Origin of the sequence: Shimia sp. CNT1-13L.2 (genome assembly GCF_024331145.1) — a bacterium.
Classification (GTDB): domain Bacteria; phylum Pseudomonadota; class Alphaproteobacteria; order Rhodobacterales; family Rhodobacteraceae; genus Shimia.
Genome location: NZ_JANDJO010000001.1, coordinates 111,442 through 166,601, shown reverse-complemented (window position 1 = coordinate 166,601; position 55,160 = coordinate 111,442). Strand labels below are relative to the sequence as shown.

The 55,160-nt window shown below is 62.3% G+C and carries 54 protein-coding genes (2 of these 54 only partly in view); 17 read left to right on the top strand and 37 right to left on the bottom strand.

Features of this window, described 5'->3' with window-relative positions; all coding sequences use genetic code 11:
• The 7 genes from NNA36_RS00790 to NNA36_RS00760 all read right to left on the bottom strand — a co-directional run.
• Nucleotides 1–331 carry the 5' portion of a DUF937 domain-containing protein gene (locus NNA36_RS00790; protein WP_255103341.1) on the bottom strand. It extends 257 nt beyond the left edge of the window, so the window shows 331 of its 588 coding nt (coding positions 1–331); the start codon lies at nt 329–331; its stop codon lies off the left edge, out of view.
• 85 nt (nt 332–416) lie between these two features.
• Nucleotides 417–845 carry an EF-hand domain-containing protein gene (locus NNA36_RS00785; RefSeq protein ID WP_255103340.1) on the bottom strand — a complete coding sequence of 143 codons (429 nt, stop codon included), beginning with the start codon at nt 843–845 and terminating at the stop codon, nt 417–419.
• 48 nt (nt 846–893) lie between these two features.
• Nucleotides 894–1,232 carry a carboxymuconolactone decarboxylase family protein gene (locus NNA36_RS00780; RefSeq protein ID WP_255103339.1) on the bottom strand — a complete coding sequence of 113 codons (339 nt, stop codon included), beginning with the start codon at nt 1,230–1,232 and terminating at the stop codon, nt 894–896.
• Between the two features lie 259 nt (nt 1,233–1,491).
• The gene (locus tag NNA36_RS00775) at nt 1,492–2,151 is read right to left on the bottom strand and encodes a DUF938 domain-containing protein (RefSeq protein WP_255103338.1); all 660 of its coding nucleotides are present in this window, start codon (nt 2,149–2,151) and stop codon (nt 1,492–1,494) included.
• Nucleotides 2,151–3,227, bottom strand: a complete 1,077-nt coding sequence (locus NNA36_RS00770; protein ID WP_255103337.1) for an FAD-binding oxidoreductase — start codon at nt 3,225–3,227, stop codon at nt 2,151–2,153. Before NNA36_RS00770 ends, NNA36_RS00775 begins: the two co-directional genes overlap by 1 nt.
• A complete protein-coding gene (locus tag NNA36_RS00765) occupies nt 3,224–4,159 on the bottom strand; it encodes an aldo/keto reductase (protein WP_255103336.1) in 936 nt (311 codons plus the stop codon). Before NNA36_RS00765 ends, NNA36_RS00770 begins: the two co-directional genes overlap by 4 nt.
• A 105-nt stretch (nt 4,160–4,264) precedes the next feature.
• Entirely contained in the window at nt 4,265–4,846 is a 582-nt protein-coding gene (locus NNA36_RS00760; protein WP_255103335.1) for a VOC family protein, read from the bottom strand.
• Between the two features lie 135 nt (nt 4,847–4,981).
• Here NNA36_RS00760 and NNA36_RS00755 point away from each other — a divergent pair, with 135 nt between their 5' ends.
• The 3 genes from NNA36_RS00755 to NNA36_RS00745 all read left to right on the top strand — a co-directional run bounded on the left by NNA36_RS00755 (nt 4,982) and on the right by NNA36_RS00745 (nt 6,843).
• Nucleotides 4,982–5,725, top strand: a complete 744-nt coding sequence (locus tag NNA36_RS00755) for a LuxR C-terminal-related transcriptional regulator (RefSeq protein WP_255103334.1) — start codon at nt 4,982–4,984, stop codon at nt 5,723–5,725.
• A gap of 263 nt (nt 5,726–5,988) precedes the next feature.
• Nucleotides 5,989–6,579 carry a Crp/Fnr family transcriptional regulator gene (locus NNA36_RS00750; protein WP_255103333.1) on the top strand — a complete coding sequence of 197 codons (591 nt, stop codon included), beginning with the start codon at nt 5,989–5,991 and terminating at the stop codon, nt 6,577–6,579.
• 69 nt (nt 6,580–6,648) lie between these two features.
• Entirely contained in the window at nt 6,649–6,843 is a 195-nt protein-coding gene (locus tag NNA36_RS00745) for a DUF2892 domain-containing protein (RefSeq protein ID WP_255103332.1), read from the top strand.
• A gap of 94 nt (nt 6,844–6,937) precedes the next feature.
• On the opposite strand, the gene NNA36_RS00740 is transcribed toward NNA36_RS00745, so the two are convergent.
• Genes NNA36_RS00740 through NNA36_RS00720 form a run of 5 tightly spaced genes read right to left on the bottom strand, consistent with a single transcriptional unit; the run spans nt 6,938 to nt 11,902 of the window.
• Nucleotides 6,938–8,020, bottom strand: a complete 1,083-nt coding sequence (locus NNA36_RS00740; RefSeq protein WP_255103331.1) for a BMP family ABC transporter substrate-binding protein — start codon at nt 8,018–8,020, stop codon at nt 6,938–6,940.
• A gap of 39 nt (nt 8,021–8,059) precedes the next feature.
• Nucleotides 8,060–8,980 (bottom strand): ABC transporter permease, encoded by a 921-nt coding sequence (locus NNA36_RS00735; protein WP_255103330.1) that lies wholly within the window; start codon nt 8,978–8,980, stop codon nt 8,060–8,062.
• A complete protein-coding gene (locus NNA36_RS00730; protein ID WP_255103329.1) occupies nt 8,980–9,297 on the bottom strand; it encodes a DUF2834 domain-containing protein in 318 nt (105 codons plus the stop codon). The genes NNA36_RS00735 and NNA36_RS00730 overlap by 1 nt, the downstream gene beginning before the upstream one ends.
• Nucleotides 9,297–10,376 carry an ABC transporter permease gene (locus NNA36_RS00725; protein ID WP_255103326.1) on the bottom strand — a complete coding sequence of 360 codons (1,080 nt, stop codon included), beginning with the start codon at nt 10,374–10,376 and terminating at the stop codon, nt 9,297–9,299. The genes NNA36_RS00730 and NNA36_RS00725 overlap by 1 nt, the downstream gene beginning before the upstream one ends.
• Nucleotides 10,373–11,902, bottom strand: coding sequence for an ABC transporter ATP-binding protein (locus NNA36_RS00720; protein ID WP_255103323.1), 1,530 nt, complete (start codon nt 11,900–11,902; stop codon nt 10,373–10,375). The genes NNA36_RS00725 and NNA36_RS00720 overlap by 4 nt, the downstream gene beginning before the upstream one ends.
• 249 nt (nt 11,903–12,151) lie before the next feature.
• On the opposite strand from NNA36_RS00720, the gene NNA36_RS00715 reads away from it, so the two are divergent.
• From NNA36_RS00715 to NNA36_RS00705, 3 genes are all read left to right on the top strand, one after another.
• Nucleotides 12,152–12,949: a DUF6544 family protein gene (locus NNA36_RS00715; RefSeq protein WP_255103321.1), complete on the top strand. Its 798-nt coding sequence runs from the start codon at nt 12,152–12,154 to the stop codon at nt 12,947–12,949.
• A 76-nt stretch (nt 12,950–13,025) separates the two neighbouring features.
• Nucleotides 13,026–16,544 (top strand): DNA polymerase III subunit alpha, encoded by a 3,519-nt coding sequence (dnaE, locus tag NNA36_RS00710; RefSeq protein WP_255103320.1) that lies wholly within the window; start codon nt 13,026–13,028, stop codon nt 16,542–16,544.
• Nucleotides 16,545–16,687: 143 nt separating this feature from the next.
• Entirely contained in the window at nt 16,688–18,691 is a 2,004-nt protein-coding gene (locus tag NNA36_RS00705; RefSeq protein WP_255103318.1) for a M10 family metallopeptidase C-terminal domain-containing protein, read from the top strand.
• A gap of 3 nt (nt 18,692–18,694) precedes the next feature.
• Here the strand turns inward: NNA36_RS00705 and NNA36_RS00700 are convergent, their stop codons facing one another.
• Complete coding sequence (locus tag NNA36_RS00700; RefSeq protein WP_255103316.1) at nt 18,695–18,889, bottom strand: SlyX family protein; 195 nt, start codon at nt 18,887–18,889, stop codon at nt 18,695–18,697.
• Between the two features lie 102 nt (nt 18,890–18,991).
• On the opposite strand from NNA36_RS00700, the gene NNA36_RS00695 reads away from it, so the two are divergent.
• From NNA36_RS00695 to NNA36_RS00685, 3 genes are all read left to right on the top strand, one after another.
• Nucleotides 18,992–19,795: a crotonase/enoyl-CoA hydratase family protein gene (locus NNA36_RS00695; RefSeq protein WP_255103314.1), complete on the top strand. Its 804-nt coding sequence runs from the start codon at nt 18,992–18,994 to the stop codon at nt 19,793–19,795.
• Nucleotides 19,796–19,894: 99 nt separating this feature from the next.
• On the top strand, nt 19,895–20,506 hold the full coding sequence (locus NNA36_RS00690; protein ID WP_255103312.1) for a TetR/AcrR family transcriptional regulator: 612 nt from the start codon (nt 19,895–19,897) through the stop codon (nt 20,504–20,506).
• Between the two features lie 67 nt (nt 20,507–20,573).
• Nucleotides 20,574–21,386 (top strand): crotonase/enoyl-CoA hydratase family protein, encoded by an 813-nt coding sequence (locus NNA36_RS00685; RefSeq protein WP_255103310.1) that lies wholly within the window; start codon nt 20,574–20,576, stop codon nt 21,384–21,386.
• A 63-nt stretch (nt 21,387–21,449) separates the two neighbouring features.
• Here the strand turns inward: NNA36_RS00685 and NNA36_RS00680 are convergent, their stop codons facing one another.
• From NNA36_RS00680 to NNA36_RS00640, 9 genes are all read right to left on the bottom strand, one after another.
• A complete protein-coding gene (locus NNA36_RS00680) occupies nt 21,450–21,941 on the bottom strand; it encodes a hypothetical protein (RefSeq protein ID WP_255103309.1) in 492 nt (163 codons plus the stop codon).
• Nucleotides 21,942–21,992: 51 nt separating this feature from the next.
• A complete protein-coding gene (locus NNA36_RS00675; protein WP_255103307.1) occupies nt 21,993–22,727 on the bottom strand; it encodes a hypothetical protein in 735 nt (244 codons plus the stop codon).
• 8 nt (nt 22,728–22,735) lie between these two features.
• Nucleotides 22,736–24,232: a phosphomannomutase/phosphoglucomutase gene (locus tag NNA36_RS00670; protein ID WP_255103305.1), complete on the bottom strand. Its 1,497-nt coding sequence runs from the start codon at nt 24,230–24,232 to the stop codon at nt 22,736–22,738.
• Nucleotides 24,233–24,252: 20 nt separating this feature from the next.
• A complete protein-coding gene (kdsA, locus tag NNA36_RS00665; protein WP_255103303.1) occupies nt 24,253–25,086 on the bottom strand; it encodes a 3-deoxy-8-phosphooctulonate synthase in 834 nt (277 codons plus the stop codon).
• Nucleotide 25,087: 1 nt separating this feature from the next.
• The gene (locus NNA36_RS00660; RefSeq protein ID WP_255103301.1) at nt 25,088–26,788 is read right to left on the bottom strand and encodes a capsule biosynthesis protein; all 1,701 of its coding nucleotides are present in this window, start codon (nt 26,786–26,788) and stop codon (nt 25,088–25,090) included.
• Complete coding sequence (locus tag NNA36_RS00655) at nt 26,766–27,425, bottom strand: ABC transporter ATP-binding protein (RefSeq protein WP_255103299.1); 660 nt, start codon at nt 27,423–27,425, stop codon at nt 26,766–26,768. Before NNA36_RS00655 ends, NNA36_RS00660 begins: the two co-directional genes overlap by 23 nt.
• A gap of 191 nt (nt 27,426–27,616) precedes the next feature.
• A complete protein-coding gene (locus NNA36_RS00650; RefSeq protein ID WP_255103296.1) occupies nt 27,617–28,864 on the bottom strand; it encodes a Na+/H+ antiporter NhaA in 1,248 nt (415 codons plus the stop codon).
• A 180-nt stretch (nt 28,865–29,044) separates the two neighbouring features.
• Entirely contained in the window at nt 29,045–30,079 is a 1,035-nt protein-coding gene (locus NNA36_RS00645; RefSeq protein WP_255103294.1) for a permease, read from the bottom strand.
• Nucleotides 30,072–30,419, bottom strand: a complete 348-nt coding sequence (locus NNA36_RS00640) for a helix-turn-helix transcriptional regulator (RefSeq protein WP_255103292.1) — start codon at nt 30,417–30,419, stop codon at nt 30,072–30,074. The genes NNA36_RS00645 and NNA36_RS00640 overlap by 8 nt, the downstream gene beginning before the upstream one ends.
• Nucleotides 30,420–30,524: 105 nt before the next feature.
• Between NNA36_RS00640 and NNA36_RS00635 the strand changes: the two genes are divergently transcribed.
• Nucleotides 30,525–31,103 carry a uracil-DNA glycosylase family protein gene (locus NNA36_RS00635; RefSeq protein WP_255103290.1) on the top strand — a complete coding sequence of 193 codons (579 nt, stop codon included), beginning with the start codon at nt 30,525–30,527 and terminating at the stop codon, nt 31,101–31,103.
• The gene (locus NNA36_RS00630; RefSeq protein WP_255103288.1) at nt 31,100–31,888 is read left to right on the top strand and encodes an SseB family protein; all 789 of its coding nucleotides are present in this window, start codon (nt 31,100–31,102) and stop codon (nt 31,886–31,888) included. The genes NNA36_RS00635 and NNA36_RS00630 overlap by 4 nt, the downstream gene beginning before the upstream one ends.
• Nucleotides 31,889–31,958: 70 nt before the next feature.
• Here NNA36_RS00630 and NNA36_RS00625 read toward each other — a convergent pair whose 3' ends face one another.
• The 6 genes from NNA36_RS00625 to NNA36_RS00600 all read right to left on the bottom strand — a co-directional run bounded on the left by NNA36_RS00625 (nt 31,959) and on the right by NNA36_RS00600 (nt 38,567).
• Nucleotides 31,959–32,888 (bottom strand): glyoxylate/hydroxypyruvate reductase A, encoded by a 930-nt coding sequence (locus NNA36_RS00625; RefSeq protein ID WP_255103286.1) that lies wholly within the window; start codon nt 32,886–32,888, stop codon nt 31,959–31,961.
• A 90-nt stretch (nt 32,889–32,978) separates the two neighbouring features.
• Nucleotides 32,979–34,118 carry a rod shape-determining protein RodA gene (gene rodA / locus NNA36_RS00620; protein ID WP_255103284.1) on the bottom strand — a complete coding sequence of 380 codons (1,140 nt, stop codon included), beginning with the start codon at nt 34,116–34,118 and terminating at the stop codon, nt 32,979–32,981.
• Nucleotides 34,115–36,061: a penicillin-binding protein 2 gene (gene mrdA, locus NNA36_RS00615; RefSeq protein ID WP_255103282.1), complete on the bottom strand. Its 1,947-nt coding sequence runs from the start codon at nt 36,059–36,061 to the stop codon at nt 34,115–34,117. Before mrdA ends, rodA begins: the two co-directional genes overlap by 4 nt.
• Nucleotides 36,058–36,600, bottom strand: a complete 543-nt coding sequence (locus tag NNA36_RS00610) for a rod shape-determining protein MreD (protein WP_255103280.1) — start codon at nt 36,598–36,600, stop codon at nt 36,058–36,060. Before NNA36_RS00610 ends, mrdA begins: the two co-directional genes overlap by 4 nt.
• Nucleotides 36,593–37,489 (bottom strand): rod shape-determining protein MreC, encoded by an 897-nt coding sequence (gene mreC, locus NNA36_RS00605; protein WP_255103278.1) that lies wholly within the window; start codon nt 37,487–37,489, stop codon nt 36,593–36,595. Before mreC ends, NNA36_RS00610 begins: the two co-directional genes overlap by 8 nt.
• A 37-nt stretch (nt 37,490–37,526) precedes the next feature.
• Nucleotides 37,527–38,567 (bottom strand): rod shape-determining protein, encoded by a 1,041-nt coding sequence (locus NNA36_RS00600; RefSeq protein ID WP_255103276.1) that lies wholly within the window; start codon nt 38,565–38,567, stop codon nt 37,527–37,529.
• Nucleotides 38,568–38,793: 226 nt separating this feature from the next.
• Here NNA36_RS00600 and NNA36_RS00595 point away from each other — a divergent pair, with 226 nt between their 5' ends.
• A complete protein-coding gene (locus tag NNA36_RS00595; protein WP_255103274.1) occupies nt 38,794–39,588 on the top strand; it encodes a 23S rRNA (adenine(2030)-N(6))-methyltransferase RlmJ in 795 nt (264 codons plus the stop codon).
• Nucleotides 39,589–39,765: 177 nt separating this feature from the next.
• On the opposite strand, the gene NNA36_RS00590 is transcribed toward NNA36_RS00595, so the two are convergent.
• From NNA36_RS00590 to NNA36_RS00575, 4 genes are all read right to left on the bottom strand, one after another.
• Nucleotides 39,766–40,749 carry a DarT ssDNA thymidine ADP-ribosyltransferase family protein gene (locus NNA36_RS00590; protein ID WP_255103272.1) on the bottom strand — a complete coding sequence of 328 codons (984 nt, stop codon included), beginning with the start codon at nt 40,747–40,749 and terminating at the stop codon, nt 39,766–39,768.
• 14 nt (nt 40,750–40,763) lie between these two features.
• Nucleotides 40,764–41,639, bottom strand: coding sequence for a macro domain-containing protein (locus NNA36_RS00585; protein WP_255103270.1), 876 nt, complete (start codon nt 41,637–41,639; stop codon nt 40,764–40,766).
• Between the two features lie 227 nt (nt 41,640–41,866).
• Complete coding sequence (locus NNA36_RS00580; protein ID WP_255103268.1) at nt 41,867–43,237, bottom strand: tryptophanase; 1,371 nt, start codon at nt 43,235–43,237, stop codon at nt 41,867–41,869.
• 153 nt (nt 43,238–43,390) lie between these two features.
• Nucleotides 43,391–44,269 carry a LysR family transcriptional regulator gene (locus NNA36_RS00575; RefSeq protein ID WP_255103266.1) on the bottom strand — a complete coding sequence of 293 codons (879 nt, stop codon included), beginning with the start codon at nt 44,267–44,269 and terminating at the stop codon, nt 43,391–43,393.
• Nucleotides 44,270–44,382: 113 nt separating this feature from the next.
• Here NNA36_RS00575 and NNA36_RS00570 point away from each other — a divergent pair, with 113 nt between their 5' ends.
• The gene (locus NNA36_RS00570) at nt 44,383–45,228 is read left to right on the top strand and encodes an alpha/beta fold hydrolase (protein ID WP_255103264.1); all 846 of its coding nucleotides are present in this window, start codon (nt 44,383–44,385) and stop codon (nt 45,226–45,228) included.
• Here NNA36_RS00570 and NNA36_RS00565 read toward each other — a convergent pair.
• The gene (locus NNA36_RS00565; protein ID WP_255103262.1) at nt 45,225–46,175 is read right to left on the bottom strand and encodes an asparaginase; all 951 of its coding nucleotides are present in this window, start codon (nt 46,173–46,175) and stop codon (nt 45,225–45,227) included. The genes NNA36_RS00570 and NNA36_RS00565 overlap by 4 nt on opposite strands.
• Nucleotides 46,176–46,389: 214 nt before the next feature.
• Nucleotides 46,390–47,964 carry a 2-isopropylmalate synthase gene (locus NNA36_RS00560; protein ID WP_255103260.1) on the bottom strand — a complete coding sequence of 525 codons (1,575 nt, stop codon included), beginning with the start codon at nt 47,962–47,964 and terminating at the stop codon, nt 46,390–46,392.
• Between the two features lie 352 nt (nt 47,965–48,316).
• Here NNA36_RS00560 and NNA36_RS00555 point away from each other — a divergent pair, with 352 nt between their 5' ends.
• Together NNA36_RS00555 and NNA36_RS00550 are read left to right on the top strand one after the other, a co-directional pair.
• On the top strand, nt 48,317–48,973 hold the full coding sequence (locus NNA36_RS00555; protein WP_255103258.1) for a pyridoxamine 5'-phosphate oxidase family protein: 657 nt from the start codon (nt 48,317–48,319) through the stop codon (nt 48,971–48,973).
• A 42-nt stretch (nt 48,974–49,015) separates the two neighbouring features.
• A complete protein-coding gene (locus tag NNA36_RS00550; RefSeq protein ID WP_255103256.1) occupies nt 49,016–49,678 on the top strand; it encodes an SDR family NAD(P)-dependent oxidoreductase in 663 nt (220 codons plus the stop codon).
• 279 nt (nt 49,679–49,957) lie between these two features.
• On the opposite strand, the gene NNA36_RS00545 is transcribed toward NNA36_RS00550, so the two are convergent.
• Entirely contained in the window at nt 49,958–51,319 is a 1,362-nt protein-coding gene (locus NNA36_RS00545; RefSeq protein ID WP_255104372.1) for an MORN repeat-containing protein, read from the bottom strand.
• A gap of 198 nt (nt 51,320–51,517) precedes the next feature.
• Here NNA36_RS00545 and NNA36_RS00540 point away from each other — a divergent pair, with 198 nt between their 5' ends.
• Both NNA36_RS00540 and NNA36_RS00535 read left to right on the top strand, forming a co-directional pair.
• Complete coding sequence (locus NNA36_RS00540; protein WP_255103255.1) at nt 51,518–53,176, top strand: NAD+ synthase; 1,659 nt, start codon at nt 51,518–51,520, stop codon at nt 53,174–53,176.
• A 149-nt stretch (nt 53,177–53,325) separates the two neighbouring features.
• Complete coding sequence (locus NNA36_RS00535) at nt 53,326–53,751, top strand: GFA family protein (protein WP_255103252.1); 426 nt, start codon at nt 53,326–53,328, stop codon at nt 53,749–53,751.
• A gap of 66 nt (nt 53,752–53,817) precedes the next feature.
• On the opposite strand, the gene NNA36_RS00530 is transcribed toward NNA36_RS00535, so the two are convergent.
• Nucleotides 53,818–54,429 (bottom strand): Pr6Pr family membrane protein, encoded by a 612-nt coding sequence (locus NNA36_RS00530; protein WP_255103250.1) that lies wholly within the window; start codon nt 54,427–54,429, stop codon nt 53,818–53,820.
• Nucleotides 54,426–55,160: the 3' portion of a 1-phosphofructokinase family hexose kinase gene (locus tag NNA36_RS00525; RefSeq protein ID WP_255103248.1), read on the bottom strand. It continues 228 nt past the right edge of the window; 735 of the gene's 963 nt are visible here — the last part of the coding sequence; the start codon falls outside the window, past its right edge — the gene reads right to left on this strand; it ends in the stop codon at nt 54,426–54,428. Before NNA36_RS00525 ends, NNA36_RS00530 begins: the two co-directional genes overlap by 4 nt.

The following is a 55,160-nucleotide window of genomic DNA, read 5'->3' as shown; positions in this document are numbered from 1 at the left end:
CGACGCGGGCGGCGGCCTGGTTGGTGAGTTCATCCGCGCCTTCCGAGCCGCCCAGAAGGTTGTCGAGAAAGGCTTTTCCCTGCATCTGGCCTGCTTGCGAGGCGGCGGCGGTGGCGTCGTCGAACAGCGCGGCCTGATCTTCGCCCTTGAGCGCCCCCAGAAGGGTGTTGAGGTTGCCGGATGCGGCCTGTTGCTTGGCCGCCGAGCCGAGGGCAGGGGCAAGCAGGGCCGTCAGATCGCTGGCCTTGTCGGCATCAAGGCCGAACTGATCTGCGAGGGCGCCGAGGCCATGGCCGTTCTGGGATTGTTGGAGAAGGGAAAGTAGGGACATCGAATTGTCTTCCGTTGTGGCTGAAATCACGGGGAAGAAACCAGACGTTGTCCCTTATTTTCAGGGGAAAAATCCCGACATCGTATCAGCGGCCGAAGTCGTCTACCGTGACCACAGTGTCGCCGTTCTTGTCCATGCGGGCGAACCAGTCAGGGACGGCCGCCATGAATTCCTGATGGGTGACCGAGCCGTCGTTGTTTGCGTCGGTAAACTTGCGCAGCATGCCATTGGCGGGGTTGTTGTGGCCCTTGCCGTGGCCCATGCCGTTTTCTTTCATGTCGTTGGCGCGGGCTTCGTCGAAGAGATCGTATTCCTCAGGCGAGAGGACGCCGTTGTCATCCGCATCGAAGGTCACGAAGACGTCGTCGCGCCGTTCGGTGGCTTCTGCGAGGGTGACCTTGCCATCTTCGTTCAGGTCCCAGTTTTCAACAAAATGGGAGCCGGGGCCTTCGCCGGCGGCAAATGCGGAGGTGGCTATGATCGAAAGTGAAAGGGCGGCGAGTGTGGTTTTCATCGGGTGTCTCCCTGAAAAAGGATAAGGGCACCGAAGTGCCCCTGAGGTTCAAGCGTTGCTCAATTCGTCAAAGCATTCCAATGCCTTGGCGGCGTACATCATCGAGGGGCCACCGCCCATCTGGATGGTCATTGCCAGAACGTCGCCCACTTCTTCGCGGGTTGCACCGGCCTTGATCAGGGCCTCGCAGTGCAGCACGATACAGGCTTCGCAGCGCATGGCGACGGCGATGCCGAGGGCGACGAATTCCTTGGTTTTAAACTCGAGAACACCACCTTCCTTGACCGCTTTGCCAAGGCCGCCAAAGGCGCGGGTGGTATCGGGGATCACCTTGTTCAGGCCGCGCAGTTGGTCACGGGTGCCGTTCAGTTTGTCAGTCCAGCTCATATTCGACTCCTAGAATTCATTTGAATGCTGGAGACCACGATTTCATATGCGAATCTTTGATTAAGATCAGATTGGGCGGAAAATCGGACGTCGGTGCCACGTCGGTATTGCGACGGTATTGCGACGGTGCGGCTGCGTGAAGTTGCGGGGTTAATGGGGCGTGCGTGGTTAACAACCGGTTTGCGCGGAAGGGCGGGGTTTTTATGCTTGAAACCCGATGGGTGGGTCGCCCGGCGGCAGCGCCGGGCTGCGCCTCGGATCAGGCCGGTTTGCGCCAGATGATCGCAAGATTGTTGGCGGGCATCTCGACCATATCGGCGAAATCGAGCCATGCGTCGCGGCCCCAGTCGACCACGTCGAAATCGCTCTTGTAGCCAATCTCGGGGTCCTTTGCCTTAAGCGAGGCGTGGAAGGTCCGGTCGCCATCGCTGGTGAGTTCGTCGTCACGCATGAAGGGGCCGTAGATGATCAGGGTGCCGCCGGGGGTGAGGGCCTGCGCGGCCTCGGAGATGAGGGTGCGGGCCTCAGCCGTGCTGATGAGGTGCAGAAGGTTCACGAGCAGGATCAGCGACTGGCCCGCGTTCTGGCTGCCCCAGCCGGGGGATGTGGCATCGAGGTCGAGGGCCTCGGCGACGTTCGGCAGAGCGGCCTCTGCAAGATAGGCGTTGATACTGTTGCGGCGGGTGGCGTCGATTTCGGAAGGTCGCCATGTCAGGCCGGGCATGGCGCTGGCAAGGTGCACGATGTGCTGGCCGGTGCCGCTGGCCAGTTCCAGCGCCTTGCCGCTTGACGGGGCGTTGTCGGCCACAAGCGCCACGATGGCATCCGCGTTGCGGGCGGCGGAGGGGGCAAAGAGGCGACCGTCTTCGCCGGGGGTGGCGACCGAGGCGCTGTCGGGAAGATTGAGACGTTTGGGCATCACGCGAACCTTTTGGGGTTGAGGGCGGCGAGGGTCACGTCGTCGAGATCAGATTTGTGGCCGGCGACGATGTCGGCGATCAGTTGCGAGGCGGCGGGGGCGGTCTGGAAGCCATAGCCGCCCTGACCGGAGACCCAGAAGAAGGCGGTGTCGTCCACGGCGGGGCCAAGCACGAGGTTGCGGTCGGGCGAGAAGGTGCGCAGGCCGGCCCAGCTTGATTCTAGGCGGGTGACTTCTTCGGTGACATGTTCTTCGTAGCGGGCGAGGCCCTCGGCAAGGACCATGTCATCGGCCCATGCGTCATGCGGCTCTTGCGGGTGTTCTTCGGCGGGCGAGACCAGCAACTTGCCCGCGTCGGGCTTGGCGTACCAGTCTTCCTTGATGCCGAGCATCATCGGCCAGCCGGAAATGTCGTGGCCGCCCGGTGCGGGGATGCGGGCCATGGAGCGGCGCATAGGCGTAAAGCCGAGCGGGGCGATGCCGGCCATCCTGGCGATTTCGTCCACCCATGCGCCGGCCGCGTTGAACAGGGTCTTGGCCTCGTAATCGGTGTCATTAGCGGTGACGCGCCAGCCGGTGTCGAGCCGCTCGATGGCGGTGACGGTCTGGCCGGTCAGAACCTCGCCACCGTGGCTGCGGGTGATCTTGGCGAAGGTCTGGATTTGCAGGTCGGTGTCGATGTCGAAGGCCTCGCCGTGGTGACCTGCAAAGCCGACGGTTTCGGGATCGAGGATCGGTACCATGTCAAAGGCCTGATCGAGCGCGATCTGCTGCATGTTGAGGTGGTCGCAGGCGGCGTGGAATTCGCTTTCCTCGCCTTTCTTGCCCACCAGCATTAGACCGCGGGGGCTTAGGAAACCGCCGTGGGCGTTGTGGTGGAAATCGGCGCTGGCTTCGGAGAGGGCGACGGTGGAGGCGAGGCCGTAATTGGCCTCGAACAGGGCGGCAGAGCGGCCCGAGGCGTGGTAGCCCAGAGCGGGTTCGCGTTCGAGCAGAACGGTCTTGCCCAACGGTGCAAGGCGGGCAGCGGCGGAGGTGCCGCCAATGCCACCTCCGATCACGAGGAAATCAATCATGCTTCTTCCAGTCTGTCAGTCGCCGGGGGCGGCGTCGGGGAAAGGGCGGACAGGCGGGCATAGAGCGCGTCGTCCATATCAAAATCAATGGCGGCCAGCGAGGGGGCCAGTTGGTCGGCGTTGCGGGCCGAGAGAATGGGGAAGGGGCCTGCGGGGTGGCGGGCGGCCCATGCCACGGCGAGGGTGGCGGGGTGGATGCCGATCTCGCGGGCGATGTCGCTGAGGTCGGCGGCGGCGCGGTGCATCCAGTCGACGCCGTAGCGAGTGGCGTAGTGGCTGTCGTTGACGATGCGGCCCGAGGCCTCGGGCGTACTGTACTTGCCGGACAGCAGGCCGCCTCCGAGCGGAGAGTAGGGGGCGATGACGATCCCCTGATCGCGGGCCATCGGGAAGATTTCGACCTCGGCCTGGCGTTTCACGAGGTTGTACATGGGTTGGATGATGTCGATGGTCAGGTCGCGGGTGGCGGCCACGGCGACGGCTTTCATCACCTGCCATGCGGCGAAATTCGACACACCGATGTGGCGGATCAGCCCTTCGGATTTGAAGGCCGCGAGGGTGTCGAAGGTTTCGCCGAGATCGGTCTGGGCGTCGAAGCGGTGCAGGTAGAGGATGTCGACGCTGTCCATGTCGAGACGTTGGCGGCAGATGTCGAAATGGCTGCGCAGGGTGGTGGCGCGGGCATTGTCGTAGCCCACCTTGGTGGCGATCACGAGGCGGTCGCGGTGCGGCGCGGCAAGACGGCCGAGGATCTGTTCAGAGCGCCCATCGGTGTAGTTGTAGGCGGTGTCGAAATGGGTGATGCCGGCGGCGAGGCTGGCTTCGAACATTCCGGCCGAGGCGTTTTCGTCGGCATTGCCGCCAAACTGCATGGTGCCGAAGGCGAAGCGGCCAATCGAGGTTCCGTCGGGGCTTTGGATCAGGCGTGTCATGGCGCGACGTTGCCATGACTTTGTGACAACTGGAAGTGGATTATTGTGACGCGCCGGTGACGGGGGTGCCGCCGAAGCCCTTGGGATCAGGCGGCTTTCCGGTGGTCAGTAGGGGTTGCGGGGGCTTCGGTCGGACGAGAGGGTGGCCTGCCGTTCCGCGACTAGGGATTCGATGGCGTCGGCAAGGTGGACTTCCTGAATGTTGTAGTCTCCCGCGTCGACGCGCATCCGGTGAGCGCGGATCATGACGTCGGCGTGGGTGCAGCCGACGGGCGGTTCGAACTTGTAGCAGGCGAGTTCGATCAGGAGCCCCATCGGATCCTTGAAGTAGATCGAATCCATGAAGCCGCGATCCTTTGGGCCGGAATGCGAGATGCCGCGCTCGTCGAGGCGTTCGACGGCCTGAAGGAAGGTGGCCCGCGACAGGTTGAAGGCGAGGTGGTGGACGCATCCGGGTTCGGTCGGGGTGCGGCGGGGATCGGGTGTGCGGGTTTCGTTGGTGAAGATGGTGATCAGGCGGCCATCGCCGGGATCGAAATACAAGTGGCCCTCGTCGGGATTGTCGAGGTTGGGCTGGTCGAAGATGAAGGGCATGCCCAGCACGCCCTCCCAGAAGTCGATGGAGGTTTGCCTGTCTGCACCGGTGAGGGTGATATGGTGGACGCCCTGGGCCTGAAGTTTGCGCATGGTCACATCTCCTTGTTTGAACATGAGGGGTGGCCTCCGTAACGGCACCCTGTTCTGAAACCGCGTGAAACCAAGGCGGTTTCGTGATCTATTCAGAGAAATCCTAGCGCAAAAGCCAGATCATTCCACGCCCCGATGACCGAATTGAATGCCCTGATCGACCTTATAGACGATTTCGCCAATGGTGCGGATTTCGATGCGCGGTGGCGGTTGGCGAACGAGGCGGTGCGGAACCTTGGGGGGATGGCGGTCAATATCGGCGAGTTCGATACGACCACGCAGGAGATTAAGTGGTTGACCAGCACCATGTCGACGGAATGGATGGATCGCTACATGGAGCGGGCCTATTTCGACGCGGACGAGATTCTTGATCACTGTGTGAAATCGAACGAGGTGATCCGCATCGAGACCGGGTTGAAGATGCCGGAGAACAGGTTTTGCCCGGTGGAGGTGGCGCTGGACCACGATCTGCACGACTTTGGCTATCGCGGGTTCATGGCGCAGGCCCTGACGACGGGTGTGCAGGATCGGCTGGCGGTGTCGATGGTGATGAACCATGCACCACGTGCGCTTGAGGTGCCGGAGGCAGACGCGCATTTCAGACGTATGGCGGCGGTGATCGCGGCGTTCATCGGGCGGCCTGACACGTCCGGGGATGTCGAGGTCTACTATCCCAAGCAGAGGCGGCTGACCCCGCGCGAGCGTGACGTGCTGTCATTGCTGGCGAACGGGCACCAATATGCGCGGATTGCCGAGAAGCTGGGCCTTGCCGAGATCACGGTGCGGACCCACGTTCAGACCGCGCGGGCCAAGCTGAAGGCATCAACGCGCGAGCAGGCTGTGGCGATTGCCGTGCGGGATCGGCTGATTTCGATCTAGGGCGGGAAACGAGAAACGGGCATGCCGCCAAGCATGCCCGCCACTAGGAAAGTGGATAATTTCTCAAATAGGCGGTCCTGTGGGATGCATTTCCGGTTGGATCGGGACTGTGAGCTACCTTCCGGGAATGGCGGGATCCGCGCCGAAAACATCGCGGTAACAAGGGTTTGGTGCAACCTATCGAAATGGATAGGTTGGGTGGGTTCTGGTCATTCCGGGCGCGGGGTGGCAGGTTGGCGCCAAGGTATCTGAGAGGTTTGGCCATGGCGCAGAAGGTGAGCTTTGAACGCGGGGCGCATGTGTTCAGCCCGGGACAGGAATGCGCGGGCTTTGTGCGGCTGGAGTCGGGGACGATCCGGGTGTCGATGACGGCGGCGAACGGGCGGGAGGTGGTTCTCTATCGCGTTCTGCCCGGCGAGATCTGTTTGCAGACTTTTTCCTGTCTGGTGGATGGCCATTGTTATGCCGCCGAAGGGGTGGTCGAGCAGCCAGTCGCGGGCGAGTTCATTCCCAAGTCGGCCTTCTGGCGTCTGATGGGCGAGGATGAGGCGTTTCGGCGCGACGTGTTCTCGGCGGTGGCGCAGCGGTTCGGGGACTACCAGAGGCTGGTGGAAGAAGTGGCGCTGACCGGGTTTGACACGCGGCTGGCGCGGGTGTTGCTTCGGCTGCGGGACGGGAAGGATGTTGTCCATGCGACGCATGGCGAGTTGGCCGCCGAGACGGCCTCGGGGCGGGCTTTCGTGTCGCGGCGGCTGGCGGAGTTCGCGCATCGCGGGCTGGTCGAGCTGGCGCGCGGGCAGGTGAGCCTGCTGGATATTTCGGGCGTGGAGCGCATTGCCGAAGATGATGGGTGACAGTGTCACCGACAGGGGTGCGCACGTGGGCGCATAAAGGGGCAAATCTGGCAAATAGGAGATTCGCCCATGCCCCGTAATGAAGGCACCCTCGACCGCGCGCTGCGCATCATTCTTGGTCTTGTCCTGCTGTCGCTGGTCTTTGTTGGCCCGCAGACCATGTGGGGCCTGATCGGGATCATCCCGCTGGCCACAGGCCTGATGGGCTATTGCCCGCTGTATCAGATCGTTGGCCTGAACACCTGCCCGATGAAGAAGTCGTAAGTGGCAGGTGGCTCGGCGATCACCGCCGACCTGATGAAACAAAAAAGGCCCGCTGGATCAGCGGGCCTTTGGTGTGTTTGGAGCCTTAGCCGGATCAGTTCGGCAGTTCCGCGTCGATGCCTTCGACGTAGAAGTTCAGACCGGCCAGACCGTTGTCGCCATAGTCGGCGGCGGTTTCACCCTCTGCCAGCCAGACCGAGCCGTCCTGCTTGTTCAGCGGGCCGGTGAAGGTGTGGTAGGAGCCGTCCGCCAGCGATTCTTTCAGAGCCAGTGCCGAGGCTTTGACATCTGCCGGAACCGCGTCGGAGATTTCACCGATGCCAACCATGCCAGCGCCGATGCCGTCCCAGGTCGATTTCGATTCCCAGGTGCCATCCATCACGGCCTGGGTGCGGGCAACGTAGTAAGGTGCCCAGTCATCGATGATCGACGAAACGCGCGGGAAGGGGGCGTATTCGCTCATGTCCGATGCCTGACCAAAGGTCACGACGTTGCCTGCGGCCTGTGCGGCGGCCTGCGGTGCGGTCGAGTCGGTGTGTTGCAGGATCACGTCAGCGCCCTGTTCGATCAGCGCCTTGGCGGCGTCAGCTTCTTTTGCCGGATCGAACCAGGTGTAGGCCCAGACGATCTTGAACTGGACGTCGGGGTTGACCTTCTTGGCGTGGATATAGGCCGAGTTGATGCCGCGGATCACTTCCGGGATCGGGAAGGAGGCGATGTAACCAATGGTGTTGGTCTTGGTCATGTGGCCCGCGATGTGGCCCTGAACCGCGCGACCTTCGTAGAAGCGGGCCGAGTAGACCGAGACGTTCGGTGCCTGCTTGTAGCCGGTGGCGTGTTCGAATTTCACCTTGGGGAACTTCTTGGCGACGTTGATGGTCTGGTCCATGTAGCCAAAGGAGGTGGTGAAGATCAGGTCGGCACCGTCAAGCGCCATCTGGGTCATCACGCGCTCGGCGTCGGGGCCTTCTGGTACGTTTTCGACATAGACGGTTTCAACCTTGTCGCCGAAAGCTTCGACAACGGCCTTGCGGCCCTGATCGTGTTCATAGGTCCAGCCGCCATCGCCGACGGGGCCAACATAGACAAAGCCGACCTTGGTTTTGTCCATCGCCATTGCGGTGGTTGCCAGACCCAGCGCGACAGCAGCGCTGGTTAGGAGTTTGGTGAGTTTCATGCGGGTAGCTCCCCCTGTTGGTTATTAACTATGGCCCCGTCATTGCGAGGCGTGGAACGTGCGGCCGAGCGAGGCGGGTGCGCCGCTTTTGTCGGCCGACATGATAACGAGCACGAGAATGGTGATCAGATAGGGCGACATTGCCAGATATTCGACAGGGATGGCAACGCCTGCCGCCTGCAAGTTGAGCTGAAGCACGTTGATGCCGCCGAAAAGATAGGCACCGAGCAGGACGCGCCAAGGCTTCCAGCTGGCGAAGACGACCAGCGCGAGGGCGATCCAGCCGATACCGGCGGTCATGCCTTCGGTCCATTGCGGCACGCGGATCAGCGAGATGTAGGCGCCACCGACACCGGCGCAGGCGCCGCCGAACAGGATTGCAAGGATGCGGACGCGGATCACACCATAGCCAAGCGCATGGGCGGCGTCGTGGTTTTCGCCCACCGCACGCAGGATCAGGCCGCCACGGGTGTATTTCAGGAAGGCATAGACCGCGGCGCAGAGGATCAGGCCGAAATAGAGGATCGGGTCGTGGCCAAAGAGGATCGGGCCGACAACCGGCAGGTCGGTGAGGACGGGAATGTCGAGCTTGGGCATTTCCGGCGGGCGGATGCCGACATAGCTTTGGCCCATCAGAGCCGAGAGGCCGAGGCCGAAAAGCGTGAGGGCAAGGCCCGAGGCGACCTGGTTGGCCAGGGCGAACTGGGTCAGGAAGGCAAAGAGCAGCGACAGGAGACCCCCGGCAATGGCGGCGGCGATCACGCCGACAAAGGGCGATCCGGTTTCGACCGAGATCGCAAAGCCCGCGATGGCCCCGACGATCATCATGCCCTCGACACCAAGGTTCAGAACGCCCGCGCGCTCTACGACAAGTTCACCGATCGCGGCCAGCAGGAGCGGTGTCGCCGCAACCATGAGCGAGGCGATGAGGAGGACGGGGTTGATTGCTGAGAGATCCATTATGCGACCTTTCCGGGTTCGCGCAGGGCGAGGTAGAGGGGCAGAGCGAGGGACAGGCCGACGGTGAAGCCTGCGGGCAGGACCAGCCACCAATTGCGGATGTCTTCGCGTTTGGCGTCATAGAACGACCAGAGCCAGAACACTGCGATGGAGATCAAAACGTCGGTTGAGAAACCCGCAGCCGCGCCATTGGCAAAAAGCCCTGTTACAAAGCTGATTGGAGCCAGCCCGTTGGTGGCGAAGAACGAGCCGAAGAAGGCCCAAGGCACTAGGGTGCCCACCACGCAGAATGCTATCCATGTCGACCGGCTGGGCATCAGGCTGCCCCTTTTGCAGCGAACTTGACGCGGTAGTTGGTCAGGAGGTCCAGCGCGAGCAGGAAGAACAGGAGCATGCCCTGGAAGACCTGGATCGCCGCCGAGGGCAGGCCGAGTTGCGATTCCGCGATGTCGCCGCCGATATAGGTGAGTGCCATCAGCAGGCCCGCAAGCAGGATGCCGAAGGGGTTCAGGCGGCCGAGGAAGGCAACGATGATGGCGGTAAAGCCGTAACCGACGTTGAAGTCGATGCTGATCTGGCCCGAGGGACCAGCGACTTCGAACAGCCCGGCAAGACCGGCCAGCGCGCCCGACATGCCGAGGCAGAACAGGATCAGGCGGGCGGGTTTGACGCCCGAGAAGCGCGCGGCGCGGGGGGCTTCGCCGGAGAGGCGGATGTTGAAGCCGAGGATGTGTTTGTTCAGTAGAACATAGGCCATGATGACGGCGATCATCGCCACGACGACACCCCAGTGCATGCCGTAGTCCTGGGCGATCCAGCTGGTGGCGGAGGGGTAGTCATTGAGGTTGCGCGAGCCGGGGAAGCCAAAGCCCTGTGGGTTTTTCAGCAAGCCAAGCGACATCGAGGCCAGCAGTTGCTCGGCCACGTAGACCAGCATCAGCGAGACGAGGATTTCGTTGGTGCCAAATTTCACCTTGAGGATGGCGGGGATCATCGCCCAGAGCCAGCCGCCAAGCGCGCCGGCCATGACCATGAGCGGAAAGATCAGCACGCTTTCGGTGGGATAGAAGGCAAGGCCCGCACCTGCGCCGCAGATCGCGCCGATGATGTACTGGCCCTCCGCGCCGATGTTCCAGATGCCGGCCTTGAAGCCCAGCGACAGGCCGATCGCGATCAGGATCAGGGGCGCGCCTTTCACCAGAAGCTGTGGGCGGTAATAAAAGGCGTATTCGCCAAAGATCGGATCCCAGAAGATGGTGCGGATCGCCTCGAACGGGTTCTTGCCTAGGGCAGCAAACAACAGGCCGCCCGCGATCATGGTGACGATCACCGCGATGACCGGTGTCGAGACCGACAGGGCCTTGGACGGCATGGGGCGTTTTTCGAGCTTGATCATGCGTCTTCTCCCACGTTGGCGACTTCCATGCCGTGTGCGCCGCCCATCATCAGGCCGATTTCGTCGATTGTCAGACCGGCGGCGGGGCGGATGTCGGACATGCGGCCCTCGTTCAAAGCGCCGAAGCGGTCAGAGATTTCCATGAGTTCGTCGAGATCCTGCGAGATCACGACAATGGCCGCGCCTTCGGCGGCCAGATCAAGAAGCGCCTGACGGATTGCGGCGGCCGCGGCGGCGTCGACGCCCCATGTGGGCTGGTTTACGATCAGGACTTCGGGGCGTTGCAGCACCTCGCGGCCGATGACGAACTTTTGCAGGTTGCCACCCGACAGGGCGCGGGCCGCCACATGCGGGCCGGGGGTGCGTACGTCGAAGGACTGGATGATCTTCTCCGCAAAGCTGGTGGTGTCGCCCCAGTTGACGAAGCCGTTCGACGTGAGGTTTTCGCGGATTGCGCCGGTCAGGAGAGCGTTTTCGGTCAGGCTCATGTCTGGCGCCGCGGCGTGACCGAGGCGTTCCTCGGGCGCGGCAAGGATGCCACGGGCGCGGCGTTCGTTGGGGCCGAGGTTGGCAATGTCCTGTCCCTTGACCTTGATGCTGTCGGGCCAGGTGAGGGCCTCGCCGGAGAGTGCGGAGAGGAGTTCATCCTGACCGTTGCCCGCGACACCGCCGATGCCGAGGATTTCGCCGGCGCGCACGGTGAAGTGGATGTTCTTGAGCGTGGTGCCAAACGGGTTGGTGGGTTCGAGCGACAGGCCCGAGACATCGAGAACCACGTCACCGGATTTCTCGGTGGTGCGGGTCGGGGTTTGCAGGGTGTCGCCGACCATCATTTCGGCCATGTCGCGGGCCGAGGTCTCGGCGGGCACGCATTCGCCGACGTTCTTGCCAAGACGCAGGATGGTGGCGTGGTCGCACAGGGCGCGGATTTCTTCGAGCTTGTGCGAGATGTATAGGATCGAGGTGCCTTCGGCCTTGAGCTTGTTCAGGGTCTTGAACAGGATTTCGACCTCTTGCGGGGTCAGAACCGAGGTGGGTTCGTCCATGATCAGGAGCTTGGGATCCTGAAGCAGGCAGCGGATGATTTCCACGCGCTGGCGTTCGCCTGCCGACAGATCGCCGACCGAGCGGTTGGGATCGAGGGGCAGGCCATAGGTTTCCGAGACGCGGCGGATGCGGCGGGCGAGATCGCGCTTGGGCGGAGGGTTCTCCATGCCGAGGGCGACGTTTTCGGCCACGGTGAGCGCATCGAAGAGCGAGAAGTGCTGGAACACCATCGCGACGCCGGTGGCGCGGGCGGCCTTGGGCTCCGGTGGGGCGAAGGGCTGGCCCTGCCATGTCATGGTGCCGCTGTCGGGTTTGACGAGACCGTAGATCATCTTGACCAGCGTGGATTTTCCGGCGCCGTTTTCGCCCAGGAGCGCGTGGACTTCGCCTTCCTGAATGTCGAAAGACACGGTGTCGTTTGCGACGACCCCCGGATAGGCTTTGGTCAGACCGGAGATGCTGAGCAAGGGTCCTGTCATGTAGAGATGTCCCTGTTGGAGCCGAATTGAATGCGTCGCGCAGCACCCCGGCCTTGTCGTTTTTTAGCGCACCCACACTAGGTTTGGGGGGGCGGATTCTGCAAGGGAAACTTGGGGTTGCGGGTTGCAGAAAAGCAGATACGCGTAATTTGAGGGCGTTGCCAGTGGGTCTTAATATTGTTAAGTTTCAAGTGGTTAATAATGCCTGATTATTCGGGTTAAATTGAAAGTGCTTCAATGGGCTGGCTGGTGTTGGCAATTCTCGTTGGTTTGGTGGTGGTTGCAGCGATGCTGTGGCTGGGGCGCTGGGTCTATGAACGGCGCGCGGATCGCCTTGCCGGGCAGATTATCGGCGCGGTTGCGGGCGAACGGCCGGACCGCCTGCCGCGGGTGGTGCGTGATTTCGCGAAACGCAATGGGGCAGACCCGGAGGCGCGGGTCAGTCACGTGGAGTTTGGTCAGTCTGTGAAGATGCGGCTGCGGCGGGGTGCGCCCTGGGTCACGCTTTGGGGCTGGCAATGGAGCGGTGTGCGGCAGCCTGGGTTCCTGTGGAAGGCGGGGCGCGAGCTTTGGAAGGATGTGGCGCATATCCGCGTGCTCGACGGGTTTCTGAATGGGCGCGGGTTTCTCGAGGTCTATCTGCTTGGGGCGCTGCCGATGGTGCGGGCGCGAGGCGCGGATATCAGCAAGGGCGAGGCGATGCGCTATCTGGCCGAACTGGTCTGGGTGCCGGATGCCATTCTGGAGAACGGCGCGATCCGCTGGACGGTTGTGGGCGAGCGCCATGTTGCGGCATCCCTGGGCGATGCGCGGGTGGTGTTCGAGTTTGACGCTGGCGGGGACATCATCGGCGTGCAGGCAAAGGACCGCCCGTTGCGGGCGCCCAAGGGAGAGCCGCAGACGCGGGAATGGATCGGGACGTTCGAGCGGTATTCCTGGGTGGGGGGACGGCGGATGCCGACCAAGGCCGAGGTTGGTTATGTCTATCCGGACGGTTATGAGGCCTATTGGCGGGGCGAAATCACGGCCTATCACCTGCGCCACTGAGGGTGGATGGAATTGAGGTGGCAGCGGTGTCGGTTCGCCATTTCCTCGGCGCGAGCGCTGGGGTAGCTTGGGCGTCATGAGCAGCAGTCCACGATTCATCCACCTCCGCGTTCACACCGAATATTCGCTTCTGGAAGGCGCTGTCCGGGTCAAGAAACTGCCCGGCATGTGCGCCGACATGGGCATGCCCGCCGTGGCGATCACGGATACCAACAGCCTTTTTGCGGCGCTGGAATTCTCGGTCACCGCACAGGGGGCGGGGATTCAGCCGATCGTGGGCTGTCAGGTGGATATCGCCATGCCGCACAACGATCCGACGGGGCGGACGCAGCCGCCGAAACCGGCGCCGATTGTTCTGCTGGCGCAGCGCGAGGAAGGTTACGAGAACCTGATGAAGCTGTCGTCCTGTCTTTACGTGGACAAGGGCGGGCAGTTGCCGCAGGTGACGATGGAAGAGCTGGCCGAGCGGTCTGCGGGGCTGATCTGTCTGACGGGGGGACCGGAAGGGCCGATTGGGCAGGTTCTGCAGCAGGGCAAGCGGGCCGAAGCCGAGGCCATGATGCGGCAGTATCAGGAAATCTTTGCCGACCGCCTTTATGTCGAGCTGCAGCGCCATCCCGGCGAGATGGGCCAGCCCGAGGTGGAGCGGCTGACCGAGCGCGGCTTTATCGAGATGGCCTATGAGATGGACATCCCGCTGGTGGCGACCAACGATGTCTATTTCCCGAAGACCGACATGTTCGAGGCGCATGATGCGCTGATCTGTATTTCCGAAGGCGCCTATGTCGACCAGCAGGAGGGCCGCCGCCGCCTGACGGCGCAGCATTATTTCAAGAGCCAGGAAGAGATGATCACGCTGTTCGCGGATCTTCCCGAGGCGATTGAAAACACGGTGGAAATTGCACGGCGCTGTGCCTTTGCGACCTATCGTCGGGACCCGATTCTGCCGAAGTTTGCCGATGACGAGGTGGCCGAGCTGCGCCGCATTGCCAACGAGGGCTTGCAGAAACGTCTGGCGGTGATCCCGCACGCGGTGAGTGTCGAGGAATATCAGGAGCGGCTGGATTTCGAGCTTGGGATCATCGAGAGCATGGGGTTCCCGGGTTACTTTCTGATCGTTGCGGACTTTATCCAGTGGGGCAAGGATCAGGGCATTCCGGTGGGGCCGGGGCGGGGGTCTGGTGCGGGATCGCTGGTGGCCTATGCGCTGACGATTACCGACCTTGATCCGCTGCGCTATTCGCTGCTGTTTGAACGTTTCCTTAACCCGGAACGGGTTTCGATGCCGGACTTCGACATCGACTTTTGCATGGATCGCCGGGAAGAGGTGATCAAATACGTGCAGGAGAAATATGGCCGCGACAAGGTGGGCCAGATCATCACCTTTGGTGCGCTGTTGTCCAAGGCGGCGGTGCGCGACATCGGGCGGGTTTTGCAGATGCCCTATGGTCAGGTGGATCGCCTGTCCAAGCTGATCCCCGTGGAAGGGGTGAAGCCGATGTCGATTGCGGATTCGCTCAAGGAAGAGCCGCGTCTGCGCGAAGAAGCGCGCGCCGAGGAGGTGGTGGATCGTCTGCTGACCTATGGCCAGCAGGTCGAGGGGCTTTTGAGGAACGCATCGACCCACGCGGCGGGTGTGGTGATTGGCGACCGGCCGCTGGATGCGCTGGTGCCGCTTTATCAGGATCCGCGTTCGGATATGCCAGCCACCCAGTTCAACATGAAGTGGGTCGAGCAGGCGGGCCTTGTGAAGTTCGACTTTCTTGGCCTGAAGACGCTGACGGTGATCCAGAATGCGATCGAGCAGATCCACGCCTCGGGGCGCGACCTGCATATCGCGGCGGACGGGACGCAGCTTTACGAGCCGGCGGAGGGGGCGGAGAACGAGATCAACGCCATTCCGCTGGATGACGAGCCCACGTACAAGCTTTATTCGGCGGCCAAGACGGTGGCGGTGTTCCAGGTGGAATCCACCGGCATGATGGATGCGCTGAAGCAGATGAAGCCGACCTGTATCGAGGACATCGTTGCGCTTGTGGCGCTGTATCGTCCCGGCCCGATGGAGAACATCCCGACCTATTGCCGGGTGAAGAACGGGTTGCAGGAGATCGAGTCGGTGCACCCGCTGATCGACCATATTCTTGAAGAGACCCAGGGCATCATCGTTTACCAGGAGCAGGTGATGCAGATTGCCCAGGTGATGGCGGGTTACAGCCTTGGCGGCGCCGACCTGTTGCGCCGGGCGATGGGTAAGAAGATCAAGGAGGCGATGGACGCCGAACGTCCGAAGTTCGAGAAGGGCGCGGGCGAGAACGGGGTTCCGGCCAAGAAGGCTTCGGAGGTCTTTGACCTTCTCGAGAAGTTCGCGAACTACGGCTTCAACAAATCGCACGCGGCTGCCTATGCGGTGGTGAGTTACCAGACGGCGTGGCTCAAGGCGAACCATCCGGTCGAGTTCATGGCAGGTGTGATGAACTGCGATATTCACCTGACCGACAAGCTGGCGATCTATTTCGAAGAGGTGAAGAAGGCGCTGAAGCTGCCTTATGTGCCGCCCTGTGTGAACCGGTCTGACGCGACGTTCAAGGTGGTTGACGGGGCGCTTGTCTATGCGCTGGGCGCGCTCAAGAACGTTGGTGTCGAGGCGATGAAGCTTGTGACCGAGGGGCGCAAGGTGGAGGGCAAGGACAAGCCCTTTGCCACGCTGTTCGATTTTGCCCGCCGTGTCGACCTGAAACGGGTTGGCAAGCGGCCCTTGGAGATGCTGGCGCGTTCAGGGGCTTTTGACCAGCTGGACGGCAACCGCCGCCGCGTCATGGAGAGCCTTGACGCGCTGGTGCAGTATTCGGCGGCCATTCAGGAACAGAAGCATTCAAGCCAGGTGTCGCTGTTCGGTGAGGCCGGCGAAGACCTGCCCGAGCCGCGCATGGCGCCGGTGACGGATTGGCTTCCTGCGGAGCGGCTGGACGAGGAGGCCAAGGCAATTGGTTTCTTCCTATCAGGCCACCCGCTTGAGGATTTCATGCCCGCCCTGAAGCGCAAGAAGGTTCTGACGCTGGACGAGTTGACCGAGAAGGCCCGTGGCGGAGCCTGTATCGAAAAGCTGGCCGGTCGGGTGTCTGGACGGCAGGAGCGGAAATCGGCGCGGGGCAACCGTTTTGCCTTTGCCCAGCTGTCCGATCCGACAGGGGCCTATGAGGTGACGATCTTCTCGGACACGCTTGAGAAGTGTCGGGAATACCTTGAGACCGGGGCCAAGGTTGTGGTGACCGTGAAGGCCGAGATGGAAAGCGACCAGCTCAAGTTGTTGGCGCAGTCGGTGGCACCGGTGGAAACCATTGTTGCGGATGCGGGCAGTGCCGGATTGAAGATTTACCTTGAGGACGCAGGGGCGGTGGCGCCGGTGGCGAATGTGCTGCAACAGGCGGCCGAAACGGTGAAGGCAGGCGGCAAGGGGCCGGTTATCTTCTGCCTGATGAGCCCGGACCTGCCCGGCGAGGTCGAGATGGACACGGGCCGCGAATTTCCGGTGAACCCCCAGATCAAGGGTGCGCTGAAGTCGCTCGATGGGGTGATGATGGTCGAGGAATTCTGAGGGCCGTTGGCGGCACATGTGACGTGCCGCCGCTTTTGTGCTACCATCCGAGGCCTCAAACAGAATTTTCATGACCAATCGTCCGCGCATCCCGCGGAGATTTCGGTAGGACGAGATGCGCGGGCTTTGCGGGAGGACATCGCATGGCCAGCCCAGTTTCGACCGGTACCATAACGTTTGACGAGTATTCCCTTTACACGACCAACCCAACCTACACCTTCGCCAACCTGCTGCATGTCGGGGATTTTACGGTGAACACCACGGGGCAGCTTGTGCCGGACAGCTGCAACCCGACGACGCCCTGTATCGCGGCCAACTCGAGCTATAGCGGGCCGGTGGTCTTCACCTTTTCGCACCTTGCCTCGTCGGTGAGTTTCGATGCGGGGTGTTTTGACGCGGCCAAGAGCACGCGGGTCGTTATCCACGGACACAACGGGTTCAAGATCGTCAAGAAGGTGAACACCAACGACGATGGCACCTATCAGAACTTCAGTTTCGATTTCGGCGAGAATGTCATCAAGAAGGTGGTGATCAAGCCGATTGGCAGCGAGCCCGCGGGGTTCGCGGTGGACAACCTGACGGTGGGGGTAAGGCCGGAGCACAAGAAGATTGCCAACTCGGGCGATGTGAAGATCGACAACCTGATTAACGGCACGAAATGGGCCGAGAACACGATCACCTGGAGTTTCATGAACGCGAATTCGGACCTGCCGGGGTATGGCACGGGGCCGGAGACCTTTACCTCGTCAAAGACCCGCGCGGATACTTTGCAGGCGTTCTCGGCGGGGCAGAAGGCGATGACGCTGAAGGCGCTGGACATGTGGGACGACCTTGCCGACATCACGTTCAAGAAGGTGACGGATGGCGGCACGCCGGGCACGTTGCGGTTCGGGCGTTCGGATATTGATGCGCCGGCGGATGCGTTTCTGCCGGGGCATAGCGCGAATTCGGGCGACGTGATGATCGACATTGCCCGTCCGACGGCCGAGGCGGCAGTGGGGTCTTATGACTTTTATGTCTTCATCCATGAGGTGGGCCATGCGCTTGGCCTGAAGCACCCGCACAGTACGCGTGGCAACGGGGTGCAGTTGCCCGCCAATCAGGACAGTCACGAGTTTTCGGTGATGAGCTATCGTTCGTGGGCGGGGCAGTCGATTGCCAATGTGACCAATGCCGAGGGCAGCTATCCGCATACGTTGATGATGCACGATATCGCGGCGATCCAGTATCTTTATGGCGCGAACTTCAAGACCAAATCGGGGGACACGACCTATACGTTTGACAAGACGAAGGCGAAAATCTTCGAGACGATCTGGGACGGTGGCGGTCACGACACCTATGACGCGTCGAATTACAATACCGGTGTGATGCTTGACCTGCGGCCGGGCAAGTGGAGCGTTCTGAAGAAAAGCCAACTGGCGCTGTTGGAGGGCAAGGCCGATCCGGACGACAATATCTATGCCCGTGGCAGCGTGTTTAATGCCCTGCTGCATGACGGCAAGAAACGGTCGATGATCGAGGATGCGATTGGTGGCACCAGAGGTGACGAAATCTGGGGCAACTCGATCAACAACAAGCTGGTCGGGGGTGCCGGGAAGGACACGATCAGCGGGCTTGCGGGCAAGGACATTCTGGAAGGCGGCAAGGGCGATGACCTGCTGATTGGTGGCAGCGGCGACGACACGCTTTATGGCCACAACCGCAATGACAGCATGGAAGGCGGGCTTGGCAATGATGTCCTGTTTGGCGGGGATGGTCAGGATACGCTGCATGGTGGCAACGGCGATGACACGATCCGCGGTCTTGGTGGTCAGGACACCATGTCGGGCGGGGACGGCGCGGATGCGTTTTCGTTCTTCAACGTGAGCGACAGTGCGCTGGGCGCGCATGACCACATCATCGATTTCATCCAAGGCGATGACCGGATCTACATCTCGGCAATCGATGCCAACACCGGTGCCGCCGGGGACCAGGATTTCACCTTTATCGGCACTACGGCCTTTAGCGGCACGGCGGGCGAGTTGCGCTATTTCAAGGGCGGCGGACGTACGGCCATTCGCGCCGATGTCGACGGCGATGGCAATGCCGACTTCTCGCTTGATCTTGGTCTGCTGGTCGACCTGACCGCAGGGGATTTCCTGCTCTGACGATCAGTAGTGCGGGGGGCGTTCGTCACCAAAGACGACGCCACCGCCACCGTCGGATTCGCGGGCGGCTTCGCGTTCGAGCAGCAACTGCACGCGGCGTGTCAGCAGGGCGAGTTCCTTGTCCTGACGGGCGACGACCTCGGAGAGGTCTTCGACGGTGCGCGTTAGGTGGGCGATTTGTTCTTCCAGTTTGTCCATGGCAGGCTCGATAGGCCGCGCGGGGCTTCGGGTCAAGCGACGTGGGGTTTTGATTGACGCCGTAGCGCTCGGGATGCTGCGCTTGGGGCAGGAGGATTTTTCATGAGCTTATTGGTGGAGACGCGTGGCCGGGTGCGGATTGTGTCGATCAACCGCCCGGATGCGCGCAACGCGGTGAACCCCGAAACGGCGCGGGACTTATACAAGGCTTTCCTTGAGTTTGATCTGGATGACAGCGTGGATGCCGCCGTGTTGACCGGGGAAGGTGGATACTTCTGTGCCGGCTTCGATCTCAAGGCAGCGGCAGAAGGGGATGGGCAGGATTGGATCGGCGAGGTGGATATTCCCGCAGGCTGGCGGGATGCCCGCGCTCAGCCCCTGCCGGGGCCGATGGGGCCAAGCCGCCTGATGCTGACCAAGCCGGTGATTGCCGCGGTCGAGGGCTATGCGGTGGCCGGAGGCATCGAACTGGCGGCGTGGTGCGACATGCGGGTGGCGGGCGCGTCTTCGACATTCGGCGTGTTCTGTCGGCGCTGGGGCGTGCCGCTGATTGACGGGGGCACAATCCGGTTGCCCGCGATCATGGGGCAGGGGCGGGCCAATGACCTGATCCTGACCGGACGTCCCGTGGAGGCCGACGAGGCCCAGCGGCTGGGGCTGGTGGATCGCGTGGTCGAGGATGGCGCGGCGCTGGCTGCGGCGGTGGAGTTTGCCGAGGGCCTCAGCCGGTTTCCGCAGGCCTGTATGCGGGCCGATCACCTGTCGGCGCGGATGTCGGGAGAGGCGCTGGCGCAGGCCCTGACGCGGGAATGGCGATCCTATGCAACCTTCCTGAGCGAGGGGCAGCACGGCGCGGCACGGTTTGCCGGTGGCAAGGGGCGCGGCGGGGATTTCGCCGACATTTGACCTTTGGGTGATGGGGACATGACGGGGCGGCATGGATTTTCCAGCCGCCCCGTGCCATTCTGGGTGGGTAACGATGTTACCAAGGCGAAAGGAAAGCCCATGGCGCAGGAAGCCGCTGATCTTATGACGCGACGTCGCAAAGTGCTTGATGCGGCGCGGGTGATCTTTGCCGAGGAGGGGGGGCTGGATGCCGGGCTGCGCAAGATCGCGGCGGCGGCGGGATATACCACCGGGGCGATCTACAAGATGTTCTCGGGCAAGGAGGATATCTATGCGGCGCTGTTGGAAGAGAGCCTGCACGAGTTACACAAGGCGGTGTCCGTCGGGGCGGCGAAGGAGGCGGATCCGGAGGCGTCCCTACGAGCCTCTGTTTTGGCAGCAATTGAGTATTATCAGGCACATAAGTTTGAGTATCAGCTTGGTCTCTACCTGTTTGAAAGGGAGGGACGCAAGAGCCTTGGGGCAGAGCGGGACCGCGAATTGAACGAGATTCTGAAAGACAGCATGGCGGTTTTCCAGGCCTGTTTCCTGCGGATCGGCGGCGGTGTGATGGGCGAGGACGAGGCGCTGGAGCGGGCCCATGCCACCTTTGCCGCGATGATTGGTGTGCTGGCGCTGAGCTTTTCGAAACGCGACCGATCATTGGAAACTCACTGGCAGTTGGTTCTTGACTCGTTGCTTGGGGCGCTCATAGTCAAGCCATCAAGATAACAGTGTTATCTGAGTCGGAATGACAAGCGCGGGGACAGGTGGTTTCCGCGAACAGAGGAGACATGTCATGGCGGTGGAAATCGAAAAGAACGGTGATGTCTGGACCATCATTCACGATCGGTTTGACGAGGCACGCAACGCAATGAGCCCGGAGGCGGCAGATGCCATCGTGGCGGCTTTCGAGGCCTTTGAGGCGAGCGATGCCAAGGTCGCGGTGTTCTGGGGCAAGGGCGGCGCTTTTTGCGCGGGATGGGATCTGAAATACGCCACGACCCTGACGGATCGGGAGAAACTCCAAAAGGAGATTGTGGAGGACCTTGCCTTTCCGGTGGGGGCTGCGCCTGCGCCGCGCGGGCCGCTGGGGCCGTCGCGCATGGAGCTAAGCAAACCGGTGATCGCGGCGGTGGAAGGACCGGCGGTGGCCGGCGGGATGGAACTGGCGATGTGGGCCGATGTGCGGGTGATGGCCGAGACCGCGTATCTTGGTGTCTTTTGTCGCCGGTGGGGCATTCCGCTGATGGATGGCGGGGCCGTACGCCTGCCGCGTCTGGTAGGACAGGGCAAGGCGCTGGAAATCGCGATGACCGGGCGCAAGGTGCCTGCCGAGGAGTGCTATCGCATCGGGCTGTGTGAAAAGGTGGTGCCGGAAGGCGAGGCACGAGTAGCGGCAGAGGCGATGGCACATGAGATCGCGCGTTTTCCGCAGGCGGCGGTTCTTGCAGACCGGCGCACGATCATCGAGTCGCGGGGGATGTCGGTGCGCGACGGGCTGCGGCTTGAGTGGGCCAATGGTATCGACGCCTGCCGCAAAGATGCGCCCGAGGGCGCCAGCCGCTTTGCCGGTGGCAAGGGGAGGAGTGGCGACTTCAGCGACATCTGAGGCGAGGTCAGGGCGCCGCTGTGGACTTCTCCTACGGGTGCTCCGGAGTAGAAAGAGATCGTGTCAGGAGGCTTTCAGATAGGGAGACCCCTGTCGAAAGCCGCCTTTGACAAGGCGTTCGGGTTTGACGACATCGGGAAAGGCTGTGGCCCAGTCGCGGAAGCGGTCGTTGGTGATGATCGCGGCGTCCATGTCGCGGGCGGCTTGCAGGAGGAACTGATCGGCGGGCACGCCCTTGGGCGAGACCATGACCTGTTCGACCGGGAGGTTCAGGCGGTCGGCCATGGCCTCGTCGCCCAGAAAACGGTTGCTGATCTTGTAGCCGACGTTTGCATCGAACACGACGCCGGGGGTGTGCCCGTGATGTTGCAGCGCATCGACCACGCGGCGGACGACGCGGATGTCGGGGGTGCCGTTGTTCCAGTGCATGACGTTCGAGCCGTCAATCAGGATGGGTGCGCTTTGCGGGATCTGCCTGCGGGATTTGCGGAACCAGAGGGCAAGGCAGACAACAAGCAGAACAGCGACGGGCAGCGCATAGGGCAGAAGGGGCATGTTGGAAATACGTGGAAAAATTGGTTTCGGGAAAACGGGGAATGCTGGGGATCAGGGCGTGAAACGGCCAAGGATGCCGACCCCGATGTCATCGCCGCTGCGGGGCAGGTCGAGCGGCGAGAGGCTCCAGAGCCGGGCGACCTTGTGCGGGGCGGTTTCGTTCAGGTAGGGCAGTTTCTTTTCTGCGGCCTCATCGCTGAGAGAGGCAAGGATGGAGTTGGCCATGTTGAGGGAGAGGCCGTCCAATTGATCAAGGTGCAGGGTGTGTTCGAAGGGGCTTGTGGCGGGGCCGATGTTGCAGATCAGGCCGCTTTGGGCGCCCACGAACGAAAAGGCGCGTTTCAATTGGCCCTTGCGGGCGATGAACCATGCAGAGTGTTCGACAACGCGGTGGGAGGCGAAGAACTGGGCCTCGCCGAATTCTTTGGACAGGGAGGTGACGGTTTGCGCGACGGCCTTGCAGCCCTCTGGGGTGTCGGCGTTGATGCCTGAACCGGTCACGGCAAGGGTCCAGCCGTTCAGGGGCGGGGTCACGAAGATCGGTGGCAGCTTGGACGATGGTGTGTGGCCCGAGACAGCGGCGAGGCCGCTTGTCCAGTTGCAGAGCTGCGGCTGGGTCATGCCGAAGGCCGTGGCGGCGGCATCGGTGTCGGTGGTGCGCAGGGCGAACCAGCCGGTCTTGAAGCCGAAGGGGCGTGGCAGGTCGGCAGAGGTGGAAATCCCGCCGGGGCGGGATTTCTCTGCGGGTTGTCCCGATTTGAACAGGGCGCGTATCAGGCCGAGCAAAGGGTGCCTCAGATCGTCTGGTCGTAGTCGCCAACCAGCTCTTCGGTGCGGATGACCGCGTCGATGTCGGCAAAGATGGCGCGCATTTCCGCTTCGCTTTCCGAGCTTTCGCAGACCACCACGAGGTTCGGGGTGTTCGACGAGGCGCGCACGAGGCCCCAGGAGCCGTTGTCGAGGATGACGCGGGCGCCATTCACGGTGACGACTTCCTTGATGGCGCGGCCGGCAAAGGTGTCACCGGCGTCGGCCTTGGCGACCAGCTTTTGCACGAGGCGTTCGAGGACGTCGTATTTCTCGGTATCGGCGCAGTAGGGCGACATGGTGGGGGTCGACCAGGTTTTCGGCAGGGCCTTGCGCAGGTCGGACATGGACATCTCGGGGTTGCGGTCCATCAGTTTGCAGATTTCCACTGCAACGCGCATGCCACAGTCATAGCCACGGCCCACCGGTTCGGCGAGGAAGTAGTGGCCGGACTTTTCGAAGCCAGCCAGCGCGCCGATTTCCTTGACGCGGCGCTTCATGTGGCTGTGGCCGGTTTTCCAGTAGTCGGCGGTGACACCGTTCTTTTGCAGCTCGGGGTCCGAGGCAAAGAGGCCGGTGGATTTCACGTCGGCCACGAAGGTCGAATTCGGGTAGAGCTTGGACAGGTCGCGGGCCATGATGACACCGACCTTGTCGGCAAAGATCTCTTCGCCTTCGTCGTCGACAACGCCGCAGCGGTCACCGTCGCCGTCAAACCCAAGCGCCATGTCAGCGCCCGAGGCTTTGACGGAGGCCGACATGTCGTGCAGCATTTCCATCGCTTCGGGGTTGGGGTTGTAGTTGGGGAAGGTGTAGTCGAGTTCGTTGTGGCTTTCGACCACTTCGACGCCCAAGCGGCGGAAGAGTTCAGGGGCAAAGGCCGATGCGGTGCCGTTGCCGGTGGCGCAGACCACCTTGAGCGGGCGGGACATCTTGAAATCGCCGACGAGGTCGTCGAGGTAGGCTTCCTTGACGCCGTCGACGAATTCATAGGAACCGCCTGCGGCTTCTTCCCAGTCGCCGTTGAGGACGATGTCGCGCAGTTCGCCCATTTCGTCGGGGCCGTGGGTGAGGGGGCGGTCAAAGCCCATCTTCACGCCGGTCCAGCCGTTGGGGTTGTGCGATGCGGTGATCATGGCGACCGCGGGCACGTCGAGGTGGAACTGGGCGAAATAGGCCATCGGCGACAGGGCCGGACCGATGTCCTTGACCTGGATGCCGGCGCGCATCAGGCCCTGGATCACCGCCAGTTTGATCGAGAGCGAATAGTCGCGGTAGTCGTTGCCGACGGCGATCACCGGCTCGATCCCACGGCGGCGCATCTGGGTGCCGAGGCCGAGGCCAAGGGCGGTCATGCCGGGCAGGTTGATCTCTTCCGGGAAACGCCAGCGGGCGTCGTATTCGCGGAAGCCCGTGGGTTTGATCATCGGGTCGCGCAGGAATTCCCAGGTGTTCGGGGTCACCGTGGCGGCAGGTTTTTGCATATGTCTTCTCGTCAATTGAGTCAGATGTGAATTGGGTGTGCTTTAGCCAGTCGGTCGAAGGCCATCAACGTGTCAATTAGTGCAGGCATATGATGTAAATGTATCATGTTTGGCCCATCTGACGGCGCATTGTCGGGATCTTGGTGGGTTTCGATGAAAACTCCGGCAATTCCGAGCGAGACCGCGGCGCGGGCCATCACCGGCGCGAATTCGCGTTGCCCCCCCGACGAGCCGCCCTGACCGCCCGGTTGCTGGACCGAGTGGGTGGCGTCCATGATCACCGGATAGCCCGTTTGCGCCATGCGCGGCAGGCCACGCATGTCGGTGACGAGGGTGTTGTAGCCAAAGGAGGTGCCGCGCTCGGTGAGCATGATTTTCTCGTTGCCGGTGCTTTCGACCTTGGAGACCACGTTGTCCATGTCCCAGGGGGCGAGAAACTGGCCCTTCTTGACGTTCACAACCGCGCCGGAGTTGCCGGCGGCCAGAAGCAGATCGGTCTGGCGGCAGAGGAAGGCAGGGATTTGCAGGATGTCACAGACTTCGGCGGCGGGGTCGCATTGGGCCTCGGTGTGGACATCGGTCAGGACGGGCACGCCGATGGCCTCCTTGACGCCTTGCAGGACCTTGAGGCCTTCGTCGATGCCAAGGCCGCGGATGCCCGAAACCGAGGTACGGTTGGCCTTGTCGTAGGAGGCCTTGAAGACATATTGGGCGCCGGCGGCATCGCAGGCTTCTTTCATCTGCCCTGCGATCATCTGCGCGTGGTCCGCGCTTTCAAGCTGGCAGGGGCCCGCGATCACGGTGAGCGGGGCGTCGTTTGCAACCGAGAGGTTGCCAATCTGGACGTGTTTCATATCAGGAAGAGACCTGTTCTCTGAGAATGGACGCGGTAAGCGAGATCATCAGGTAGATGCCCGAAAAGATCAGGAAGGCCAAGATCGTGTTCTCAAACGCGCGCGGATAGGCCGGATCTTGCGAAGCGACCGGTGTGACCGAGGTTGTCAGGTAGCGGACCTGACGGTTGGCTTCGAGTTCGGTTTGCTTGAGCGTTTGCAGGGCCGACTGCATCAGGAGATCGGAGGTGGCAAGGTCGGCCTGTGCCATCTGGATCTGGGCGGTTTTCTGAGCCAGCGAGGAATCCCCGGCAGTGGCATCCGTCATCTTGGCTTCGAGCGAGGCCAGCAGGGTCTGCATGCGACGGATGTCGCCCTGCACGCCTTGAACACGGGCGCGGTTGGGGCGCGGGTTGTCCTGAAGGGCGGCGAGTTGCAGCTCTTTTTCCTGCAGCTGTACCTGTACGTTCGAAATCTGCTGACGCAGGCTTGCGATCAGGCCTTCGGGGTCGATCAGGTCGCTGTCGCTTTGCAACTGGACAAGCGCGCGTTGCGCATCGCGGCGTTCCTGTTTGGCCTGCTCCAGGCTGGCGCGGGCGTCGCGCAGGTGGTCTTCACGCTTGCGCTGGGACAGGTCGTCGGCGCGTTGTTCCGCATAGGAAATGAGCGCGCGCGAGAAATTGGTGGCGATCTGCGGGTCAGCGGCGATCACCTCCATCCGGATCGAGCCTTCGGTCGGATCGTAGCCGATTTTCACAACCTTCTTGTAAAGTTTGTGGGCCTCTTCGTGTGACGGATTGGGATCAAGGCGCTGGATCGGATCAATCGACGGGTCGGAGAAGTGCGACTTGAAGCCGACATCCTGATCAAGGCGCAGCATGGCGTCTTTCGAGGTGAGGTAGTCCTGCACCGCGATGGCATCGCTGTTCACGTTCAGCTGTGACGGCAGGAGCGAGCCGAGGCCCACACCGGTTGCGCCCTCGGCCTGCTGCACGAGGAAGGCGGACTTGGTCGAGTACATCGGCGTCGCGATGGTGTAGAAATACCAGGCGGCCATGAAGGTGGGCAGGAAGACGAAGACCGACAGGCGGGCCAGCATCAGCGCGAGGCGACGGCGGCGGCGGCGGGCGATGTCGCGCTGGATTTCACCGATCTCGGCGGCGCGGCGTTCGGTGGGCGAGACGGTTTCCGTCGAGGGCAGGGTCTGTTTGCCCATCGGTACGGTTTGCGGCAGTTGTGCCTGCTGCGAGGTGGTGGCGACGGCGGTGTTGTCGTCTGCCGTCACGAGTTCAAGCATGTTGGTGCGCTGGAACGGATCAAGCCCGTTGCGGCGCAACAGGCGCACGGCGTCATAGTCGGAGGTGGCGGCCAGACCGTGTTTCTGGGCCATGCGACGGGCCATGCGCAATTGGCGGCCGGTCAGGCCTTCGCGCTTGATGACGTCGATTTCCTGATCCGGTGTCATGGCGGCGGGCTGCGGTGCCGCTTGCGGGGTTGGCTGCGGCGCGGGTGCCTGTGGTTGGGGTGGTTGTGCCGCCGCTGGTGCTGCCGGTTCCGGGGTGGGCACGGCGCGGGGGCGCGGGCGCTCTGCCGGGGTTGGCTGCGGCTGGGTTTCGGGCAGCTCGGCGGGTGCGGCCTGAACTGAAGCCGGGGCCGGTGCCGCGCTCGGGGTTGGGGCGCTGCGGCGGATGCGAAACTTTTTAGCCTTGGGTTTGGTAGTCATAGAGCTGCTTTGCCTCTTCCAAGGTGTCAAACATATACAGTTTACCGTTTAACAGAACGGCGGCCGAGCGCGCGAATTTTTCGAGAATTTTCGGCTTGTGCGACACGATAATGATGGTGGTGGTTCTCAGGCGTTCCTTGAGAACCTGTCCGGCTTTCTGGTTGAATTCGACATCGGTGGACGAGGGCATGCCTTCGTCGATCAGGTACATGTCGAAATCCAGCGCCAGCATGAGCGAGAAGGTGAACCGCGAGCGCATCCCCGAAGAATAGGTGCCAAGCGGTTGGTCGAAGTATTCGCCAAGGCCACAGAGCCAGCGGCAGAAGGCTTCGACATAATCGGGATCGAGACCGTAGAGGCGGGCGATGTAGCGCGAGTTTTCCACGGCCGTGTGCTTGTTCACCACGCCGCCCATGAAGCCGAGCGGGAAGGAAATGCGGCAGCCCCGGCGGATTTCGCCTTCGTCGGGTTTCTCAAGGCCCGCCATCATGTTGATCAGCGTGGTCTTGCCGGTGCCGTTAGGCGCCAGGATGCCGAGCGAATTGCCGAGTTCCACGCGAAAAGACACGCGATCAAGGATGACCTTGCGCTGTGTCCCAGTCCAGAAGGACTTGCTCACGTTATCAAATTCGAGCATCGATTGCTCCGGCTCTGCTCTGGCCATCCCACGTTTCGGGAATTCCTGACCGCTCTTTCATGGCGATCTTCGTGCCTCAATATGATGGATTGGAACGGTTAATAGCAACTATCTGCGGCAGAAATTTGGCAAAGATGACAAAAAAACCGGCGTCAATGCGCCGGTTTTCATGGTTTTCAACTTGGCAGGGCCTAGAAGTCGCGCTTCTCAACCCTGAAGATCTTGCCCGCTATGATCGACAGGACAGCCGCGGCGAAGGAGAACAGCGCGCCCATCTTGGCGGCATCCTGAACCGGACCGGCGTCGAAGGCGACCGAGGCCACGAACAGCGACACGGTAAAGCCGATGGCGGCGACAAAGCCGATGACCACGAGGTCGATGATGCGCATGCCCTCGGGAATGCCGAGACGCAGGGGGACGGCCGCGATCCAGCCGCAGATCAGGATACCCACGGGTTTGCCGATGATCAGGCCGGCCAGAACCAGCCAGGTGGCATCGCCGATCGAGGAGAATTTGACGCCCGCGTTGCACAGCCCAAAGAAGAACAGAACGATTTCGACCGGATGTTTGAGGGCGTGTTCGATGACGTTCAGCAGGTCATGCAGATGGGTTTCGGCCTCGGCGAAGATGCCGAAGGCGCGGTCTGCGTGCGGGATCGCGGGGACGATGGGCAGGAGGCCAAGCGCCGGGTGCAGACCCGAGCGCATGAAACCGTACCAGCTTACGGCGGCCGCGATCAGATAGGGCACGAAGTGCAGATTCTTGCGGACCCAGGTCGAGTTCGGGCGCGCCTGGTTGCCGCGGTCCATCCGGCGCGGAAGCCAGTTGAACACCAGGAAGACAACCAATGCGGCCGCGAAGGACACCAGGAGCCACTCGGGGGCCAGATCGCCCGAAGGGTAGAAGATGGCGAGGATAATCAGGCCTGCGGCGTCGTCGGCGATGGCCAGAAGCAGCAGGAAGCGCACGGCGGGGTGCCCCGCGCCAAAGACCAGACGGCCAATCAGGTAGGAAAAGGCGATGTCGGTCGCGGTCGGGATCGCCCAGCCGTTGGCCACGGCATTGTAGGTGTCGGAGCCCAACAGCAGGGCAAGGCCAAGGTAGACGCCGATCGGGCCGAACATGCCGCCTGCGGTGGCGAACAGCGGGGTTGCCGCCTTCTTGCCGCGCAGGCTGCCGTTTTTGAGGATCACGGCTTCCCAGACCTCCTTGGCGGCGATGCCGAAGAAGAAGGCCATCAACAGGTCATTCACGAGGTAGTGCAGGGTCAGGGTGCGATGGCCGTCGTGTAAGTGACCAATCGGTGCATGGTCCCAGATCACGAACTCAACGAAGTGGTGATAGGTGTCGTAGTTTGTGTTGGCCCAGACCAGCGCGATGACGGCGCCGATGATAAGCAACAGTGAATAGTTGGTCAGAAAATTCCAGACGCGATACATCTAAGCTCCACCCTTCCTGCTCACGAGTTTTAAATTTGCTTATCGGAAATACCTTTTCTGGGCAACCGCGGGTCTCTGGGTATGGCTGGCGTTGTCACGTGGATTTCAACAGTGTTGCCCCGACGCCATTGCGCCGGGGCATATACGACACCCTTGCGGGGTGCATGCGACAGACCTTGTTCAGGCGATGGCCTGCCATGCAAGACCGGCGAGGAAGGCCCCCAGCATCGCGTAGCCCAGGTAGGCGGCAAAGACGCGGGGTTTGACCAGCGCCCAGACTGCGATGGCGGCAGGGATGCAGCTGACGCCACCGGCGATCACGAAGCTCATGGCCGCGCCGTTCGACATGCCCTGTTCAAGCAGGCCGGCAACCAGCGGCACCGCGCCATAGCCATTCAGGTAGGCCGGGGCTCCGACAAGGGCGCCAAGGATGATCGGCTGCACGCCGTCGCCGCCCAGCACGGAGGCAATCATCGAGGCAGGCACATAGTGGATCATCAGCGCTTCGATGACATAGGCCAGGGCCAGCCACTTGAGAAGGAACGCGCCGTTTTCCAGAACTGCCTCGCGGAAGGTGGAGACGCGCTCGGCCTCGCCCCAGAACTTCCAGACGGGCTTGCCCGAGAAGGGTTGCTTGACGCCGCAGCAGCCGCCGACCTGCGGTTTCTCACGCAGCGGATCGGTGAAGACCGGCGTGGATTTCAGCAGCATGGTGCCAAAGCCGCCCAGAAGGCCGAGCCCGATGGCCGAAACCGTTTTGGCCAGCGCGAATTCGATGCCAAGCGTGCCGGAGGTGATAGCGAACATCGCCGGGTCCATCAGCGGTGAGGCCAGCCAGAAGGCCATGACAGCCGACAGCGGGGCACCCACGGCAAGGAGGGCGGCGATAAACGGAATGACCTCGCAGGAGCAGAAGGGCGACAGGCCGCCAAGCAGGGCCCCCATCACGATCATGCGGGTTTCGCGCCCTTCGAAGGCCTTGGCCAGCAGGTTCTCGGCCCCGGAGGCCTTGAGGTAGCCGATGGCGAATATGGCGAAAAGGATGAAGGGGGCGGTCGACAGGAGGGCTTCGATCCCGAAGCCGATGGTGGGGCGCAGTTGCGGGAAATCAAGCACGGCCACCGCGATCAGGATCAGGACGAGGGCCAGCCAGGCCTTGTCGATGCGGGACCAGAGCGAAGAGATCGGGCTGGGGGAGTGGGTGGTATCAGCCATGAGAGTGGTGCTCCTCGGTGCAGACTGCGCAATCGGCGCAGCATTCCTTGAGTAGAAAGTCGGATAGTGTTTGGACCTGGTCATAGGCGACCGCGGCGCAGATGATGGACCGGCCCTTTTTTTCCTGGGTGACAAGACCCGCCTGGGCGAGAATTTTCATGTGGTGTGTGAGGGTGGAACCGGTCACGCCCGTGCGCTGGCCTAGTTCACCGATGCTCAGGCCGTCGTGGCCCGCCCGTACCAAAGTGCGCAGGACCGAGAGACGTTGCTCGGAACCAAGCGCGGCAAAGGTGGAGGCGGCGACCGCGAGGGAGAGGTCTTCTGTCGATTCGTGTTTCATATTTCTAGAAATATCGAAATATTGGGTTGGCGCAAGTTTTATTTCGAGAATTGTCGAAATAATATCCGGTTTCCCTTTTGGCTGTTGAGCAGGCAGGGTGGCGGCATGGGGTTGATTGACGAGATACGCAGCTGCCGCCTGTGTGAAGACAGGTTCGCGGCGACCGCGACGGCACATGCGCCGCGTCCCGTGGCCTGGTTCCGGCCCGGCGCGCGGCTTTTGATTGTCGGGCAGGCGCCGGGCGCGCGGGTGCATGAAAGCGGACGCCCCTTTACCGATCCCTCGGGTGACAGGTTGCGCGATTGGATGGGGGTGGATGAGGCCACCTTCTATGATCGCGACCGGATCGCGATCCTGCCGATGGCCTTTTGCTTTCCGGGCTACAACGACAAGGGCAGTGATCTGCCGCCGCCGCCGGTTTGCGCCCGAACCTGGCGGGAGAAGGCCATGGCGACCTTGAAGGATGTCGAGGTGACGCTTCTCGTGGGGGGCTATTCGCAGAAATGGCACCTTGGCACCAAGAATGTGACCGAGGCCGTGCGGGGCTGGCGCGACCATGCGCCCGCGCGCTACCCCTTGCCTCATCCGTCGTGGCGCAATACGGCATGGCTTAGAAAAAATCCGTGGTTCGAGGCCGAGTTGCTGCCGGACCTGCGACAGACGATCAAGGATGTTCTGCGATGACTGAGACCCCTCTCGACCTGGCCCATGCGGCAATGGAGGCCGCGCCTTCGGATGATGCGGCGCGGTTGCGGTTTTACGAGCGGTTGGCGGATGCGGAGCTGTTCCTGCTTTTGACCAAGGAAGCCGAGGGCGAGAATATTTCGCCGGAGCTTTTCGAGCTGGCGGATAGTGCGTTTGTCCTGGTGTTCGATACCGAAGAGCGGCTGTCGGAGTTCGTGGGCAAGCCCGCGCCCTATGCCGCGCTGTCGGGGCGGGTGATTGCCGCGATGCTGGCCGGTCAGGGGATTGGATTGGGCGTGAACCTTGAAGTGGCGCCGTCGTCGATCCTGATCCCGCCAGAGGCGCTGGCGTGGCTGGCCGAGACCCTGACCCATGCACCGGACGAGGTTGAGGCCAAGCCGGAAGAGTTCACCGCGCCGGGGGGATTGCCCGAGACATTGGTCACGGCGCTGGATCAGAAGCTGACGACCGCCGTGGGGCTGGCCAAGATGGCCTATCTTGTGGGCGTGTCCTACGACAACGGCAGCAAGAGCCACATGCTTGGCATCGTTGACGCCATTCCCGACGCGCAGGGGGCGCTGGCCAAGGCAGTGTCCGAGGCGCTGACCTTTTCGGGGATCGAAGCGGGGGCGCTGGATGTGGCCTTTGTGGCGGCGTCAGACGCGGTTGCGGCCCAGATGGCGCGGGTGGGTTTGCGCTTTGATCTGCCGGAACCGGAACAGCCTGCCGAATACGTGCCCGTCAAACCGGGCAGCGATCCGAACAACCCGCCGAAGCTTCGGTAAGAGTGGTGTTCTGAATGGCAGGCGCATTTGCGCCCGCCCAGGCAGGCGCTGCCCTTGGAATGGGGGGGCTTCAGTAGCCGCGTGCGCGATCCACGAGGTTGAGGAAAGGTTGGCCTGCCTCGCCGCGCTGGATGTTTTCGGCGATGACCTCGCTTGCGGTTTCGGGGCGGGTTTCGGCGGCGATGTGTGGGGTGACCGTGACCTTGGGATGTGCCCAGAACGGATGATCGGCAGGCAGGGGCTCGACGCGGAAGACATCGAGCGTGGCGTGGGCGATCTGGCCGCTGTCGAGGGCCGCGATCAGGGCCTCATCATCGATCAGCGGGCCGCGACCGGGGTTGATGATAAAGGCCCCCTTGGGCATCCGCGAGAGGGCCTCGGCGTTGATTACGTTCTGCGTGGCGGGGGTGTCGGGCAGCAGGAGGATCAGGATATCCGCCGTCTCGAGGGCCTGTTTCAGGCCGTCGTCGCCATGCAGACAGGTGATGCCATCGACATCCTTGGGCGAGCGGCTCCAGCCGGTGACGGGAAAGCCAAGACCGGTCAGGGCATGCGCACAGGAGGCACCAAGCGCGCCGATGCCAAGGATGGTCACGCGCCGTTCGCGGGCAAGGGGGGGCGTGGTGACGACCCATTCGCCGGTCTGGCCGGTGATGTGGCGATCCATGCCGAGATGGTGGCGCAGGGTGTGGCCGGTGACCCATTCAACCATGCCGTTTGTCAGGCCGGGATCGACCATGCGGGCCAGGGGCTGGGTCAGGGTTTTGTTGCCGGTGATGGCCTCGACGCCGGCCCAGAGATTGAGCACAGCCTTGCAGCGGGTGTAGGGGGTAAAGTCCTGAACCTCGCTGTTGGGGGCGTAGACGATGTAATCCACCTCTTCGGGGGCGAATTCGGTGCGCAGGTCAACGTCCAGCCCGGCCTTGGCAAAGGCCGCGCGCAAGGGGGCCTCGTAGGTGTCCCAGCGTTCAGAACGGGCGGCGAAAAGGACGTTGATCATGGGCGGGCACTCCGAAAGCTGATGGTCTTGGGCGAAGTGGAACGCTCCGCGCGACAGTCAGGCCACAGTCGCGCCCATTAGGCAAGAGGCTTAGCGCGGGCGGTGGACGTGGGCGCTTTGGACAAGGCCGAAGGCGACCATCAGGACCAGCATCGCCGAGCCGCCGTAGCTGACCAGCGGGAGGGGGACGCCGACCACCGGGGCCATGCCCATGACCATCGACATGTTGACGGCAAAGAACAGGAAGAAGGTGGTGGTGATGCCAAGGATCAGCAGCGAAGAAAAGCGATCACGGTTCACAAGGGCTGCGGCAATGCAGAACAGGATGATAAGGCCGTAGAGGCCCAAGAGGGATATGCCGCCGAGAAAACCGAATTCCTCGGCCAGGGTGGTGAAGATGAAGTCGGTGTGTTTCTCGGGCAGGAAGTTCAGGCGCGATTGCGTGCCCTGCATGAAGCCTCGCCCTGTCCAGCCGCCAGAGCCAAGTGCGATCTTGGACTGTGTGATGTGGTAGCCGGCCCCGAGGGGATCGGAGGAGGGATCAAGGAAGGTGTCGATCCGGCGATACTGGTAGTCCTTGAGAAGCTGCCATGTGGTGCCGCGCGACTGGAACACGGCGGTGACGAGGCCGCCGATCATCCCGATGACCGCAGCAAAATAGCCCCAGTGTACGCCTGCCATGAACATCACGATGCCGCCGCCGGTCACAAGCAGGATCGAGGTGCCAAGGTCCGGCTGGCGCAGGACAAGGGCCGTGGGCAAAAGGATGGCGATCACCGGCAGGGCGATCCACAGGGGGCGCGAGGTTCGTTCGGGGGCGAGCCAGTCGTAGTAGGCGGCCAGCGCCATCACGAGGGTGATTTTCATCAGCTCGGAGGGTTGCAGGCGCATGAAGCCAAGGTCGATCCAGCGCTGCGCGCCCATGCCGACGCTGCCCATGACTTCGACAAGGATCAAAAGCACGATGGTGCCGACATAGGCAAAGCCCGAAATGCTGCGCCAGAACCAGATCGGGGTCATCGCCACGATGAGCATCAGCACGAGTGCCATGCCGAAGCGTTTCATCTGGGGTTCGGCCCAGGGCGAGAACGATCCGCCCGCCACGGAGAAGAGCATCATGAAGCCGACACCGGAGACGGCGGCCAGAAGGAGAATGAGCGGCCAGTTCAGGTAGAGCAGCTTGCGGATGCCGGTGGGGACGGTCTTGACCGTATACTCGAGATAGCTCATGCGCGGTCGCCCCCGCGGTTGCCGTCGCGATCGGGGATCACGGCGCGCAGGCGCTTTTGCTGTTCCTCGATCCTCTTGCGGTCCTTGGTGGGGTAGGCATCCAGCGGCGGCATCCCGCCATGCAGGGCCTGAAGGGTGATGTCACGGGCGATGGGCGCGGCCGCTGTTGAGCCGCCGCCGCCATGTTCCACGACCACCGCAACCGCGATGCGCGGATTGTCATAGGGCGCGAAGTTCACGAACAGGGCGTGGTCGCGGCGTTCCCAGGGCAGGTCTTCGTTCTTGGTGACGCCGCGGGCGCGTTCGGCGGCGGTGATGTTGCGGACCTGACTGGTGCCGGTCTTGCCGGCCATGCGGTAGGCGTCTTCGATGATGCGGCTGCCATAGGCCGTGCCGCGCCGGTGGTTGGAGACGGTGAACATCGCCCTGCGGATTTTCTGCAGGTTGTTTGCGTTGAAGCCAAGCGACTGTGCTTCTGGGTGGGGTGTTTCGATGCCGTCCACGGATTTCACGAGGCGCGGCGTGATGTCCTTGCCCGAGGCAAGGCGCGCGGTCATGACGGCCAGTTGCAGGGGCGAGGCCAGCACGTTGCCCTGTCCGATGGAGGCGTTGACGGTATCGCCGACAACCCATGCCTGTCCGCGCACGCGTTCTTTCCATTCGCGGGTCGGGTTAAGGCCGCGCGCGATGCCGGAGAGGGGCAGGTCGAACTTGTGACCAAGGCCAAGGCGATCGGCCACGGCAGAGAGTTTGTCGATGCCGAGCTTGAGGGCGACATCGTAGAAATAGACGTCGCAGCTTTCGCGCAGGGCCTCTTCAAGGTCGACGTGGCCGTGACCGGCGCGTTTCCAGCAGTGGAAGCGTCTGTTCGACACTTCGAGATGGCCGGGGCACCAGACCGTGTCTTCGGGGGTGATGATGCCCTCTTCCAACGCGGCAAGTGCGGTGACCATCTTGAAAGTCGATCCGGGCGGGTAGGTGCCCTGAACCGATTTCGCGGCAAGGGGCCGGTAGTTGTTTTCGGTCAGGTCACGGTAGTCGGCCACCGAGATGCCGGTGACAAAAAGGTTCGGATCAAAGCTGGGCGAGGAGTTGAGCGACAGGATATCGCCGTTCTGGCAGTCGATCACCACGGCGGCGGCGCTTTCCTCGCCAAGGCGGGCCTGGATGTAGGATTGCAGTGACTGATCAAGGGTCAGTTGCAGGTCTGCGCCCTGCTGGCCTTCGCGGCGGTCGAGTTCGCGCATGACACGGCCGACCGAGTTAACCTCGACCCGTTTGGCACCGGCCTTGCCGCGCAGGTTGTCTTCGAGTTTGGATTCCACGCCGACCTTGCCGATCTGGAAGCGCGGAATGCGCAAGAGCTGGTCGGGGTCTTCGATCTTGGACAGGTCATAGTCGGAGACGGGGCCGACGTAGCCGACCACATGGGCGAAATCGCCCCGGATCGGGTATTGCCGCGACAGGCCGACCTCGGGGGTGATGCCCGGCAGAGAGGGCGCGTTGACGGCGATGCGGCTCATTTCCTCCCACGAGATGTGGTCGGCCAGGGTGACCGGCAGGAAGGGGGCCGAGCGTTTCATCTCGGCGCGGGCGCGGTTGAGGGTGACTTCGTCGAGATCGACCAGCGACGAGAGCTGCGAGATCACCTGTTCGACGTCGCCGGCATCCTCGCGCACCATGGTTATGCGATAGGACGGTTCGTTAACGGCGATCGGCACGCCGTTGCGATCAAAGATTTCTCCACGGGCCGGGGGCAGCAGGCGGATATTGATGCGGTTTTCCTCGGCCAGCAGGCGGAACTGGTCGGCCTGATCGACCTGAAGATAGCGCATCCGCAGGCCCAGCATCGACATGAAGACGATCTGTGCGCCGCCCAGAAGCAGGGCGCGGCGCGACAGGCGGCGGTGGGATTCCGCGTTATCCTGACCGGGGCGTCTCATGTTGCACCTGCCAGCGTGTCGTCATCCCCCGGTGCCGATTTGCGCAGACCGAGGATCAGGTGCGAGGCCATGACGACCAGCGGGTAGAACAGGATGTTCATGAACAGCTGCATGACGCTCAGGCCAAGCGGGGCGCGGTCGACAAGGAAGATGGTCAGCGCGAGGCGCTCGGCCAGCATGATGGCAACAAGGGTTGCGGCGGCGGTGGCCCATTCGGTGGGGAAGGGGGCGTCGCGCAGGATCAGCGACTGGCGGCGCAGGGTCTGGCGGGCGATGACCATGATGGCGGCAAGAAGGCCCGGCGCACGCAGCAGGATCAGATCGGCCAGCAGGAAGACCACACCCACCGCAAGGACAGGGACGTATTCCGGACGACGCGTGGCCCATGCCACGGTCAGCACCACCAGAAGGTCGGGGCCGGACCAGCCGCGCGGCATGGTCTGGAAGGGCAGCAGTTGAAGATAGACCACGCCAAGCGCGATCAGGAGATAGGCAATGCGCATCCGCCAGCGCCGTCCGCTTGCGATGTGATCAGCCATCGCTTGCCTCCGGTGCCGGGGTTGGCAGGAACACCGGGCCGACGACTTCGCCGGGTTCGGTGATGGTCTCGCGTCCGTGGTGGCGCAGGACGCGCAGGAATTCGAGACGCTCGTAATCGGCCGAGAGGCGCACGCGCAGGCGGCCGCCGGGATCGGAGGCGACCTGACCGACCAGCAGGCCCGCAGGGAACACGCCACCGTCACCAGAGGTCACGACACGGTCACCCGGGCGGACCTGATCGGTGTTTTCAAGAAAATCCAGATAGGGGGCCGGTGTGTTGTCGCCTTCGACAAGGCCGCGCTGGCCGGAGGGTTGAACGACAACCGGAATGCGCGAGGAACTGTCGGTCAGCAGGATCACGCGGCTCGAGTTTCTGCCAGTGCCGGAGATGCGTCCCACAAGCCCGATGCCATCCATTGCCGCCCAGCCATCCACGACGCCATCGCGCGCCCCGATGTTCAGCAGCACGGATTGACGGAACGGAGAGCCGCTGTCGGCCAGGACAACGCCGGTGATATAGGTCAGGCGCGGGTCAAGGCGGACGTTGTTGAGATCGAGCAGGCGGGCGTTTTCCTGTTCCAGCTGGAGGGCGGCCTCTTTCCAGGCCTTCATCTGCTGAAGCTCGCGGCGCAGCTCGCGGTTCTGTTCCACGATGCGCTGGTAGCTCTGGAAATCGCGAAACAGGTCGACGGTGGCGGTGACGGGCGTCATCGTCCAGTCAAACGAGGGCAGGACCGCATCGACGATCTGTGCGCGGAAGCGTTCGACACGCGGCGAGTCGATGCGCCAGAGCAGGAAGATGCCCACAAGGCACAGGACAAGAATGCCCAGAAGCAGACGCCTGATCGGGGCAATATAGTCTTCGCCTGATGTCCGGTCCCGGGCCACGCTTCCCCCTGTTCAGGTCGCTGCGCCTAGAGGTGGCTTAGCTGTCGTAGTCGATGGCGTGACGCAGCTGCTTTTCATATTCGAGCGCCTTGCCGGTGCCCATCGCCACGCAGTTCAGAGACTCGTCTGCAATCGAGACCGCAAGGCCGGTCTGTTCGCGCAGGGCGAGATCGAGATCGCCAAGAAGGGCGCCACCACCCGTCAGCATAACACCACGGTCGACGATGTCGGCCGCAAGGTCCGGCGGGGTGGCTTCCAGCGCGGTCATCACCGCTTCGCAGATCTGCTGGACCGGTTCCGACAGGGCCTCGGCCACCTGTGCCTGGCTGATCTCGGTTTCTTTGGGTACGCCGTTCAGAAGGTCGCGGCCCCGGATCTGCATCGACGCGCCGCGGCCATCATCGGGCATACGGGCGGTGCCGATCTGGGTTTTGATGCGTTCGGCGGTGGCTTCGCCGACCAGAAGGTTCTGGTTGCGGCGCAGGTAGTTGATGATCGCCTCGTCCATGCGGTCGCCCCCGACACGGACCGAGCGCGCATAGACGATGTCGCCGAGCGACAGAACGGCCACCTCGGTGGTGCCGCCGCCGATGTCGACAACCATGTTGCCGGTCGGATCGGTGATCGGCATGCCGGCGCCGATGGCGGCGGCGATGGGTTCTGCGATCAGGCCGGCGCGACGGGCGCCTGCCGAGAGAACCGATTGACGGATCGCACGTTTTTCAACGGGGGTGGCGCCATGGGGAACGCAGACGATGATCTTGGGCTTGGAGAAGGTCGAGCGTTTGTGGACCTTGCGGATGAAGTGCTTGATCATCTCCTCGGCAACGTCGAAATCGGCGATGACACCGTCCCGCATGGGGCGGATGGCTTCGATCGAACCCGGCGTCCGGCCCAGCATCAGCTTGGCGTCTTCGCCCACGGCCAGCACTTTCTTGATGCCGTCCTTGACGTGATAGGCGACAACCGAAGGCTCGGACAGGATGACCCCCTTGCCTTTGACATAGACCAGCGTGTTCGCAGTACCGAGGTCGATTGCCATGTCAGAGGTAAACAGGCCGCCCAGATTTCCCAGCATATGTTGTGTTCCGTTCCCGAAAATATCCCAAATAGGCCCGCGACTCCCGTCAGCACGAACCGACTCTCTTATAGTGAGGCACCTTGGCGACGGGAAGGGTGTGCGAGGCGAAATCAGCGTGAATCCGCCGTGTTTTTGCAGGGTTTTCGAGTGGGGGGCTTGGGGGAGGGTTTCTTGGGCGGAAAATCTGCGCTACGAGCGGCGGATTGGAACGGGGGATGGGGCGATGCTCAGCTATCAGCATATCTATCATGCGGGCAATCTGGCGGACGTTCAGAAACATGCGCTGCTCTGTGTGATGCTGGCGTATATGGGCAAAAAGTCCAAACCTTTCAGTTACTTGGAAACCCATTCGGGGCGGGGGTTGTACCACCTTGATGCGCCGGAGGCGGTGAAGACCGGCGAGGCGGCGGCGGGGATCGGGGTGGCCGAGGCGTGGTTTGACGCTGACCACCCGTTCCGGCGTGCGCTGGACGAGGTGAAAAATCGTTACGGGGCAACGGCTTACGGGGGCTCTCCGCTGCTGGCGGCGGCCTGCCTGCGGGCGGGGGACCGGATGCACCTTGCAGAGTTGCACCCGCAGGAAAACGCGGCGCTGAACGAATCGATGTTTGGTGTGAAAAATGGCGTGATTTCAAAGGTCTACAAGCAGGATGGCTTTGCGATGGCGCAGGCGGTTTGCCCGCCGGAACCGCGCCGGGGGCTGATGCTGATCGACCCGAGCTATGAAATCAAAAAAGATTACAAAACCCTGCCGGATTTCATCGCCAAGATTCACCGCAAATGGAACGTGGGCGTGATCGCGCTGTGGTATCCCGTGCTGACGGATGGCAGCCATGAGGACATGGTCAAGGCGTTGAAGGCAAAGGATTTTCCGAAAACCCTCTGCCACGAGGTCCGGTTCCCGCCGGCCCGCGAGGGCCACCGGATGGTGGGCTCGGGCATGTTCATCGCGAACGCGCCCTACGGGCTCGACACCGAATGCCACCGCCTGGACGGGTTTTTCAACAGTCTTCGTTAACGCCTGAAAAGGGCCCGCAAGGACGCGTCGGTGCCACGTCGGTATTACGTCGGTATTGCGGAGGTGCCCCCACCCCGGATGGGCGGGGTTAAGGGGGCGTGCGTTGGATGCAGCTCACAATCGCAGAGTGCTTTCGATACGTCGACAATTACGATGAGGGGCTTCGATATTGTTTTGTCAGTATAGTTCTGCTGAAATGGTGTGCTTGTTCAGATAAGCTAGGTGCCCATCTATTTCGATTTTGACGATCCATTCTCCGTCTGGAATATCGATGTTCCATTTCCAATAGTTGCCAGCTATCGGAGGCTTAGCTGAAATTGAGTTGTACTTGATTGAGGCAAAAGCTTTGGCCTCATCACCAAACAAAACTTCTATACTAACGTCTACCATTTTACCGTCATACCTGGGGTTCATCGTGAAGCTGACCCCGGTATGCTCTAAGTTTGTCTTATCAATGAAGCTAAATCGTTTTTCGAAAGTTTTAAGTGCATCCGAAACATGGCATTTTGTGCGCCAGTACGAAGCTAGATCTCCGATCATATAGAGAAATGTGTCTCGTTCTGGGGTTGATCTAAACACGATTGCGTTCAAGGTTTCCGAAGGTTTGACTGGTGATAATGCGAGAACTTCTGCGCACCTCATCCTTACAACGTCGGTGTCGCAGGGCCCAACGCTGTAAATTGATGAAAAGGGTAGTGACAGGAAAAAGCTGTCATCTTCTCCCCAAGTGGTGGCCGCCGACTGCATGTTGCCATCAGAAAAACATGTGCCGTGAGATGTCAAAACTGGCTCAGCATTGAACACAAACATAATCAGGATAGGACAATGCGTTGGGTCGCCAAATTTACACTCGCCTGGCTTTCTTATTCCTTCGATATGAAATTGGGTGGGAGTGCCGGGCCTAAAGTAGAATCTTACATAATTCTGAGCGAATTCCTTGGCAGCGAGGACCTCCGCGGCCGCTACATCGCGATCTAACGATAACTCCGGATCATTCCGTGCTCGTAGTGCGTCTTCACGAATAATTTTTATCGCGTTTTCGAGCGGTGAATGATGGAACAGGAGTTTGGGCCAAAATTTCCTGTAGGGATAAATTGGCGTGGCTAGCTCGACTTGCCACGCGGCTATGTGCTCAAAAGCGGTCGCTTTGGAAATAGGCATAGAATTTTTTTCTTCTAAATCAGCTCATTTTGATTGGATACAATCGTCTGGCCATTTGTTTCGCGTGATATTCCGACGGAAATCGCCATCTCGTTGTTCTTTGATTGTAGGGTTGCGCTTGTAAAAGGTAGGCGCGCAACAAGGTCGACCAAGGTTCCGCGGAGACTAGTGTTGAACCACTCCGCTTCTTTATGGGTAATGCGACCATTTAGAAGGTTTAGCCAAAGGCCCCTCAGATCATCTTGTGTAACTGAAAAATCGTCTCCTCGAACGGTCATTACAATGCAGTCGGGTTGATCTAGACGAACGGAATAACTCTCTCGGCTTAATAGCGTCGTTTGCTTGCTATTTTTGGTGGCGTAGTCTCTCAGTGCCTCCTCAAACTCTTCAAACGTGGTAGGGAAGGCTATTTCTGTTGAAGAGTATTCGATGTGTTCAGGTATGCTTGGGTGTCCCTCAACATCGTGAATAAAAACATCAATATCAATATCCGCAAGGTACTTTTCCATTACTGGTTGAACGGCTTCCCACCGAAGTCCACCGTTTCCACAACCAAGCTTGGGGAAAGAGATGCTAGTGATACCCTTTTCTGAATAAGTATTCGCAAATTTATCGAGCCCAGACTCAATCCATTCTAGTTTAGATGCCCCTCGCCAGTGGTTTTTCGTTGGGAAATTCAAGACCCAAGGCGTCTTGCGGCGCCAGAGCCAAAGCTTTCCGGGTACAAGTAGCTTTTGATCGCAAATTGACTTGTAAGCTTTGAACATCTCTCGGTCGCGCTTCTTAAACTCCTTGGCGATGCCCTTGCCCATTACTCCTACGCAATTCACCGTGTTTACTAGTGTCTGAGCCTCTGAGTCGAACAGGTCGGACTTTAGGTATGTAATCATTCTTCCTACCTGTACTAAAAAGGCTTCCCCCAATTACTACCTAGAAGCAGAAGAAGGAGCCAACCTGAGATGCAGGCGTGGTACGTTTGTCTTTCGTATCACTTCAATACGACAAGATAAATCTAAGCTCAATTTTGTTGTTTTGCACTGAAGTGATTTGTGTATCGTTGCTTAAGGTAAAAGAACGGGGAAAGCCGCCCGATTGGGCGGCTTTCTTTTGCTTGGTATCAGCCGTCGATGGGCTCGAAGTGGCAGGTGAAGTGGCGCATGAGTTGGGGTTCCTTCACGATGCGGTAGCCGGTGAGGCTTTCGCGAGCCTTTGCCAGTTCCTCGAAGGCCTCGACGATATAGTCGGCGTGGCTCTGGGTGTAGGTGCGGCGGGGCATGGCGAGGCGGACGAGGTCCATCGCGGCGGGGTGTTCGCTGCCGTCGGGGTGGCGGCCGAACATCACGGTGCCGATCTCGCAGCTGCGGATGCCGGCGATTTCGTAGAGCGCGACGGCCAGCGCGTGGCCGGGGTACTCGAGCGGCGGGATATGCGAGAGCCAGCGGCGGGCGTCGATGAAGACCGCGTGGCCGCCTGCCGGTTTCACCACCGGGACGCCAAGGGCGTCGAGGCGTTCGATGATATAGGCGTTGGTGCGGATGCGGTAGCGCAGGTAATCCTCGTCGACGATCTCGGACAGGCCCTGGGCGAGGGCTTCGAGATCGCGCCCTGAGAGGCCGCCGTAGGTGGGGAAGCCCTCGGTGCGGATCAGGTGGTTGCGGGCGGTTTCGGCGAGGCCATCATCGTTCAGCGCCAGCCAGCCGCCGATGTTGCCGAAGGCGTCCTTCTTGGCGGACATGGTCATGCCGTCGGCCTCGGCGAAACAATCGCGGACGATTTCGGGGATGCTGCGGTCCTGCTGGCCGTCTTCGCGGGTCTTGATGAACCACGCGTTTTCGGCAAAGCGGCAGCCGTCGATGAAGAAGGGCTTGCCGTATTTGCGGGCGAGCGCGGCGGTGGCGCGGATGTTGGCGAGGCTGACGGGCTGGCCGCCGCCGGCGTTGTTGGTGATGGTGAGCATCACGCAGGGCACGCTGTCGCCGTGGTCTTCGAGGTAGGCATCAAGGCGGTCGAGATCCATGTTGCCCTTGAAGGGGTGTTCTGAGGCGGGATCCTTGCCTTCGGCGATCACGAGGTCGTGGCCCTGCGCGCCCGAGGCCTCGATATTGCCGCGGGTGGTGTCGAAGTGGGTGTTGTTGGGGATGTTGCGGCCTGCGCCACCGAACATGGAGAACAGGATGGCTTCGGCGGCGCGGCCCTGGTGGGTGGGGATCACGTGGTTGAAGGGCATCAGGTTCTTTACCGCCGCCTCGAAGCGGTAGAAGGAGGGCGAGCCGGCATAGCTTTCGTCGCCCTGCATGACGGCCGACCATTGCGCCGCGCTCATGGCGCCGGTGCCGGAGTCGGTCAGCAGGTCAATCAGCACGTCGTCTGATTTCAGGGCAAAGAGGTTGTAGTTGGCGGCCTGCAAAAGGTCCTGGCGTTCCGCGCGGGTGGTCATGCGGATCGGTTCGACGGATTTGATGCGGAAGGGTTCGATGATGGTTTTCATCTCAGGGCTCCGTGTGGATGGCCCCGGATGGATTCACGGCAACGTTTACGTGATGGGGCCATAGCGCCGCGGTTGCCCATAGGAGGACCGCGCTCAGCGCCCATTCGTTGCGGGGGTTGTTATCGGGCAGATTTGCGGAGTGGTCAAGATGGCTCAGACCGCCTGAAGCACGTTCTGGCCCCGGGCTTCGGTCTGGATTTCTTCGGCCAGGGCGCGGGCGGGGGCGGAGCGGGATTTGCGGGCGATGCGCACGACATAGGCGATGTCGGGGGGCGGGGCGCCGATCTGCGGGTCGATGATGGTCATACGCGGCGTGATGTGGCGGGCGTTCAGGAGGGCGATGCCAAGGCCCGCTTCGACCGCCGAAACAATGCCGGCGTTGCTGGCGCATTGCAGGACGGTGCGAAAATCGCGCCCCCCCGCCTGTCCGAGTGTCATGGCCCAGTGTTTGTAGAAACAGTTGTCATCAAAGGCGAGGAAGGGCAGCGGGCGATCATCGGGCAGGGGCAGGTCGGGCGAGGCGACCCAGTGCAGGTGATCGTGGAACAGCACGATGTCGCCGGGGCGGGTTTCATGGGCGAAGATCTGCATGATGGCGAGGTCGATCTCGCCCTGTTCGAGATCGGCCATGAGTGACAGGCTCTGGCTGACGTGGGTGCGCACGCTGACGTCGGGGTGCAGGCGGGCAAAGCGGGCGAGGATGCGGGACAGGCCGCCGCTGGTGGTGTCTTCGGTCATGCCAAGGCGCAGGTGGCCGGTGAGCGGGCTGTTGGTGAGGTGCAGCACGGCCTCGTCATGCAGGGCCAGAATCCGGCGGGCATAGGTCAGGAGGGCGCGGCCGTCTTCGGAGAAGGTCGGGGCGCCGGGGCGGCGGGTGAGCAGGGTGCGGCCCAGCTTGTCCTCGAGGCGCTTGATCTTGTGCGACACCGCGGATTGCGACAGCGCGAGGTGGTCGGCGGCGCGGGTGATGCCGCCCTGGTCTTCGATGGCACAGAGGGCCTGAAGGGCGTCGATGTCCATTCTGAGGGTCATGGTGTGCTCCGGCATTTGCATGACCAATTTAGATCAGGTGATGAAATCAATCAATTTGATTCATGGGGGGGCCGGACGGCAGAACGGGGGCATCAGGAAACAGGAGCCTTCCCATGGATCATATCGTCACCGACCACATCCTCATCAATGGCTTTCGCATCGCGCATGGCGTGCATGGTGCGGGCGAGCCGGTTGTTCTTTTACATGGCACGCCGTCGTCCTCGCTGATCTGGCGGAATGTGCTGCCGGTTCTGGTGGCGGGGGGCTATCGTGTGCATGTCTATGACCTCTTGGGTTACGGGCTGTCCGAGCGGCCTTGCGATCCGGCGGTAGATACGTCGATCTCCGGTCAGGTGCCGGTGCTGGAGGCGCTGTTTGATCATTGGGGGCTGACGGATGCGCATGTGATCGCGCATGACATCGGCGGTGCGGTGGCGCAGCGGTTCGCGATCTTTTCGCCCGAGAAGGTGCGGACGCTGAGCATGATCGACGTGGTCAGCTATGACAGCTATCCGTCGCGGCGCACGCGTGAACAAATGCAGGCGGGGCTTGAGGCGCTGGTCAAGGCACCGGATGCCGATCACCGCGCGCATTTCGAAGAGTGGTTGTTGAGCACGGTGCAGAACAAGGCGGCGCTGCGGGCGGGGCCGCTTGAAACCTATCTTGATTTCATCAGCGGGCCGATCGGGCAGGGCAGCCTGTTCCAGCATCAGGTGCGCCACTACGACCCCAAACACACGATGGAGATTGCCGAGCGGATGCACGAGTTGGGGCAGCGTCCGGTCAAGCTGATCTGGGGCGCGGATGATGCGTGGCAGGTTGTGGACTGGGCGCATCGGCTGAACGCGGCGATCCCCGGCAGTGATCTTGAGGTGATCGCGGACTGCGGGCATTTCGCGATGGAGGACCAGCCGGAACAGGTGGCGGCCAGCCTGCTTGGGTTCCTGAAGGCGAACTAGGGGGTGAACTCGCCACAGAGCGAGGTGTCTAGACGCGCCCGACGGGTGGCCGGATCGGGGCTGTGGGCGAGGGCATAGGTGAGCTTGGCATAGGCCGCTTCGACGGTCATGTCGCCGCCGTCGATCACACCGTGGTGGCGCAGGATGGCGGCGGCGGCATAGGTGCCAAGCGCCATGCCGCCCTCGGGGCATTGGCTTACGGCGACCACGGGGATGGCGCGGTTTGCCGCCGTGGTCAGGGCGCGGGCCAGACCCTCGGTGCCCGGCACGGTGCCAGAGCCGAAGCAGCGCAACACGAGACCGTCGCAGGTTTGCGCGGCATATTCGAAGAGGTCGGTGGGCACGCCTGGGGCGACCGAGAGGAAGGCGACCTTGTGGGCGCCGGTGCGGTGCAGGGTCAGGGCGGTGCCGGGCTGGCGCGGGGCGATGTCGGAAGGGTCGGCGGCAAAGGCATCAAAGGCGCGCGAGTGGGATTTGCGCACCCGTGCGCCGTGCAGGAGGCGGCCCGCGAATTGCACCCAGACGCCGGGCGCGGCGGTGGCGGTGGCCGCGATGGCATCGGCGAGGTTGCGGGTGCCGTCGTTGCCCGGAACCGAGAGCGGCAGCATGGAGCCGGTGACGATGACCGGCTTGGACAGGCCTTCGAGGGCGAAGCAGAGGGCTGCGGCGGTATAGGCCAGCGTGTCGGTGCCGTGGGTGACGATGAAGGCGTCGTAGTCTGCGTCGGTCTCGGCGATGGTGGTGGCGATGCGATCCCAGTCTTGCGGGGTGGCATTGGCGCTGTCGATCAGCGGGGCGAGGCGGCGGATGTCGATCTGCGGGGCGTTTGTCTGCGTCGCGAGGTGGCTGTCAAGAAAGCCCTCGACCACCCCTTCGGCGGGGGCGAAACCGTCATCGGTGGCCACCATGCCAATGGTGCCGCCGGTGTGGATGAGGAGGGTTTTCATGGGATGTATCCTAGCTCTTTGCCGAGGCTTGTGAAGGGAGAAGGGGTTTGCCCGGAAGCGGGGAGGGCGGCGGCTGCCTGGGGAGGCGCGAATGCGCCTGCCGGGGGGCAGGCAGGCGCAGCCCGGCGGTACCGCCGGGCAATGTGTTGTCTGATCTGATGTGCAAAGGCCGCCCGCGGGGGACGGCCTTTGGATCTCATGTTCGGGCCCGGTTTCAGGTCACGTCGCGATAGGAGATTTCGCGTTCGTCGACGCCTTCACCCAGTTTGCCACGGCGCACGATCAGGCGGTTCAGAGCGTGGATGTAGGCCTTGGCCGAGGCGACCACGGTGTCGGTGTTGGCGGACTGGCCGGTGGTGATGACCCCGTCTTCCTCGAGGCGCACCGAGACGGTGGCCTGGGCGTCGGTGCCTTCGGTCACGGCGTGCACCTGGTAGAGTTGCAGGCGCGCGGTGTTGGGGTGCAGCTCGCGGATGGCCTTGAAGGTGGCGTCCACGGGGCCGTCGCCAAAGCTGGTGGCTTGCAGATCCTTGCCGTCGATTTCCATCTCGACGGTGGATTCCGCCTGACCGCCGGTGCCGCAGGTCACTTTCATCGAGACCAGCTTGAGGGCGTCGTTGGCATCATCCTCGCCGATGCGCATCAGGGCGATGAGGTCGTCGTCGAACACTTCTTTCTTGCGGTCGGCGAGATCCTTGAAGCGCACGAAGACGTCTTTCAGCTGGTTGTCGCCGATCTCGAAGCCGAGGTGTTCGAGCTTGTCGCGCAGCGCGGCGCGGCCCGAGTGTTTGCCGAGCGGCAGCGAGGTGCCCGAGAGGCCCACGTCTTCGGGGCGCATGATCTCGAAGTTCTCGCGGTTCTTGAGCATGCCGTCCTGGTGGATGCCGCTTTCATGGGCGAAGGCGTTCTTGCCGACGATGGCCTTGTTGGGTTGCACGAGGAAGCCCGACACGGTCGAGACACGGCGCGAGATGGCCATGATCTTGGTCGTGTCGATGCCGGTGTGCCAGGGCATGATGTCGTTGCGGGTTTTCAGCGCCATCACCACCTCTTCGAGGGCGGTGTTGCCGGCGCGTTCGCCAAGGCCGTTGATGGTGCATTCGATCTGGCGGGCACCACCGGCGACGGCGGCCAGCGCGTTGGCCGTGGCCATGCCGAGATCGTTGTGGCAGTGGGTGGCAAAGATCACATCGTCGGCACCCGGCACGGTTTCGATCAGGCGCTTGATCAGGTCGGCGCTTTCGACGGGGGCGGTATAGCCCACGGTGTCGGGGATGTTGATGGTGGTGGCACCGGCCTTGATGGCGATCTCGATCACGCGGCAGAGGTAATCCCACTCGGTCCGCGTGGCATCCATCGGCGACCATTGCACGTTTTCGCAGAGGTTGCGGGCGTGGCTGACGGTTTCGTGGATCTTGTCGGCCATCTCGTCCATGGTGAGGTCGGGAATGGCGCGGTGCAGCGGCGAGGTGCCGATGAAGGTGTGGATGCGGTTCTGACCGGCGTGTTTCACCGCTTCCCAGCAGCGATCAATGTCGGCAAAATTGGCGCGGGCGAGGCCGCAGATGCGGCTGTTCTTGGAGCGTTTGGCAATTTCGCTGACGGCCTTGAAGTCGCCTTCCGAGGCAATCGGGAAGCCGGCCTCGATGATGTCGACGCCCATCTCGTCGAGCATCTCGGCAATTTCGAGTTTCTCGTCGTGGGTCATGGTGGCGCCGGGCGACTGTTCGCCGTCGCGCAGGGTCGTGTCAAAGATCAAGACGCGGTCTTGTTTGGCAGTATCGGTCATTGGAAGTCTCTCTTTTTTCTCCTGGGGGTCCGGTGGGGTTCGGGCGCGAAGCAGTTATCCTCTGAGCGGTCGCGCCAGCACCGGCACGCTCAGAGGCGGGCTAGGAGAAGAAGGTCGGCCAGAATCGCAGCGCGGGTGCGCTGTGCGGGTGCTGCGATATGTGCCGTGATCATCATGGCGGCGATTTATACATGCCGCGTGGGAAATGAAAAGCCTCATTCGCGGGTTTTTCTGTGCGGGGCGGGGTGGGGCTTTTGTTGAATTGGTATGCAAAGAAAGTGCGATAGTGGACATTTTTGCAGGCCCAAAGCTGGCTTACTTCAGCCCTCAAGACGATCAAGGAGGCCGGACCATGGCAAAAGACACTCTGGACAAGACCGAGCGGACGCGGCTGCGGCGGCTGCACGAGAAGGGATCCTACGAACGCGAGGTGATTCACCAGATCCTCGATGCGATGCCGATGGCCCATATCGGGTACGTGATGGATGGCAGCCCGTCGGTGCTGCCGACCTTGCAGTGGCGCGAGGGCGATCATGTCTACTGGCACGGGTCCTCGGCCAGCCGGGCGCTAAGGGCGATGAAGGGCAACCAGGTCTGCATGACCGTGTCGATCCTGGATGGCTATGTGCTGGCGCGGTCGGCGCTGCATCATTCGGTAAACCAGCGTTCGGTGATGATCTTTGGCGAGGCCGAGCAGGTGATGGAGGCAGCGGCCAAGGAAGTGCATATGAAGCGCATGTTCGATCACATCTTTCCCGGTCGCTGGGAGGCGCTGCGCCCGTTGCAACCGCAGGAGACCAAGGCGACGGCGATCTTCCGGATGCCGATCACCGAGGCCTCGGCCAAGCTGCGGGATGCGCCGCCGGCTGATGACGAAGAGGATTACGCGCTGCCGATCTGGGCCGGTGTGGTGCCGATCCGGATGCAGCTTGGCGCGCCGGTTGCTGACCCTCGGGTTCTGGAGGGGGTCGAACCGCCCGCGCATCTTGGTGATATCCGGATCGGGTAAACGCCGTCTTGCCGCGCCACTTTCAGGGGCTAGATGCAGCGCATGAGACGCGCATTGGTGATTGGAAACAGTGGTGGTATCGGCGGGGCCCTTGCGGGGGCCTTGCAAGAAAGCGGTGTGGCGGTCACGGGCCTGTCGCGATCAGAGCACGGGTTCGATGTGACCGATCCGGCTTCGGTCGAGGCGGGGATGGCGGGGCTGTCACCAGGGTTCGACATGATCCTTGTGGCCAGCGGGGCGCTGACGGTTGTTGCGCCGCGGCCCGAGAAATCGCTGGCGGAACTGACCGCCGAAGAAATGGCGGCGCAGTTCGCGGTGAATGCCATTGGTCCGGCGCTGGTGCTGCGGCATGTGCCGCGCCTGCTGCGGCGGGACGGGCGGGGTGTCGTGGCGGTGCTGTCGGCGCGGGTCGGCTCGATCGGGGACAACCGGATGGGCGGCTGGTACAGCTATCGGGCGGCCAAGGCGGCGGTGAACCAGATCGTGCACGGCGCGGCTATCGAACTGGCCCGTAGTCACCGCGAGGCGATCTGTGTCGCCCTGCACCCCGGCACGGTGGCGACCGATTTCACCAAGGCCTATGCCGGCCGTCAGAAACTAGCGCCTTCCGAAAGCGCGGCACATCTGCTTGGCGTGCTGGACGGGCTGACGCCGGAAGACAGCGGCGGGTTCTTTGCCTGGGATGGGGAGAGGATCGAGTGGTGAGGGGGGCGTTTGAGGGAGTCATATTGTCCAAAGCTACGCTTTAGATAGTCCGCGGAATTAGGCACTAAGCGGGTTTTTCATTTCGTACCGCACGCAAATAATTTTCCCTTAGTTCATTGGATACTTCAGTGCTGGAAATTCATGCCACCAAGGGAAACTGAAATTAAGAAGAACCAGTGTCTTCCCAAAAACGCACCACATGAAAACACCCCGCAAGCGGTTGCGGGGTGTGTCATTTTTTCTGGCTGATCTTGCCAAGAGGCGTGGGGCCGGAGGGGATTAGCCGTCGGTTTTCAGGGCGCCGTTTTCCCAGGTGCCGGTCTTTTCCTCGCCGGTGGCATATTTCAGGGTGCCTGCGCCCTGGCGTTTGCCGGACTTGAACATGCCTTCGTAGATGTCGCCGTTGGCATAGGTGGCCACGCCCTGGCCGCTGATTTCGCCTGCCTGCCATTCTCCGGAATAGGTAAAGCCGTCGGGCATGCGGATTTCGCCGACCCCGTCGCGCTGGCCGTCTGCGAACTGGCCTTCGTAGACGGTGCCGTCGGTGTAGGTGGCGATGCCGAGGCCGTGGCGCTGGCCTTCGAACCAGTCCCCTTCGTAGCGGTAGCCGTCGGCATAGGTCATGACGCCCTTGCCGTGGTTCTTGGCGTTGAGGAACTCACCCTCGTAGACCAGACCGTTGGTATAGGTGGCCTTGCCGCGGCCGTTGATCACGCCGGCTTTCCACTCGCCTTCATAGGTCGATCCGTCAGGATAGGTGATGAGGCCGGTGCCATCGGCAAGATCCTGGCGGAACTGGCCGGTGTAGACCGAGCCGTCGGGGTAGGTGACGGTGCCGTCGCCTTCGATGTGGCCGTTGATCCAGCTGCCGACGTAGGTATAGCCATCGGCTCCGGTGAAGGTGCCCTGGCCGTGGCGTTTGTCGCCTTCGAAAGTGCCAGTGTATGTGTCGCCATTGGCATAGACCACCGTACCCTCGCCGACACGCTGGCCCGCGACAAGGGTGCCTTCGTAGATGTCACCGTTGGAGTGGATGAGCTTACCGGTGCCTTCGATCTGGCCCGAAACCCAGTTGCCTTCGTAGATCAGGCCATCGGGCATAGTCAGCGTGCCTTGCCCCGAACGTGCACCGCCCGCGACCTGGCCGGCATAGGTGGCACCGTCGGAATAGGTGATCTTGGCCATGCCTTCCTTGACGCCGTTGATCCAGTCGCCGTCATAGACATATCCGCCCGGCGACAGCATCACGCCCTTGCCGTGATGCGAGGCGTTCTGGAACTGGCCCTCGTAGCGGGTGCCGTTGGCGTAAAGCGCGACGCCGGTGCCGTTGATCTTGCCGTCGGCCCATTCCCCTTCGTAGGTGCCGCCGTCGGTGAAGGTGATCTTGCCGAAACCTTCGGGTTTGCCCTTGGCGAATTCGCCCTCGTAGACCGAGCCGTTGGGAAAGCGCGCCTGGCCCTTGCCCTTGATCTCGCCGTCGACCCATTCGCCGGTGTATTCATAGCCGTTGGGGAGGCGGTAGCTGCCGGTGCCGTGTTGCAGGCCACCCTTGAAGGTGCCTTCGTAGACGCCGCCGTCATCGTATTGCTTGGTAAGGATTTCGCCTTCCTGAGCGGTGGCAGAGGTGGCTGCGCCCAGCATGAGTGCGAGTGTTGCAATCTTGATTGCCTTGGTGTTCTTCATTTTTCTGCCCTTTTGGGGTCCATCCCGTGCCGACCTGTGGTTTTGCATGAAACCTAGAACAGTGGCCGCGTCTGAGCAACGTCTTTTGGCCGTTTGGCCTTTCCCTCGCGCGGGGTTCTGATAAATCTTGGGCCAAGACAGCGACAGGAGGCTTTGATGGCCGAAACATTTCGTCTGACCATGGCGCAGGCCAACCCCGTGATGGGGGATCTTGCCGGCAATGCCGCCAAGGCCCGCGAGGCCTGGGAGGCGGGCAAATCCGCGGGCAGCAAGCTTGTGGTCATGCCGGAAATGTTCATCGTGGGCTACAACCCGCAGGACCTTATCCTGAAACCGGCGTTGCAGGTGGCGGCGCTGCGCGAGATCGAGGCGCTGGCGGTGGCCTGTGCCGATGGGCCTGCGCTGGCGATTGGCGGGCCGCTGGCCGAGGATGGCAAGCTGTACAATGCCTATTTTGTGCTCAAGGGCGGCAAGATCGCCCATATTCAGCGTAAGCACCATTTGCCCAATTACACCGTGTTCGACGAAGAGCGCCTGTTTGACCACGGGCCGCTGGGCGGGCCTTATGACGTGGATGGCGTGCGGGTCGGCTCGCCGATCTGCGAGGATGCCTGGTTCGAGGATGTCTGCGAAACGCTGGAAGAGACCGGGGCGGAGATTCTCGTGGTGCCCAACGGGTCGCCCTATTATCGCGACAAGTTCGACCGCCGCATGAACCACATGGTGGCCCGCGTGGTCGAGACCGGTCTGCCGCTGGTCTATGTAAACATGGTGGGCGGGCAGGACGACCAGGTGTTCGACGGCGGCTCCTTTGTGCTGAACCCCGGTGGCGAGTTGGCGGTGCAATTGCCGGTCTTCGACGAGATGATCGCGCATGTGGACTTTACCCGTACGGCGGATGGCTGGAAGGCCGAACAGGGGGCGCGTGCGGTTCTGCCTGCGGGGGAAGAACAGGATTACCGCGTCTGTGTCGAGGCGCTGCGCGATTACATGGGCAAGACCGGTTTCAAGAAGGTGCTGCTGGGGCTGTCGGGCGGCATCGACTCGGCGCTGGTGGCCACGATTGCGGTGGATGCGCTGGGGGCAGAGAACGTGCGTTGCGTGATGCTGCCGTCGGAATACACCTCGCAGGGATCGCTGGATGACGCCAAGGACATCGCCGAGCGTCTGGGCGTGCGCTATGATTACGTGCCGATTGCCGAGGGGCGGCAGGCGATCACCAACACGCTTGCGCCGCTGTTTGAAGGCACCGAGCCGGGACTGACCGAGGAAAACATCCAGTCGCGTCTGCGGGGGCTGTTGCTGATGGCGCTGTCCAACAAGTTCGGCGAGATGCTTTTGACCACCGGTAACAAGTCCGAGGTCGCGGTGGGCTATGCCACGATCTATGGCGATATGGCCGGGGGCTATAACCCGATCAAGGACATGTACAAGACCCGCGTTTTCGAGACCTGCCGCTGGCGCAACGCGGTGCATCGCGACTGGATGGCCGGCCCCGAAGGCGAGGTGATCCCGGTGACGATCATCGACAAGCCGCCCTCTGCCGAGCTGCGCCCCGACCAGAAAGACGAGGACAGCCTGCCGCCGTATGACGAGTTGGACGCGATCCTGACCATGCTGGTAGATGAAGAGCGGTCGGTTGCGGACTGTGTTGCGGCCGGGTTCGACCGCGAGACGGTCAAGCGGGTGGAGCACCTGCTTTACATCAGCGAATACAAGCGGTTCCAGTCGGCCCCCGGTGCGCGCCTGTCGCGCAAGGCCTTCTGGCTGGATCGACGCTATCCGATTGTCAGCAGATGGCGGGACAACGCCTGAGCGCCTGTGTAGGATTTCAAAGGCCCCGGAGGTGTTCCGGGGCCTTTCTTTTTGGCGGTTCGGCGTCGCATTCGGCCAGTTTGCGGTCTGCTTCGACTTGGTTTTCGGGGTTGCCTTATGGATAGATGAGGGGAAACGGAGGGGACGAGATGACGACACGCGGACATTGCCTGTGCAAGGCAACTGGTTGGGAATACGAGGGCGATCCGACCTGGGGCTGCTATTGTCACTGTGATGATTGCCGCCGCAATTGCGCGGCGCCGGTGGTGGCGTGGCTGGGCGTGCCGTTGCGCAATTTCAGGTGGGTCGGACAGGCGCCGAAGACGTTGGAGAGTTCGAAGGGGGTGTTTCGGCATTTCTGTGAGGATTGCGGCTCGCCGCTTGGGTTCGAGGCGGATCACTATGCCGGGGGTATGCACCTATACGCGGCCTCGATGGAGCGGCCGGAAGATTTCGTGCCGGAATTCCATGTCAACTTTGCCAGCAAGCTGCCGTGGCTGGCGATGCAGGATGACCTGCCGAAGTATGACACCACGCTTTTGCATGCGCCGAAGGATTTGAGCGACTACGCCTGAGGGGCGCTGCCCCTCGGGCGGCGGGGCCGCCCTCACCCCGGGTACTTGGGCCAAGAAGAAGCAGCCTCAGCCCTTGCGGCGGGCAATCAGGACAAGCGCCGCGCCGGAGAGGTAGAACACCGCGCCGAGACCGATGACATAGGCGAGCACGCCGATGCCGCCGGTCTTGACCGGATTGAGGAAGAAATAGGGGTAGGTGCCGTCCGAGGCGCCGCGTGCCATGGCATAGCCGACATAGCCCAGCGGGCAGGCCAGCCAGAGGGCGGGGTGGGTGTAGGTCAGGCCGTGTTTCGGGGCGAAGAGCCACCAGAACAGCAGGACACCGGCCGGGATCAGCGTGTGCTGGAACAGGTTGACTGTGATGTCGAGACCCTCTGGGTTGTGGGTCGCGGCCAGCAGCGCGTGGTAGACCACGCCGACCAGTACGATCCAGACCGTGAGGGCGGTGATCCAGCCGGGGGTGGTGCTGCGGCGCAGGGTGGTGGTCGCGAAGACCAGGCCGACAGCGAGGACCATCAGGTTGGTGAAGTAGCGGGCCTGGGACCAGAGGGCGTCGGGCAAGCTGCGCCCCTCGGTGAGATCGACGCTGGTTTGCAGGGTGAGCGTGCCAAAGGCGCAGAGCGCAATCAGCAGGGCGCAGAGGGTTTCGAAGGTCGAGAAACGGTGTGGCTGGGTCATGTCAGGGTCGCGTCGAGGCTGGTGAGGGGGCAGTCGGCGAGCAGCCGTTCGGCATCGCTGGCGCGGCAGAGTTCGGTGGCGGGGGTCATGACGGCGGCGCTGGCGGCGGCGGTGCCGCGTTGCAGGGCGACGCCGAGATCTTCGCCCCGGGCCAGCGAGAGGGTGTAGGCGCCGACGAAACTGTCACCGGCGCCGACCTTGCTGGCGATCGGTACTTGGGCGGCCTTTGCGTGCAGGATTTCGTGTCGGCTGGCGAGGACCGAGCCTTCGCCGCCGCGGGCGATGATGACCACCTGCGCCGTTCCGCGCGCGATCAGGGCGGCGGCGAAATCGGCGGTGTCCTGCAGGGTTGGCAGGGGGGCGGTGTTCAGGGTTTCGGCCTCGTGCCAGTCCATGCGCAGGGTGTGCAGGTTGGCGGGCGGGGCGGTGACGGTGGTTTCAAGCGCCGCGCCGGAGAGATCGGCGATGATCCGGGGGTGGCGTGGGGCGAGGACCTTGGTGAGCGTGGTGGGGAAGGTGGCCGGGATGCCGGGCGGCAGGGAGCCGCTGAGGACCACGAAGCCCTCGTCGGGGACCACGCCGGGCAGCATATCGAGGAGCGCGCTATGACGTTCCTCGTCCCAGTCGGGACCGGGCAGGACGAAGCGGTACTGCGCGCCGGTGGTTTCATCCGTCACAGCAAGGCTTTGACGGGTTTCGCCGGGCGCGCGGAAGGGCAGGTAGGCGATGCC

What these genes read in the sequence shown, in the direction of transcription:
- NNA36_RS00785 (WP_255103340.1), bottom strand. Translation starts at nt 845, where the DNA reads ATGAAAACCACACTCGCCGCCCTTTCACTTTCGATCATAGCCACCTCC.
- NNA36_RS00780 (WP_255103339.1), bottom strand. Translation starts at nt 1,232, where the DNA reads ATGAGCTGGACTGACAAACTGAACGGCACCCGTGACCAACTGCGCGGC.
- NNA36_RS00775 (WP_255103338.1), bottom strand. Translation starts at nt 2,151, where the DNA reads ATGCCCAAACGTCTCAATCTTCCCGACAGCGCCTCGGTCGCCACCCCC.
- NNA36_RS00770 (WP_255103337.1), bottom strand. Translation starts at nt 3,227, where the DNA reads ATGATTGATTTCCTCGTGATCGGAGGTGGCATTGGCGGCACCTCCGCC.
- NNA36_RS00765 (WP_255103336.1), bottom strand. Translation starts at nt 4,159, where the DNA reads ATGACACGCCTGATCCAAAGCCCCGACGGAACCTCGATTGGCCGCTTC.
- NNA36_RS00760 (WP_255103335.1), bottom strand. Translation starts at nt 4,846, where the DNA reads ATGCGCAAACTTCAGGCCCAGGGCGTCCACCATATCACCCTCACCGGT.
- NNA36_RS00755 (WP_255103334.1), top strand. Translation starts at nt 4,982, where the DNA reads ATGACCGAATTGAATGCCCTGATCGACCTTATAGACGATTTCGCCAAT.
- NNA36_RS00750 (WP_255103333.1), top strand. Translation starts at nt 5,989, where the DNA reads ATGGCGCAGAAGGTGAGCTTTGAACGCGGGGCGCATGTGTTCAGCCCG.
- NNA36_RS00745 (WP_255103332.1), top strand. Translation starts at nt 6,649, where the DNA reads ATGCCCCGTAATGAAGGCACCCTCGACCGCGCGCTGCGCATCATTCTT.
- NNA36_RS00740 (WP_255103331.1), bottom strand. Translation starts at nt 8,020, where the DNA reads ATGAAACTCACCAAACTCCTAACCAGCGCTGCTGTCGCGCTGGGTCTG.
- NNA36_RS00735 (WP_255103330.1), bottom strand. Translation starts at nt 8,980, where the DNA reads ATGGATCTCTCAGCAATCAACCCCGTCCTCCTCATCGCCTCGCTCATG.
- NNA36_RS00730 (WP_255103329.1), bottom strand. Translation starts at nt 9,297, where the DNA reads ATGCCCAGCCGGTCGACATGGATAGCATTCTGCGTGGTGGGCACCCTA.
- NNA36_RS00725 (WP_255103326.1), bottom strand. Translation starts at nt 10,376, where the DNA reads ATGATCAAGCTCGAAAAACGCCCCATGCCGTCCAAGGCCCTGTCGGTC.
- NNA36_RS00720 (WP_255103323.1), bottom strand. Translation starts at nt 11,902, where the DNA reads ATGACAGGACCCTTGCTCAGCATCTCCGGTCTGACCAAAGCCTATCCG.
- dnaE (WP_255103320.1), top strand. Translation starts at nt 13,026, where the DNA reads ATGAGCAGCAGTCCACGATTCATCCACCTCCGCGTTCACACCGAATAT.
- NNA36_RS00705 (WP_255103318.1), top strand. Translation starts at nt 16,688, where the DNA reads ATGGCCAGCCCAGTTTCGACCGGTACCATAACGTTTGACGAGTATTCC.
- NNA36_RS00700 (WP_255103316.1), bottom strand. Translation starts at nt 18,889, where the DNA reads ATGGACAAACTGGAAGAACAAATCGCCCACCTAACGCGCACCGTCGAA.
- NNA36_RS00695 (WP_255103314.1), top strand. Translation starts at nt 18,992, where the DNA reads ATGAGCTTATTGGTGGAGACGCGTGGCCGGGTGCGGATTGTGTCGATC.
- NNA36_RS00690 (WP_255103312.1), top strand. Translation starts at nt 19,895, where the DNA reads ATGGCGCAGGAAGCCGCTGATCTTATGACGCGACGTCGCAAAGTGCTT.
- NNA36_RS00685 (WP_255103310.1), top strand. Translation starts at nt 20,574, where the DNA reads ATGGCGGTGGAAATCGAAAAGAACGGTGATGTCTGGACCATCATTCAC.
- NNA36_RS00680 (WP_255103309.1), bottom strand. Translation starts at nt 21,941, where the DNA reads ATGCCCCTTCTGCCCTATGCGCTGCCCGTCGCTGTTCTGCTTGTTGTC.
- NNA36_RS00670 (WP_255103305.1), bottom strand. Translation starts at nt 24,232, where the DNA reads ATGCAAAAACCTGCCGCCACGGTGACCCCGAACACCTGGGAATTCCTG.
- kdsA (WP_255103303.1), bottom strand. Translation starts at nt 25,086, where the DNA reads ATGAAACACGTCCAGATTGGCAACCTCTCGGTTGCAAACGACGCCCCG.
- NNA36_RS00660 (WP_255103301.1), bottom strand. Translation starts at nt 26,788, where the DNA reads ATGACTACCAAACCCAAGGCTAAAAAGTTTCGCATCCGCCGCAGCGCC.
- NNA36_RS00655 (WP_255103299.1), bottom strand. Translation starts at nt 27,425, where the DNA reads ATGCTCGAATTTGATAACGTGAGCAAGTCCTTCTGGACTGGGACACAG.
- NNA36_RS00650 (WP_255103296.1), bottom strand. Translation starts at nt 28,864, where the DNA reads ATGTATCGCGTCTGGAATTTTCTGACCAACTATTCACTGTTGCTTATC.
- NNA36_RS00645 (WP_255103294.1), bottom strand. Translation starts at nt 30,079, where the DNA reads ATGGCTGATACCACCCACTCCCCCAGCCCGATCTCTTCGCTCTGGTCC.
- NNA36_RS00640 (WP_255103292.1), bottom strand. Translation starts at nt 30,419, where the DNA reads ATGAAACACGAATCGACAGAAGACCTCTCCCTCGCGGTCGCCGCCTCC.
- NNA36_RS00635 (WP_255103290.1), top strand. Translation starts at nt 30,525, where the DNA reads ATGGGGTTGATTGACGAGATACGCAGCTGCCGCCTGTGTGAAGACAGG.
- NNA36_RS00630 (WP_255103288.1), top strand. Translation starts at nt 31,100, where the DNA reads ATGACTGAGACCCCTCTCGACCTGGCCCATGCGGCAATGGAGGCCGCG.
- NNA36_RS00625 (WP_255103286.1), bottom strand. Translation starts at nt 32,888, where the DNA reads ATGATCAACGTCCTTTTCGCCGCCCGTTCTGAACGCTGGGACACCTAC.
- rodA (WP_255103284.1), bottom strand. Translation starts at nt 34,118, where the DNA reads ATGAGCTATCTCGAGTATACGGTCAAGACCGTCCCCACCGGCATCCGC.
- mrdA (WP_255103282.1), bottom strand. Translation starts at nt 36,061, where the DNA reads ATGAGACGCCCCGGTCAGGATAACGCGGAATCCCACCGCCGCCTGTCG.
- NNA36_RS00610 (WP_255103280.1), bottom strand. Translation starts at nt 36,600, where the DNA reads ATGGCTGATCACATCGCAAGCGGACGGCGCTGGCGGATGCGCATTGCC.
- NNA36_RS00600 (WP_255103276.1), bottom strand. Translation starts at nt 38,567, where the DNA reads ATGCTGGGAAATCTGGGCGGCCTGTTTACCTCTGACATGGCAATCGAC.
- NNA36_RS00595 (WP_255103274.1), top strand. Translation starts at nt 38,794, where the DNA reads ATGCTCAGCTATCAGCATATCTATCATGCGGGCAATCTGGCGGACGTT.
- NNA36_RS00590 (WP_255103272.1), bottom strand. Translation starts at nt 40,749, where the DNA reads ATGCCTATTTCCAAAGCGACCGCTTTTGAGCACATAGCCGCGTGGCAA.
- NNA36_RS00585 (WP_255103270.1), bottom strand. Translation starts at nt 41,639, where the DNA reads ATGATTACATACCTAAAGTCCGACCTGTTCGACTCAGAGGCTCAGACA.
- NNA36_RS00580 (WP_255103268.1), bottom strand. Translation starts at nt 43,237, where the DNA reads ATGAAAACCATCATCGAACCCTTCCGCATCAAATCCGTCGAACCGATC.
- NNA36_RS00575 (WP_255103266.1), bottom strand. Translation starts at nt 44,269, where the DNA reads ATGACCCTCAGAATGGACATCGACGCCCTTCAGGCCCTCTGTGCCATC.
- NNA36_RS00570 (WP_255103264.1), top strand. Translation starts at nt 44,383, where the DNA reads ATGGATCATATCGTCACCGACCACATCCTCATCAATGGCTTTCGCATC.
- NNA36_RS00565 (WP_255103262.1), bottom strand. Translation starts at nt 46,175, where the DNA reads ATGAAAACCCTCCTCATCCACACCGGCGGCACCATTGGCATGGTGGCC.
- NNA36_RS00560 (WP_255103260.1), bottom strand. Translation starts at nt 47,964, where the DNA reads ATGACCGATACTGCCAAACAAGACCGCGTCTTGATCTTTGACACGACC.
- NNA36_RS00555 (WP_255103258.1), top strand. Translation starts at nt 48,317, where the DNA reads ATGGCAAAAGACACTCTGGACAAGACCGAGCGGACGCGGCTGCGGCGG.
- NNA36_RS00550 (WP_255103256.1), top strand. Translation starts at nt 49,016, where the DNA reads ATGAGACGCGCATTGGTGATTGGAAACAGTGGTGGTATCGGCGGGGCC.
- NNA36_RS00545 (WP_255104372.1), bottom strand. Translation starts at nt 51,319, where the DNA reads ATGCTGGGCGCAGCCACCTCTGCCACCGCTCAGGAAGGCGAAATCCTT.
- NNA36_RS00540 (WP_255103255.1), top strand. Translation starts at nt 51,518, where the DNA reads ATGGCCGAAACATTTCGTCTGACCATGGCGCAGGCCAACCCCGTGATG.
- NNA36_RS00535 (WP_255103252.1), top strand. Translation starts at nt 53,326, where the DNA reads ATGACGACACGCGGACATTGCCTGTGCAAGGCAACTGGTTGGGAATAC.
- NNA36_RS00530 (WP_255103250.1), bottom strand. Translation starts at nt 54,429, where the DNA reads ATGACCCAGCCACACCGTTTCTCGACCTTCGAAACCCTCTGCGCCCTG.